Source organism: Bacteroides pyogenes DSM 20611 = JCM 6294, assembly GCF_000428105.1.
In the GTDB taxonomy this organism is placed as follows: Bacteria; Bacteroidota; Bacteroidia; order Bacteroidales; family Bacteroidaceae; genus Bacteroides; species Bacteroides pyogenes.
In genome coordinates, this window is sequence record NZ_ATZH01000023.1 from 1 (window position 1) to 57671 (window position 57671).

40 protein-coding genes and 7 pseudogenes are annotated in these 57671 nt (G+C 45.9%); 34 read left to right on the forward strand and 13 right to left on the reverse strand.

What is annotated here, in order from left to right; translation table 11 throughout:
* Positions 1 to 227 (reverse strand): annotated as a pseudogene (locus tag C234_RS0106365) (ISL3 family transposase); the annotation flags it as partial.
* A 55-nt stretch (positions 228 to 282) separates the two neighbouring features.
* On the opposite strand from C234_RS0106365, the gene C234_RS15995 reads away from it, so the two are divergent.
* Positions 283 to 804, forward strand: a complete 522-nt coding sequence (locus C234_RS15995; protein WP_034540944.1) for a class I SAM-dependent methyltransferase — start codon at positions 283 to 285, stop codon at positions 802 to 804.
* A 214-nt stretch (positions 805 to 1018) separates the two neighbouring features.
* On the opposite strand, the gene C234_RS0106375 is transcribed toward C234_RS15995, so the two are convergent.
* Complete coding sequence (locus tag C234_RS0106375) at positions 1019 to 2704, reverse strand: SulP family inorganic anion transporter (RefSeq protein WP_027325082.1); 1686 nt, start codon at positions 2702 to 2704, stop codon at positions 1019 to 1021.
* A gap of 338 nt (positions 2705 to 3042) precedes the next feature.
* On the opposite strand from C234_RS0106375, the gene rbr reads away from it, so the two are divergent.
* Positions 3043 to 3621, forward strand: coding sequence for a rubrerythrin (rbr, locus tag C234_RS0106380; protein ID WP_027325083.1), 579 nt, complete (start codon positions 3043 to 3045; stop codon positions 3619 to 3621).
* A 717-nt stretch (positions 3622 to 4338) separates the two neighbouring features.
* Here rbr and C234_RS0106390 read toward each other — a convergent pair.
* Positions 4339 to 7779 (reverse strand): bifunctional proline dehydrogenase/L-glutamate gamma-semialdehyde dehydrogenase, encoded by a 3441-nt coding sequence (locus C234_RS0106390; RefSeq protein WP_027325085.1) that lies wholly within the window; start codon positions 7777 to 7779, stop codon positions 4339 to 4341.
* A 1068-nt stretch (positions 7780 to 8847) separates the two neighbouring features.
* Here C234_RS0106390 and C234_RS17650 point away from each other — a divergent pair.
* Together C234_RS17650 and C234_RS0106405 are read left to right on the forward strand one after the other, a co-directional pair.
* A complete protein-coding gene (locus tag C234_RS17650) occupies positions 8848 to 10149 on the forward strand; it encodes an RICIN domain-containing protein (protein ID WP_158330255.1) in 1302 nt (433 codons plus the stop codon).
* Positions 10150 to 10427: 278 nt separating this feature from the next.
* A complete protein-coding gene (locus C234_RS0106405; protein WP_248596488.1) occupies positions 10428 to 14315 on the forward strand; it encodes a two-component regulator propeller domain-containing protein in 3888 nt (1295 codons plus the stop codon).
* 274 nt (positions 14316 to 14589) lie between these two features.
* Here the strand turns inward: C234_RS0106405 and C234_RS0106410 are convergent, their stop codons facing one another.
* The 6 genes from C234_RS0106410 to nadB all read right to left on the reverse strand — a co-directional run bounded on the left by C234_RS0106410 (position 14590) and on the right by nadB (position 24312).
* The gene (locus tag C234_RS0106410) at positions 14590 to 16317 is read right to left on the reverse strand and encodes a RagB/SusD family nutrient uptake outer membrane protein (protein WP_027325087.1); all 1728 of its coding nucleotides are present in this window, start codon (positions 16315 to 16317) and stop codon (positions 14590 to 14592) included.
* An 18-nt stretch (positions 16318 to 16335) separates the two neighbouring features.
* Positions 16336 to 19308: a SusC/RagA family TonB-linked outer membrane protein gene (locus C234_RS0106415; protein WP_394287322.1), complete on the reverse strand. Its 2973-nt coding sequence runs from the start codon at positions 19306 to 19308 to the stop codon at positions 16336 to 16338.
* 585 nt (positions 19309 to 19893) lie between these two features.
* Entirely contained in the window at positions 19894 to 20880 is a 987-nt protein-coding gene (locus C234_RS0106420; RefSeq protein ID WP_027325089.1) for an MlaD family protein, read from the reverse strand.
* A 26-nt stretch (positions 20881 to 20906) separates the two neighbouring features.
* Positions 20907 to 21641 (reverse strand): ABC transporter ATP-binding protein, encoded by a 735-nt coding sequence (locus C234_RS0106425; RefSeq protein WP_027325090.1) that lies wholly within the window; start codon positions 21639 to 21641, stop codon positions 20907 to 20909.
* A gap of 9 nt (positions 21642 to 21650) precedes the next feature.
* Complete coding sequence (locus C234_RS0106430) at positions 21651 to 22478, reverse strand: MlaE family ABC transporter permease (RefSeq protein WP_081688126.1); 828 nt, start codon at positions 22476 to 22478, stop codon at positions 21651 to 21653.
* 262 nt (positions 22479 to 22740) lie between these two features.
* Positions 22741 to 24312: an L-aspartate oxidase gene (nadB, locus tag C234_RS0106435; protein ID WP_027325092.1), complete on the reverse strand. Its 1572-nt coding sequence runs from the start codon at positions 24310 to 24312 to the stop codon at positions 22741 to 22743.
* 108 nt (positions 24313 to 24420) lie between these two features.
* Between nadB and C234_RS0106440 the strand changes: the two genes are divergently transcribed.
* From C234_RS0106440 to dacB, 12 genes and pseudogenes are all read left to right on the forward strand, one after another.
* Positions 24421 to 24834: a PH domain-containing protein gene (locus C234_RS0106440; protein ID WP_027325093.1), complete on the forward strand. Its 414-nt coding sequence runs from the start codon at positions 24421 to 24423 to the stop codon at positions 24832 to 24834.
* A 148-nt stretch (positions 24835 to 24982) separates the two neighbouring features.
* Positions 24983 to 25495, forward strand: a pseudogene (locus C234_RS16010) (DNA-binding protein); the annotation flags it as partial.
* A pseudogene (locus tag C234_RS17090) lies at positions 25494 to 25778 on the forward strand (tyrosine-type recombinase/integrase); the annotation flags it as partial. The pseudogenes C234_RS16010 and C234_RS17090, both read left to right, overlap by 2 nt.
* Positions 25779 to 25802: 24 nt before the next feature.
* Positions 25803 to 26189, forward strand: a complete 387-nt coding sequence (locus tag C234_RS0106455; protein ID WP_027325094.1) for a virulence RhuM family protein — start codon at positions 25803 to 25805, stop codon at positions 26187 to 26189.
* A 329-nt stretch (positions 26190 to 26518) separates the two neighbouring features.
* Positions 26519 to 26812 carry a helix-turn-helix domain-containing protein gene (locus C234_RS0106460; RefSeq protein WP_027325095.1) on the forward strand — a complete coding sequence of 98 codons (294 nt, stop codon included), beginning with the start codon at positions 26519 to 26521 and terminating at the stop codon, positions 26810 to 26812.
* Positions 26796 to 27788 (forward strand): DNA cytosine methyltransferase, encoded by a 993-nt coding sequence (locus C234_RS16015; RefSeq protein ID WP_051290187.1) that lies wholly within the window; start codon positions 26796 to 26798, stop codon positions 27786 to 27788. The genes C234_RS0106460 and C234_RS16015 overlap by 17 nt, the downstream gene beginning before the upstream one ends.
* Positions 27754 to 28821: a HaeII family restriction endonuclease gene (locus tag C234_RS0106470; protein WP_027325096.1), complete on the forward strand. Its 1068-nt coding sequence runs from the start codon at positions 27754 to 27756 to the stop codon at positions 28819 to 28821. The genes C234_RS16015 and C234_RS0106470 overlap by 35 nt, the downstream gene beginning before the upstream one ends.
* A 16-nt stretch (positions 28822 to 28837) precedes the next feature.
* Positions 28838 to 29017 carry a DNA cytosine methyltransferase gene (locus C234_RS17095; RefSeq protein ID WP_034540947.1) on the forward strand — a complete coding sequence of 60 codons (180 nt, stop codon included), beginning with the start codon at positions 28838 to 28840 and terminating at the stop codon, positions 29015 to 29017.
* 16 nt (positions 29018 to 29033) lie between these two features.
* Complete coding sequence (locus tag C234_RS18265; protein ID WP_464116614.1) at positions 29034 to 29243, forward strand: hypothetical protein; 210 nt, start codon at positions 29034 to 29036, stop codon at positions 29241 to 29243.
* 121 nt (positions 29244 to 29364) lie between these two features.
* Positions 29365 to 29805 carry a very short patch repair endonuclease gene (locus C234_RS0106485; protein ID WP_027325097.1) on the forward strand — a complete coding sequence of 147 codons (441 nt, stop codon included), beginning with the start codon at positions 29365 to 29367 and terminating at the stop codon, positions 29803 to 29805.
* Positions 29806 to 30058: 253 nt separating this feature from the next.
* On the forward strand, positions 30059 to 31402 hold the full coding sequence (gene lpdA / locus C234_RS0106490; protein WP_027325098.1) for a dihydrolipoyl dehydrogenase: 1344 nt from the start codon (positions 30059 to 30061) through the stop codon (positions 31400 to 31402).
* A gap of 221 nt (positions 31403 to 31623) precedes the next feature.
* Positions 31624 to 33024, forward strand: coding sequence for a D-alanyl-D-alanine carboxypeptidase/D-alanyl-D-alanine endopeptidase (gene dacB / locus C234_RS0106495; protein WP_027325099.1), 1401 nt, complete (start codon positions 31624 to 31626; stop codon positions 33022 to 33024).
* On the opposite strand, the gene C234_RS16020 is transcribed toward dacB, so the two are convergent.
* Complete coding sequence (locus C234_RS16020) at positions 32972 to 33940, reverse strand: hypothetical protein (RefSeq protein ID WP_248596490.1); 969 nt, start codon at positions 33938 to 33940, stop codon at positions 32972 to 32974. The genes dacB and C234_RS16020 overlap by 53 nt on opposite strands.
* 300 nt (positions 33941 to 34240) lie before the next feature.
* Positions 34241 to 34585: pseudogene (locus tag C234_RS16025) on the reverse strand (nuclear transport factor 2 family protein); the annotation flags it as partial.
* A 195-nt stretch (positions 34586 to 34780) separates the two neighbouring features.
* Here C234_RS16025 and C234_RS0106515 point away from each other — a divergent pair.
* The 4 genes and pseudogenes from C234_RS0106515 to C234_RS0106530 all read left to right on the forward strand — a co-directional run bounded on the left by C234_RS0106515 (position 34781) and on the right by C234_RS0106530 (position 37339).
* Positions 34781 to 35095: a winged helix-turn-helix transcriptional regulator gene (locus C234_RS0106515; protein ID WP_027325100.1), complete on the forward strand. Its 315-nt coding sequence runs from the start codon at positions 34781 to 34783 to the stop codon at positions 35093 to 35095.
* Between the two features lie 399 nt (positions 35096 to 35494).
* Positions 35495 to 36157, forward strand: a complete 663-nt coding sequence (locus tag C234_RS16030) for a DNA adenine methylase (protein WP_248596492.1) — start codon at positions 35495 to 35497, stop codon at positions 36155 to 36157.
* Positions 36158 to 36323: 166 nt separating this feature from the next.
* Positions 36324 to 36470 (forward strand): annotated as a pseudogene (locus C234_RS18270) (nucleoid-associated protein); the annotation flags it as partial.
* 14 nt (positions 36471 to 36484) lie between these two features.
* Positions 36485 to 37339, forward strand: coding sequence for a BRO-N domain-containing protein (locus C234_RS0106530; RefSeq protein ID WP_027325101.1), 855 nt, complete (start codon positions 36485 to 36487; stop codon positions 37337 to 37339).
* A gap of 357 nt (positions 37340 to 37696) precedes the next feature.
* On the opposite strand, the gene C234_RS0106535 is transcribed toward C234_RS0106530, so the two are convergent.
* Positions 37697 to 38410: a LexA family transcriptional regulator gene (locus C234_RS0106535; protein WP_021644327.1), complete on the reverse strand. Its 714-nt coding sequence runs from the start codon at positions 38408 to 38410 to the stop codon at positions 37697 to 37699.
* A gap of 653 nt (positions 38411 to 39063) precedes the next feature.
* Between C234_RS0106535 and C234_RS0106550 the strand changes: the two genes are divergently transcribed.
* The 11 genes and pseudogenes from C234_RS0106550 (at position 39064) to C234_RS16060 (ending at position 51577) form a co-directional block, all read left to right on the forward strand.
* Positions 39064 to 39408, forward strand: coding sequence for a hypothetical protein (locus tag C234_RS0106550; RefSeq protein ID WP_027325102.1), 345 nt, complete (start codon positions 39064 to 39066; stop codon positions 39406 to 39408).
* A 377-nt stretch (positions 39409 to 39785) separates the two neighbouring features.
* Positions 39786 to 39959 (forward strand): annotated as a pseudogene (locus C234_RS18275) (Lin1244/Lin1753 domain-containing protein); the annotation flags it as partial.
* Between the two features lie 1254 nt (positions 39960 to 41213).
* A pseudogene (locus C234_RS16775) lies at positions 41214 to 41507 on the forward strand (DUF4373 domain-containing protein); the annotation flags it as partial.
* Between the two features lie 149 nt (positions 41508 to 41656).
* Positions 41657 to 42202: an HU family DNA-binding protein gene (locus C234_RS0106560; RefSeq protein WP_027325103.1), complete on the forward strand. Its 546-nt coding sequence runs from the start codon at positions 41657 to 41659 to the stop codon at positions 42200 to 42202.
* A 71-nt stretch (positions 42203 to 42273) separates the two neighbouring features.
* Positions 42274 to 42753 carry an N-acetylmuramoyl-L-alanine amidase gene (locus tag C234_RS16045; protein WP_051290188.1) on the forward strand — a complete coding sequence of 160 codons (480 nt, stop codon included), beginning with the start codon at positions 42274 to 42276 and terminating at the stop codon, positions 42751 to 42753.
* A gap of 27 nt (positions 42754 to 42780) precedes the next feature.
* Complete coding sequence (locus C234_RS17385) at positions 42781 to 42876, forward strand: smalltalk protein (protein ID WP_148727133.1); 96 nt, start codon at positions 42781 to 42783, stop codon at positions 42874 to 42876.
* Positions 42877 to 42988: 112 nt separating this feature from the next.
* Positions 42989 to 43714, forward strand: coding sequence for a hypothetical protein (locus C234_RS0106575; RefSeq protein ID WP_027325104.1), 726 nt, complete (start codon positions 42989 to 42991; stop codon positions 43712 to 43714).
* 7 nt (positions 43715 to 43721) lie between these two features.
* Complete coding sequence (locus C234_RS0106580; protein ID WP_161625912.1) at positions 43722 to 49718, forward strand: FG-GAP-like repeat-containing protein; 5997 nt, start codon at positions 43722 to 43724, stop codon at positions 49716 to 49718.
* Between the two features lie 23 nt (positions 49719 to 49741).
* Complete coding sequence (locus tag C234_RS16050; protein WP_034537211.1) at positions 49742 to 50176, forward strand: hypothetical protein; 435 nt, start codon at positions 49742 to 49744, stop codon at positions 50174 to 50176.
* 261 nt (positions 50177 to 50437) lie between these two features.
* Positions 50438 to 50872 (forward strand): hypothetical protein, encoded by a 435-nt coding sequence (locus C234_RS16055; RefSeq protein ID WP_034537214.1) that lies wholly within the window; start codon positions 50438 to 50440, stop codon positions 50870 to 50872.
* Between the two features lie 261 nt (positions 50873 to 51133).
* Positions 51134 to 51577, forward strand: coding sequence for a hypothetical protein (locus tag C234_RS16060; RefSeq protein WP_034541011.1), 444 nt, complete (start codon positions 51134 to 51136; stop codon positions 51575 to 51577).
* 411 nt (positions 51578 to 51988) lie between these two features.
* On the opposite strand, the gene C234_RS0106605 is transcribed toward C234_RS16060, so the two are convergent.
* On the reverse strand, positions 51989 to 54253 hold the full coding sequence (locus tag C234_RS0106605; protein ID WP_027325106.1) for an outer membrane beta-barrel family protein: 2265 nt from the start codon (positions 54251 to 54253) through the stop codon (positions 51989 to 51991).
* Positions 54254 to 55514: 1261 nt separating this feature from the next.
* Between C234_RS0106605 and C234_RS0106620 the strand changes: the two genes are divergently transcribed.
* From C234_RS0106620 to C234_RS0106630, 3 genes are all read left to right on the forward strand, one after another.
* Positions 55515 to 56414 carry a class I SAM-dependent methyltransferase gene (locus C234_RS0106620; RefSeq protein WP_027325109.1) on the forward strand — a complete coding sequence of 300 codons (900 nt, stop codon included), beginning with the start codon at positions 55515 to 55517 and terminating at the stop codon, positions 56412 to 56414.
* 3 nt (positions 56415 to 56417) lie between these two features.
* Complete coding sequence (locus C234_RS0106625; protein WP_027325110.1) at positions 56418 to 57305, forward strand: cell division protein FtsX; 888 nt, start codon at positions 56418 to 56420, stop codon at positions 57303 to 57305.
* A 62-nt stretch (positions 57306 to 57367) separates the two neighbouring features.
* Positions 57368 to 57598 (forward strand): DUF3098 domain-containing protein, encoded by a 231-nt coding sequence (locus C234_RS0106630; protein WP_021644654.1) that lies wholly within the window; start codon positions 57368 to 57370, stop codon positions 57596 to 57598.
* The last annotated feature ends 73 nt before the right edge of the window (positions 57599 to 57671 follow it).

Here is a 57671-nt window from a genome sequence, read left to right on the forward strand (position 1 = left end):
ATATAGCAATGGTGCTGAAAGAAATTGAGGTGACGCCATGTCTTATCGAGAGTATCGTAAGCAGTAGATTGGCTGCCATCCGGAGCTGTAAACAGAAAGCCCTTTTCAAAGGCAAGCCATAAGTGCAGTTCTTTTGTGCCGCTTTCATTTATTTGAAATTCGGCACGAATTACGCTCCAAGGGGATTGCAGCCCCAATGCAGATGTGAAGATTTCCTTGCTGTCCATAATGCAAAGATAGGGATTTTTGTGAGCCTACCCACACGATTCGTTATAGAGCCAGATGTCGTTTATTCTGCTGATACCTCTGAGAAACCTGCTTCTTTCGCCCGGACAGCTTGTGAAAAGACTGGAATTAAGATCGGAAGACAATGTGCTTGAAGTGGGGTGCGGCCCAGGTTACTTTAGTCCTGCGGTTGCCGGAACTCTTACCGCCGGAAAACTGGTCTTGGCTGATATACAGCAGGAAATGCTCGATCGTGCCAGAAGGCGTATGCAAAAGAAAGGAGCCTTTAACGCGGAATATTATTTGTGCGACGGATTTGCTTTCAATTTTCCCGACGCTTTGTTCGACCGTATATTTATGATAAACGTTATCGGAGAAGTGGAAAACAAAGAAGCTTATATCAAGGAGTTCGACCGTATATTGAAGCCGGGCGGTATTCTTTCTATTTCCGAGCTTGTCGGAGATCCTGATAAATTGACTGTAAATGAGATGAAGGCGTTGCTTCGGAATACGAACCTTGAGTTTTGCAAGCTTTATGGAAACCGTATAAACTATACCGTCAACTTTAAGAAAAAGTAGTGCTTGACAGAGATTTGCTTCCTTGCAACGTATAGCTTATCGGCTGCGCTCTTTCTTTTTCTTGCCCTCTGTCTTGTCTGAGAGCGTGCGGATAACTTTATAACAGACTTAAATCTTCACCATTGGGCTGCACCTTTTTTGGGGCGAGAGATGTGGCGGCAGGATTCAAAATCTTTTCTCTGTTCTGAATCCTGCCGGTATCTTTTCATATTTTTCAATCTTTACTCATCAATTCCTCGGCCCTTCTCAGCGCTGCGTTGATGTTCGGGCAAATATTCTCTTCGCCCAGCAACTCGTAGAATCCCGATTTCTCAAGCGTCTGATGCACCTTATCGTTTACTCCGGACAGAATGACGGTGGTCTTTTCCCGTTGCGACATTTCGCAGAGCGTAGTCAGGTTGTGAATACCCGTAGAGTCGATGAAAGGAACTTTACGCATGCGGATGATGCGTACATTGGGCCGATCGCCGATCTGAGCCATCGTTTCCTCGAATTTGGTGGCGATGCCGAAGAAGTATGGACCGTTGATTTCGTATACCTCCACGCCTTTCGGAATAATCAGGTTTTCTTCGTTCACGCTGATGTCAAGTTCCTGGCTCGGGTTGATTTCATCGGTAATAACGGAGATGTGAGTGGTTTCCATCACACGTCTCATGAAGAGAATGCAGGCGATAATCAGTCCTACCTCGATGGCAATGGTCAGGTCGAATATGACGGTGAGGAAGAAAGTGATAAGCAATACGGCAACGTCCGATTTCGGGTTCTTCAGCAACGCTTTGAATACGCGCCAGCCGCTCATGTTGTAGGATACGATGACCAATACTCCGGCCAGGCATGCCATGGGGATGTACTGCGCCAACGGCATCAGGAACAAGAGAATAAGAAGAAGCACGATGGCATGAATGATTCCGGCTACCGGCGTACGGCCTCCGTTGTTGATATTCGTCATGGTGCGGGCTATGGCTCCCGTGGCGGGAATTCCTCCGAATAGCGGAGTGATGATGTTGGCGGCTCCTTGCGCGATGAGTTCCGTATTCGAATCGTGACGGTCGCCTATCACACCGTCGGCCACAGTAGCCGACAACAGCGATTCGATGGCACCCAGTACGGCAATGGTGACGGCAACCGGAAGCAGGCTCCTGACGGCTTCCCAATCCAAAGCGGGCAGCGCAGCGGCAGGCAGTGCCGACTGAATGGTGAAACGGTCGCCGATTGTGGGTATGCAGTCGACTCCTCCGTAGGTTTTCATCAGATAAACCACGGCAGTCACTGCCACGATGGCAATGAGCGAACCGGGAATCTTCTTCGAGAATCGAGGAGTGATGGCGATAATGACGATACTGACAACGCTTACCACTGTATTCCAAATGTTCACCGTGTCGAAATGCCGGAAATAAATCATCCACTTTCCTACAAAGTCGCCCGGCACTTTCTCGCCTCCGAATGTCAGTCCGAACACATCCGCCACCTGTGTGGTGAAAATGGTAACGGCGATACCGCTCGTAAAGCCTACGATAATGGGATAGGGAATAAACTTGATGACAGCCCCCAGCTTGAACACTCCCAACAGAATAAGCAATACGCCTGCCATCAGTGTGGCAACCAGCAGTCCTCCCTCGCCATATTGTTGGATAATGCCGTATATGATGACAATGAAAGCGCCCGTCGGTCCGCCGATCTGAATCTTGCTTCCTCCCAGCAGCGAGATGATGAATCCGGCGATGATGGCCGTTACAATTCCTTTTTCGGGCGATACTCCGGATGCGATACCGAAAGCGATGGCGAGCGGCAAGGCTACAATGCCGACAATGATGCCTGCCATCAAATCTGCCGTGAACGTCTCTTTCGAGTAGCTTTTCAGGCAGGAAACCAACTTGGGTTTGAATTCAAATAACTTCATATGTATGTTAATATTATTCTTTTGCGAAGTAGAGTTTGCAAAATTAAGCAAAATAATCGGATTGCGAGCAACACAAGCTCAGAGAAGTTTGTAGGGGAGCATGCTTACATCGAGAGCATCTCTCGTGGCTGTACTCTTGCACGAAATCTTTACTCCTTGTGCTGATATATGAAATGGCCGGTTGTGCACTCTTTATGCATAGCTGCGCTTTATCCGCTTATATTAGATTTAATAGAGGAAAAAATTATTAAATACGAATAAATTACTTATATTTGCATCTACCCCAACGGGTAAATAAACTTTCGACAGGAATCCATTATTTTAATATCGATAAGATTATGACTAAAAGTATTAAGGGAACTCAGACAGAAAAGAATCTGCTGACTTCATTTGCCGGCGAATCACAGGCAAGAATGCGCTACACTTACTTTGCGAGCGTAGCGAAAAAAGAGGGTTACGAACAAATCTCAGCTATTTTCACCGAAACGGCCGATCAGGAGAAAGAACATGCCAAACGTATGTTCAAGTTTCTCGAAGGAGGTATGGTAGAAATTACCGCCAGCTATCCGGCAGGTGTAATCGGCACCACGCTCGAGAATCTCCGCGCTGCCGCTGCGGGCGAACATGAAGAGTGGGCGGTAGATTATCCTCACTTTGCCGATGTGGCTGAGCAGGAAGGTTTTCAGGCAATTGCCGCCATGTATCGCAACATATCCATTGCCGAGAAGGCGCACGAAGAGAGATACCTGGCGTTCGTGAACAATATTGAAAACATGACTGTGTTTGCCAAAGAAGGAGAGGTGGTATGGCAATGCCGCAACTGCGGTTATGTTACTGTGGGCAAGGAAGCTCCAAAGGTTTGCCCGGCATGTATGCATCCGCAGGCGCATTTCGAAGTGAAGAAAGAAAACTATTGATGCGATAAGTTTTTTTCAGGAGAAGAAGCCATTTCAAAATGAATTTTGAAAGTTGAAAATCTTGTAGATTGAAACCTTTTGAAGAGAAATCCCCTTGTTTTTATCTTAAAGCGAAAGCCGAAGGTTGAAAACAAGGGGATTATTATGTTTTTAATTTGCAGGATGTAAGCAAGGCCTGCTTCTTCTTTCCTATATTGGCTCATGCTTTTTTAGCAAACCTGTCTTTGCTGTACATCCTGTTCTTTTGATAACGCAACTCTCATTGACATTAAAACGAATATGCAAGAATAATAAGAATTACACTAAACAGATAAATTAGAATTGCATGTATTGCGTTTTTTATTTTTATTTCCTTATTTCTACTTCTGAAATATCGTGAATAAATTAGGTATTTTGAATGGTGTTCTAAAAACACTTTAGTCAGGAGCAACACGATGAATATGAGTAAAATAAAACATATTATAATGACAAGAGGTGTGTTAAAAATGAATTTGTAAATTTCGTTTTGAAATAGGGGAATTCCCGATTTTTACTCTCGGGATAAATACCTTATCTTTATAAATGCTCTCGGTCGGAGGTTTTCTTCTCTGCTCATTGAAATTATCTCAAACCGACAATTCGATTGCATTTCATAGCGCTTGCAATCATGCGGTAAACGGGAAGATGAAAGAAAGGCATCACTTCCCGTTTACCCGGACATGCGGATGATTGTTTCGCCTATTCGCAAGGAGGCACTTCGGATATGCTGCCGTACCGGTGATACTCGAACGAAATGCTTTGCTCGCGGATGTAGTGGATCAGTTCCACCCGCCCTTCCTTTACGGGAGGAGCCGTGGCGATGTACAGGTTCGTCTCCGCCGCCCGCTCGTACATGCTTCGCGGAATGTTGGGCGAACAGGTACGTATCCGTTCGTATTCCGGCATTGCTTTGAGGAATTCCTCTGCCGATTCCTTGCGAAGCGTGCAGCCGGTGGCCCGGAGAGCCTCGGTGCGGTCGTCGTTCGGGTCGAAGCTGATGGTAAGCGGTGTTCCGCATGTGTTGGCGGCAAGCGCTATCATTTCGGCTTCTTCGTTCCTGTCTTCGGGGAATAGGCGCAAAGCCATGCTCTTCAGCGGGAGGTAGCGGAAGAGGTTCTGCTCTCCGTACAGCTTGTTGATATCTCTTGTGCGCGAGAACTCGTCCCGGTAGGCTTGGGCGTAGCTTTCTCTGTAGTCTGTAGCGCTGTCGGGTTTGTCGGCGAATGTGACGAAGCATGCGCAGTAATTCGGCCCGCCGGCTTTCACACCGCCGCCGAAAGCCGATAGTTTCATGCCGCCGAAAGGCTGACGGTTGACGATGGCGCCCGTGATACCCCGGTTGATGTAGAGGTTTCCTGCCTGAATGGAGTTTTTCCATTGCTTTTGTTCAGATTCATCGAGGCTTTGCAGTCCGGAGGTCAACCCGTAGTCAAGTCCGTTCACCAGTTCGATGCCTTCTTGCAGGCTGTCGATGCACGCCACGCTCAGTAGCGGGCCGAACAGCTCGGTACGGAAAGAGAAGTTCTCCGGCCGTACACCCCATTTCACCGTGGGCGCCAAGATGTATTTCTTTTCGTCGATGAATCGCGGAGGAACGAGCCACGACTCTCCGCGATCGAGCATGAAAGCGTGCAGCAGCTTCTCGTTGCGGTCGGTAATCATCGGCCCCACAATGTTTCCCGCATTCCATACGCTTCCCGTCTTCAGGCTGGTGGCGGCATCTTTCAGTTTGCTCCGGAAGTTTTCGCTTTCGTAAACCGAACGCTCCACCAGCAGTAGAGAGCAGGCCGAACACTTCTGCCCGGCGTTTCCGAAAGCCGAAGCCACGATGTTCATGATGGCATGGTCGCGGTCGCCCGAAGCGGTGAGGATGATGGCGTTCTTTCCTCCCGTCTCTGCCGATAAAGGAGTGGAAGGAGCGAGGCCGGCAATGCGTTGCGCCGTATCCGTTCCGCCCGTCAGGATGATGTGTTTCACGGCGGGAGAGGAAGTCAGCTTGTTCAGCGCCTCGCGGTCGGTGATGATTACTTGCAACGCCTCTTTCGGCACTCCGGCATCCCAAAAGGCTTTGGCGAACATCCAGGCTACGGGAGCCGCCACTGTGGCGGGTTTCAGTATCACCGTGTTTCCGCCCGACAATGCGGCTGCTACTCCGCCAACGGGGATGGCACAGGGGAAGTTCCACGGCGAGATGACCAGTATCGTTCCTTTCGGCTTCATCTCCACCCCCTTCAGAGCGGCGAACTCTTTCATGGCGGTGGTGTAGAAGCGGGCGTAGTCTACCGCTTCGGATACTTCGACGTCTCCTTCGAGCACCGTCTTGCCTGTCACGGCACACATGCAGCCTATCAGGTCGCCCCGCATTTCGGCCAGGCGGTTGGCGGCGCCGTACATAATGCGGTGGCGCTCTTCCAATGTCGTCTGCCGCCATCCTGCCGGGTCGCTCTCCGCTATCCTGACAATCTCTTCCACCTGCCGACTGTCCGCCTGCGACATTTCGCATACGCATATCTCATCGTTCTGGCAACGGTCGAAGTAGCGGTGGCGCTTCTCGCAGACCACCGTATCGGCGCCTATCTGCAACGGAATGATCTCCGGCTTGTCCTCCGGACTTTTCTTCCATTTGGCGAAGATGCGGCGCACCCATTCCTGATTCTGAACCAGATCGAAGTCCGTATCCGGCTCGTTCTTCATCGTGTCCGAAGGCGGCACGGGCGTGTACGGCTTGTTGCGGTTCTGCGTGCGTGGCGACACATGCGTCAGGCTGTCTTTCATGGCGTAGGCATCTTCGAATTGCTTGGCGAGGAAGTCCCACTCTTTCGTTCCCGGCTTCAGGTTGAACGAGTGCGTGAGGAAGTTGTCGGGCGCCGTATTCTCGTCCATGCGGCGGACAAGGTAAGAGACGGCGTTGAGGAAATACTCGTCTTTCACCACGGGCGTGTAGAGGATGACGCGGTTGCCCAGCATCGACTGCGCCCTCCACAAGTGGTTGGCCATGCCTTCCAGCATCTCGAACGTCATGTACCGGGCTGTTCCGTTGCGCTGTGCCAGCAAGTGGGCGTAAGCGATGGAGAATAAGTTGTGCGACGCCACGCCGAGGTGCAGGGCGCGGGCGTTTTCCGGCAGCAGCGCCCGCTCGAGCAGGTGCAGGTAGTTGGCGTCTACCTCCGTTTTCGTAGGGCGGATGGGGTTGGGCCAGCTTCTCAGCGAAGAAACCACAGTCTCCATCTCCAGATTGGCTCCCTTCACAAGGCGCATTTTCACAGGTGCTCCCCCTGCTGCCACACGGGCTTTGGCAAATTCGAGCAGTTCGGTCTGGAAGTCGTAAGCATCGGGCAGGTAAGCCTGCACCACGATTCCGGCGGAATAGTTCTTGAACTGCGGCAGGCTGAGCACGGCTTTGAACAGGCGCAGAGTGAGATGCGCGTCTTTGTATTCTTCCATATCCAGATTGATGAACTTGTGGCGGCGCACGCCCTCTTCATCGGTATACGGAAAGTCCATCGCTTTCTGATAGAGCGCCGACATGCGCGAGATGAGCTCCGGGAAACTTTCTTCGTAGTTCAGGGCATGCGTTTGGGCGTATATGCCCGATATTTTCACCGAGATGTAGTTGATGTCCGGAGCTTCGAGCGCTTCCAGATAATGATGGTAGCGGTGGTCGGCTTCGGCGTTGCCCAGCACCACTTCGCCCAGCAGATTGACGTTCTGCCCGATTTTCTCTTTGAAGCGGGCAGCCAGATGCTCGGTCAGCTGCGGGCGCGCTTCGTCGATGATGACTTTCGATGTATCGCTCCGAAGCCTCCTTTTAATGATGGGGATGGCGATAAAGTCGAAATGATGCCCGAATGCCTGATACATCTTGAAGAGGAACGTATCCCACCTGTTCAGAAAGCGGGGAACTCCGTATCGGTCTATCAGCGTCTTGATTCGTCGGGCAAGCACCTTGCGGTCGCGTATTTGCGACGACTCGTCGAGCATTTTCACCAGAAACTTCTTGTCTTGCGGGCGTTGCACCATGACGGCGTATTTCTGTTGTTCTCTCCGTTCGTCTTCGGTGATTGTTTGTTCGCAGGTATGATACAGTTTCAGTACCCATTCCTGTACTTCGGCAAAGGTCGGTTTATTCTGATTTTCCATAAGGCTTGTATTTTATTGGATTGTAAGTTGATGCAAAGAGGGATTCTCAGTCGATGCAAAGAGGGATTGTAAGTCGATGCAAAGAGGAATAGTGAATACTTTCCGGAAAGGGCGGACGCCGGCAGATCAGCTTTTTTCTTTTTCTCCGCTTCGCTTTTGTCTTCCTTTTTGTCTTTCCTTTTTGTTTTCTTTTTGCCTTTCCTTTTGTTTCTTTGGTCGTGATCTCTTATCCCCCTGCATCCGCATTCTTTTTATTTTGCCGGGCTGCTTCTTTGCCGGCAACCGGTTTGGTGATTCCCCTCAGAAAAGTGTGGGGCTGAACATTACAATTCTGTTCGTGTACCACTTCCAGAGGGTGGTTCCTCTCAGAAGAGGGTAGGGCTGAACATTACAATTCTGTTCGCGCGCCACTTCCAGAGGGTGGTTCCCCTCACAAGAGGGTAGGGCTGAACATTACAGCCCGGTAGCGATGCAGCGTCTGCAGTGCTTGTTGGGAAAAGCAGTCGAATGGATGCGGCTGTTTCATATCTGTGTTTTTAAGTATTTGGAAAGATTAAACTGTTACGTTTTTTGCAAATTTAAAAATAGATTGTTGATTTGCAAGGGAAAAGGAGAGAATTTTAAGTATCACCCTGTTTTTCTCTCTTTTTCGGGTTGCGGTGGTTTTAAGGTCCATCGCATCGGGAATAATGCTTAATTCTGTGGCGGACATATATGTCCACCCCGGTAAGCATATATACTCATCTGTGGTAGGCATATATACTCACCCCGGTAGGCATATATACTCACCCCGGTAGGCATATATACACACCCCGGTAGGCATATATTCACACCGTGGTAGGTATATATACACACCGTGGTAGGTATATATATTTGTTGCGTCCGGCATATATTTCGTCGGAGTGCCCGTATGTATTAGTCGTACCGGGCAGATATGGCGGTGATGAGAACTATTTTTAAGGCTTAGGAATGTAAATTGAACATAAGAACAATTTGATATTTTTATAAACGTTTCGACTTTTGGCTCTTTTTTGTATATTTGCAATTATTTAAATATATATACATATCATGAATTGCAAAAAAATATTAATTTCAAGCTTGCTGATTTCTTTTATAAGCTGTAATTTATCAACAGATTTTGAGCCTATAACTCAGGAAGAAAAATCTAATTATCTTGGAACACGTAGCCAACAATCTCTCGTCATTTTTGAAGACGATTTTGAGCAAACCGGCCGAATACCCGATACAACCAAATGGTCTTTATGTCCTCGTATTGAACCGGCTTGGGGAAAACATCTTTCGGAAAGTTACGATCAAGCTTTTGTTGAAAACGGAAATTTGGTTTTGCTTGCAGAAAAAAAAGAAGGGGAATATAAAGCCGGAGGAATTCAAACACTGGGAAAGTTCGACTTTCAATATGGGAAGGTTGAAGTCTGTGCCCGATTCACCAAAACAGCTCAAGGAGGATGGCCGGCTATCTGGATGATGCCCTCCATACACAGATATGCAGGAAGTTCGTGGCCTGCATGCGGAGAAATAGATATAATGGAACAATTAAACCATCAATCTATTGTACATCAAACAATCCACAGTCATTATAAGAATACCCTCCATTTTTACCTTCCTGTACCTGCCATGATCAGTTCATACAAAAGGGATGAGTATAATGTATACGGATTGGAATGGACGCCTGATTATTTGATATTCTCGATCAACGGACAAAGTAAGCTTAAATATCCCAACATGCATTTTGCCAGTGAGCCATCTAAAAAACAATGGCCGTTCAATGCGCCATTCTATTTAATTTTAAATTACGCATTAGGGGGACCGGATACTTGGCCGGGAGAGATCAAGGACGCAGACCTTCCGGCGAAAATGGAAATAGACTGGGTGAGGATCTACTCGCATACATTGTCGGAACATCATATAACTTCCGGCGATACTTACAATATTTTGACAGCTCTGAATGCAAAAAGTGCGGTTGACGTAGCAGGTGCAGGGACGACAGATGGAACTTCTGTTATTCTTTGGCATGGCAATAGCGCTGTGAATCAAAAATGGATTGTTACAGAATTGGATAATGGCTACTACAGACTTTCTCCGGTCTACGTTCCGGATCAGGCTCTTAGCGCTCCTCTTGATTCATCGGCTACAAATCAGCAATTGGAGATAAGGACTTATAAAGGAGAGCTTTCACAGCAATGGAAAATAAAAAGTGTCGGTAATGGCTTTTTTACTCTTTCACCTGCATATTCCCCTGAGATGTCGATGGATGTCATTGGAGAGGAAACAGAAGACGGGACTTCTATCGCCTTATGGAAGACAACCGAAAAGATAAATCAACGCTTTATGTTCAAGAAGACGCGGTAAACAATAAGGCTAAATTTATGGTAACATGTTGACGCATGAGAGAGAAACAGAAGACAAAGATTTAAGAAGGTTTTAGAAGGCATTATCAGTGAAATGAAGTAAGCTCTGGGTAAAAAAATATAACTATTTACTCAGAGCTTGGCATAATACAAGCAAACACATAGTTAAGTGTTGCATTGTTCTTAAAGCAGTAGAACTAAACTATGAATAAATATCATGCAAAAACGTTTTTTTTATTTCCGAGCATTCTTTTCTGCTTTGTTCTGAAAGCTTGGAGTATGCCGAATGAAAACAATCATATTCGTCCGCCGTTTTATTACTACAAGCAGTTAGGCATCAACGAGGGACTTTCTCAATCGAGAGTACAGTGTATTCTGAACGATCATAAGGGTTACCTTTGGATTGGAACCCGTTTGGGGCTGAATAGATATGACCGGGATGTACTGACCCGTTATCCCGACAATCCGTTTCACGATACTCCTCTCTCCGGTGAAATTTTGTTTATCATGGAAGATGCACTGCTGAATCTATGGGTAGGAACTTCTAAAGGACTTTGCCGATATGACCGTGCGCACGATTCCTTTATTCCTGTGGTTTATAAAAACAGAAATCCGGTGGCTCTTTCTTTTTTAACTTTAGACGAGGGAATCTTGTTTTCCGGTTCAGATGCTTTGTATTTATATGAATACGAAAGTAAGAGTCTTTCTCCGATTCTTCAGGAGGCTTACCCTTGTCCGAAGATTCCTCACGGACAGCTCCTCCGTTATGATGAGGAGCAAATATTGCTAAATGCGGGGCAAGGAATCTATATCTATGACCAAGTTAAAAAAACATTGAGCAAGGCTGCTTTCCTTTCTGAAAATCATTACACTGCATTTTTCATGGATTCCCAAAAGAGGTTATGGGTCAGTTCATTCGGGACTGGGCTTTCCTGTTATAGTAACGGAACTCTCTTAAAGCATTTCAGAACAACCGATTCGCCACTTACTTACGATGTTATTTACGATATAATTGAAAAAGACAATAAACTTTGGGTCGCTACCGATGGAGGCGGAATCAACATTATCTCTTTATCGGATTTCGAATTCACGAGTATTCAGCACATACAGGATGATTTAGGCTCTCTACCGCTCAATTCGTTTTATAGCCTTTATAAAGATCCTTCAGAAAACATTTGGTTGGGGAGTATCCGCGGTGGAGTAATCGGTATCAGGGAAGTATATGCCCGGTCGTTCGGGAATGTGCCTTTTGGAAATCCTTACGGATTGAGCAACCAAAGCATCAACAGCTTCTTTCAAGACAGCGACGGTAGGATATGGATCGGCACCGATGGCGGAGGGATAAATCGCTTCGATCCGGAAACAGGAAGATTCATGCATTATCCGGCCACCCGATATGAAAAGATCGTGTCTATCATTGAGTATTCACCTGATGAATTAATGTATTTTTCATACAATAAAGGAATTTATATCTTCAATAAAAAGACCGGACGGACAAAACCGTTTGTACTGGTTGACCCTGTGACGAATGATAAGAACTGTATTAACGGCATCTCTGTCAATATTCTGCGCGTAGCCGACGATAAAATTCTTTTCAGCGGGTTGAACCTGTTTTTGTATGATATCAGACGGAAGACTTTCTCCATAGCGGTTTCCGAGGAGGAGTACTTTCTTGAAAATTCTCCGTTATTTATCGCAAACAAAGGAACTAAAACTTATTTATCAAATCACATCGGAATCAGCGAATACGATTCTTCGACCGAACAGTTTACCATCATCTATAAAAGCTCGTCCTCAGTAAACGATGCCTGTATGGATCGTAGAGGTGTATTCTGGTTGGCTACAACAGAAGGAGTTGTGTGCTACAATCCTCAAACACGCGAAAAGAAACGGATTGAGACCGAATTGTTTAAAGAGGCCACGTCTATTATTACCGATGATAAAGAAAGAATATGGATTGGAACAAGGCATGAGCTGTTTGTCTACTCTACATTGACGGAAAAGTTTGCCATGATGGGGGAGACCGATGGAGTATTACCCAACGAATACATATTTCACGCCATGCTGACGGATAAATCGGGAAATATTCTGATAGGAGGTGCTGCCGGAATGACAGTCATCGATTCGAATGTTTCTTTTAATACCGGCTCGCAACAAACGATCGAGCTTTTGGATGTGCTCTTAAACGGCGCGTCGCTGTCTATCCACGAACATAAGCAGGATGAAACAGAAACAATCAAAGTGCCGTGGGACTTTTCTTCGCTGCAAATGAAAGTCTTGCTTAAAGAGAAAGATGTGTTTCGGAAGAACAAGTTCAGGTTCAGAATCAAAGGGCTTGATAGAAACCACCTCACATTAAGCTCCAACTCGCTAAACATCAACTATCTACCTATCGGGAAATACACCATTTACACGTCTTATTACGCACAAGGAAAGGGTTGGAGCAAGGAGCAGGAAATGCTGATCGTTGAAGTTTATCCTCCTTGGTGGAAGAGCACATGGGGATACCTTGCTATGTTTTTACTTTTATTTTCCGGTGGCTATGCCGCATGGTATGCCTATCACAAAAAAAGAAAACAGAAAGAGCTTAGGGAGATAGAGAAAATAGAAAATAAAATCAATGAGGAAAAAATTAACTTTCTTACTAATATCAGCCACGAACTCCGTACCCCCCTTACATTGATCTGCGCTCCTTTGAAACGTATTATGGAGCAGAAAAGCGCAGAGGGAAACCTTCATGAGCAATTGGGAAATATCTATCATCAGGCGTACCAAATGAAAGAGATCATAGACATGGTGCTCGACGTAAGAAAACTGGAAGAGGGGAATCAGCCGTTGGAAATGCAAGTCCATCCGCTCAACGATTGGGCGAGGAGCATAGGTGACAAGTTTAAGGGTGAATTTGCAAACAAAGGTATAGACTTTCAATATGTATTTGATGAGAGAATCGAAGGAGTGCCTTTCGATAAAAACAAATGCAAATTCGTTCTGTCCAATTTTCTGATGAATGCTTTGAAGTTCAGCGATGCCGACTCGAAGACCGTTTTAAGAACCGAGCTTTGCATGAACGGAGATTATGTACGCGTTTCGGTGGAGGATGAGGGGCTCGGGCTGAAAGAAGTAAACATGGATTTACTTTTTGGTCATTTTTATCAAGGCTTTCACAATAAAGGAGGTAGCGGAATCGGTCTTTCGTATGCTAAAAGTATTATACTTCAGCACAACGGGAGAGTATATGCTTCTCCTAATTCCGAAAAAGGAGCGGTCTTCTCTTTCGAACTTCCGGTTGAGGCTGTATGTGAAACGGCAATCGACAAGAAAAAAATGCAGACGGAAGGCATGTGTAATGAATGCACACAACCGGCGGATCTTTCTTTATTGAAAAAAATGTCAGTGCTCATTGTAGAAGATACCGCAGATTTGAAAGTATATCTTCGAGACACGATGAAGGGGTACTTTGCGCATGTATATACGGCTAAAGATGGGGAAGAAGGATTGCAACAAGCCAGAAACAAGCTCCCCGACATCATTGTGAGCGACATGATGATGCCGCGGATGAATGGACTTGAACTTTGCTGTAAGATAAAAAATGATTTGAATATCAGCCATATTCCTTTTATCTTGCTGACCGCTTATCATAGTCCGCAAAATATGAACGATAGCTACAAGACGGGAGCCGATGCGTTTTTGCCCAAGCCATTCGAACTCGACGGGTTGCTGGCTCTTATCTACAATCAAATAAAAACACGCGAGCAAATTCGTTTACGTTATCAACAAAAAGAAATACCTTCTTTGCACGAAACCGCTTTCAGCAATGCTGATGAGACGTTTCTGCTTAAATTGAATGAGATTATTACCGATAATATAAACGACCCTGATTTGGATGTTTCGTTGATAGCCGACCAATTGTGCATCAGCCGTTCTCTCCTTTTCAGCAAATTAAAAGCGCTCACCGGAATGGGAGTTGTAGATTATATAAAAGCGGAGCGCATCAACAGGGCTGTTTTACTGATGAAAACCACGTCATTGAGCCTGACGGAAATCTCCGAACAAATCGGATTTTCTACTCTCCGTTATTTCAGCAGAGTTTTTAAAGAGGCTAAAGGTATCATTCCTTCGGAGTTTAAAAAACAACTCACGCAGGACCCCGAAGATGAAAAAGAATGAAATAAAGTCATATCGTAAAAAAGAAAAGAAGGATGCGCATCCTGAAAAATTGCGAATTGTAAGAGGCAAACATAAAATAGCCCTATCAAACTTCATTTTGAGGTAATGATAGGGCTACTTTTACAGCAACTGAAGATAGGCAGGCTTCAGATTGGAATTTTATCTTCATTGTGTTTGAGTTTTGACGCCCTCAATTCTATTCTTACCGGCAATATTCTTGTTTATGAGAAAATTGCTTTTGGTTTAATCGTTACCAATCGGATGCGCTATTCCTTTATTTGCTTCCTGACAATTCTGGGTTAATAGCTTTGTCTGCCGACGGATAAGGCGCATAGTTCATTGATTCGTTCCATGCAGCGTCGACCATTCTTACTCCTTCTTTTGCACTAATCTCTATCACTCTGCCATCGGACAATTTCTGTTCGCCTACAACAACGGGTTTGTTGCCCTGCCTTTCTTCAAATGTTTTTTTCAGTAAGTTCAGGCGAAGTTGGTCTGCCCGCCGGGTAACTAATGCACACCAATTGCCTGCCACTTCCCAACCGTGTTCCTTTGCCACTGCGTTTGCAAAATCGTCTCCTGTCATTCCCATAGGTAACTTACCCAAGCCGGCACGTTTGCGAACTTCATTCACACAATTGTAGGCCATATTGTTGGGAGCACCCTCGGCACGAGCTTGAGATTCGGCATACCACAATAAAAGCTCCGACCAACGAATGATGCGATGCCTCATGCCATTAATCATACCCTGACCGGCAGGTTTCGTATAGTCGTAATCTGCATAATCGCTTCCGAATTCATACGTTTTTTCTTCCGCTCCCACCGAGAATACGGTGAACATCGGATGGAATTCGGCTATGGTAGTTTCTTTGATAGGATCGCCTTCTTCATCTTTCATGATATTCCCTTTGTCATCTTTTCGATAAACGAAATTTCCATCGTTATCCACCTTGCATTCAAACCAATCTACAAGGTTGCCATCCGCTTTGTTTCCTACTAAAAGTTTTGGAGCATAGATAGCGTCTTTACGTGGACCATCGGGCATTTCTTTCCAAAAGCGGATTTCTCCCCAAGAGTCCCCCCATCCGCCGAGCGATTCAAACAAACAGCAGGAAGTAAGTTGTGAGCCCTGAGTGCCCCATCCGCCAAGTTTGTTGTAGCTGATACCTACAATCGTTTCCTTGCTGTAATTGTGGCTTGGAGCATATACATTTTTAAATTCCGGTTCCAGAATAAATCCGTAGGTACTGTTTTGATCGATGACCTTTTTTGCCTGCTCGGCTGCCATTCTATAATATTCTTTCCCTTTATTCAGAGGATATCCTGCCATAGCCATGTAAACAGCGGAGAGTGTAGCCTGAGCCGCTTGTTTGGTTATATAAAGATCTGTGCCAAAGCTTTTTGCGGGGGCTTCAGTGTAAGAGACTGGCAGAATATTTATGCAGTCTTCCAGATCTTTCACAATGGAAGCGTAGACATCATCCACCGAGCTGAGTTTCTTATTGTAGTCAATCTCCAAATCAAGACAGAGAGGCAGGTTTCCCCAAATGCGAACCAATGTGAAATAGCTGTATGCTCTCCAATATTTCGCCTGCCCGATAGCTATGTTTTTCTCGCTTTCTCCTGCCGGGGTCTTTCCTGCATTGAGTGCTACGTAGTTACAAGCTTTGATTAAGTTGTAATGTTGATTCCAGCAGGCTACCAATCCCTTGTTGTCATCAGCCGGACGAAAGCGGTCGAACTCAGCATAAGCTTGTTTATTGGAACCCGGATTTGCCGTCATATCGTCTCCCTGCCATTGAGGAATTTGCATATTTGTGTAGGCTTGTGTCGCTGTCACTTGATCGTACAATGCGTACACTGCCATATTCATCTCTTGAACATTAGAGAAGAAAGTGCCCGGAGTCAGTTTTCCTTTAGGATCTTCTTCCAAGAAATCGCTGCATGATGCGAAAAGCAATCCACCCGCCAATACGCATCCCATCATTATTTTATGTTTCATATTACAGTCTTTTACAGATTAAAAATTCATTTTTACACCGAGAGTGATTGTACGTGGTGTGGGATAAGCGCCTAAATCTACCCCGTTATTTATATCCACATTCGCAGAAGAGAAAGAATGGCTGGCAGGATCCATACCTTTGTATCCGGTGATGGTAAAAAGATTCTGAGCGCTTACATATAGTTTCAAATCTGCGAATTTTGTTATCGATTTGCTCAAGCGGTATCCTAATGTTACATTCTCGAGACGGATATAGTCCGCTTTTTCAAGCCATTGGCTGGATTCTCCGCGAGTGGTATTGCTTGTGCTTTGCAAAGAAGGATATTCGGCACCTGTTCCCACTTTATCGAATCCTTTGTTGTAAGCATCGCGTAGGGTGATGAATTTAGAGTCTCCCACCATAGATGCCATCGTAAAGCGTACCAGATTTAACTTCTTGGCTCCGAACGATCCTCCAACGAAGCAGTTCAGGTCCCAGTTCTTCCACGTGAGTTGATTGTTCCATCCGAAAGTTACATCGGGGATGGATTTCCCTAATATGACACGGTCTTCGGAGTCTATTTTCCCATCTTTTTTGTGATCGGCATATATGTTGTTTCCTTTATCATCCAAACCAATCCATTCGTATCCGTAGAATGCTCCGATAGACTCTCCCGGGATTATGCGGTTTACCTCCGTTACCATTCCTGAAGCAGGAGTTGTTCCCGGCAGAAACTTATCACCGGCTAATGAAAGAACTTCATTTTTCAAATAAGTCATGTTTAAAGTTGAAGTCCATGAAAGGTCATGTCTGTCCAATATACGTCCGGTCATGCTGAAATCTACTCCCGAATTACGTATTTCGCCGGAGTTCACCCAATATTGTCCTCCACCGTTATATCCCGGTATACTCTTTTGAAGCAATGCATCTGTTGTTTTCCGGTTAAAGTAATCTACTGAGAGCTCAAGGCGGTTGTCGAGGATGGAGAAGTCCAACCCGAAATCAAACTGTTTGGTCTTTTCCCATGTGACATTACGGGTTGCCAAATCTTTCGACCAATAGCCCGCATAGTTTGAGGTTCCTCCAAAAAGGCTTCCCGCCACACTCATCAATCCCAGCGTTGAATACGGTTCAATGGCTTGACTGCCCACAATTCCGTAGCTGATGCGCAGTTTGGCATTCTGTACGATTTGTTGTTTCTTCATAAAAGCTTCATTGCCCATGTTCCAGGCTACTGCCACTGATGGGAAATATCCCCATTTGTCTTTACTGAACTTGGAAGAGCCGTCGGCGCGCAATGTTCCGGTGAACAAATACCGATTGTCATAATTATACATCACTCTGCCGACACCCGACAGCAACGCCCATTTACTGTAAGAGTTATTGGCATACTGATTGGCTCCAAGCCCGAGATTCCACCATCCCACACTTTCTATGGGGAGGTTTTGGCTGGTAGCGTCGATATTTCTGTATTCGGCCTGCGAGGCCTCCCATACCGCAGTGGCGGTGAGCGAATGTTTGTCCCAATTGCCGATATAGGTCAGGTTGTTGGATGTCTGCAACATCATCCGATACCGGTCGTGATTTCCTGCGCCGTTGGGGTTGGTGAGGAATACTCGTTTGGTTGAGAAATGATAGCTCTTTCCATCATAATAATCCACTCCGTTTGTGGTAGTGAAAGTAAGTCCCGGAAGCAGTTTGAAGCGCAAGTCAATCATAGCATTGGCAATATTGCTCATCGACTCGCCGCTTTGCAAGTCGAGAACACCTTTCGGGTTGAAAGCAATATGGTTGTAAGGATCTTTATTGTAGTTGCCCTTTTGGTCCATCATTTCCATCGTTGGCGAATAATTCAGCGCTACCCAAATCACATTTCCCTTGCTTGCTCCAAAGTCACTGCCTCGTGTCACATTGTGAGACAGATTGAAATCGGCAGTCAGGTGCAACCAAGAAGTAACATCCGACGTAAGATTGGCGCGCAACTGATAACGTTTGTCCGAAGAGTTATTAATGATACCGCTTTGGTTCACATGATTGGCAGACAGGTAATACTGTGTTTTGTCATTTCCGTTGGAGATGGCTACTTTGTAATTTTGAGTATATCCTGTACGGAAAATTTCATCTTGCCAATTGATTCCCATCGTTCCGTTTTTGTAACCTGTCATTTCGGCATCGGAAAAGGCATTGGCGTCTTTAATTTCACGATAAGCGGTGGCATATTCGTAGGGGGTTAATACGTCATATTTCTTGTATACATCGGCTATGCCTATTGATGCGTCGAAACTTATAACTCGCTGATTGGCATGTCCCGTTTTCGTTGTAATGAGAATAACGCCATTCGATCCGCGAGAACCGTAGATTGCTGTGGAGGAAGCGTCTTTAAGTACTTGCATGGATTGGATATCATCGGGGTTGATGCCTGTCAGGCCATTTTCACGAACAATACCGTCAACCACATATAGAGGGTCGTTGCTACGGCTGATTGATGCCGAACCGCGTACACGAATCTTCACCTGTCCGCCGGGTGCTCCGCTATGATCTACTTGCACACCCGAAACACGCCCTTGGAGGGTTTGGGAAACTTGTGTCACAGGCTGATCTCTGAAGGTTTTGCTATCCATTACCGATACGGAGCCTGCCAAGTCGGCCTTACGTACTGTTCCGTATCCCACAACTACGACCTCTTCGAGGGCTTTGCTGTCTTCTTCGAGCACAATTTTCAGCTCTTTTTTACTGTCTGCTTTTACTTTTACGGTGGTATAACCGATATAAGATACAGATAAGGTTGCTTGCGGAGAAACAGTCAAAGCAAAGTTCCCGTCTATATCGGTAACCGTACCGTTCGAGGAATTTCCATCCACCAATATAGTGGCTCCTACTATCGGTTCGCCATTGCGATCGACAACCGTTCCTTTTATGCGGACGGTCTGCTGTTGTAATGATTGTACATCTTTAGAAAGTATTTCACCATGAATAGAAAACGGTGAAGCAAAACAGAGAAACGCTCCCATACCTAGGGCTATGAGGGCTTGTTTACGCCGTGGAGATATCAGATAACCTCCTTTTAATTCTTGTTTTTTCATACTAATGATTTATTTAAATTCATTGGAAACCTACTACTGCAAAACGCATGTCTTAGGATTCTTTTCTTATTATATTTATACAAGTCGATTCCAATAAGCAGATTAACAAATCTTTCTTAACAATAGAAAGCGTTGGCAAAGATAGATAAATAAACATTAGAGGACGTGCATAAATCAACAAAAAGAGGTGCACAAATGCACAAATCAACCTAAACATCGCTGATTTGATGAAGATGGGATAAATGAAAGGGGGCTGATCATCAATTAGTTTCTATGATGATAGTCTGATGGGGAGAAAAGAAAAACGTATAATAATACTTACGCCGGATACTAAGGAGGCGAAACAGATAGAAGTATTAAATCGAGAGAATGTATAAAATGGTTTTGGAATATATGTTGGAACATCTGCCTAAGTACCCGAATGTTAGTACGTGACATTTCATACCCTACCGCTTTTTCTGTTTTTCAGCCAAGGCGGTAGCGCTGTTATTTCATCGGAGATTTTTTCTCTTTTTATGGCTTCCTCCGCTTCCCTGCGGCGATCGAATCGGCTTGCTGCTCTTTCTTCTTCTTGTCTTTGTTTCCCGAAAAGATGTTGAGTATCCAGCTGTCGGCAATGCTTTGGGCGGCGCGGGATACCTGCGTCACTCCGTCGTCTACTTTCACAAGGGCGGTGTCTACGCTTTCGCCCAGCTTCTTGTCGTGGATGAGGCGGGGAAGTACTCCTTCGCCGTGATTGATGGCATGAACCGTCCGGTGGATTTCTCCGATGGCGGAGTCCGCTTTCGCCGAAGTGGCGTTCAGATTCTTCATAATGCTTTTCATCTGAGTGGTTAAGCTATCGCTGTTCACCAGCTTGCCCAAGTCTCCTTGCCCGCTGTTCACCTTGCGGGTAATCTCGTTGATGTTCGTTATCGAAGCATTCAATTGTTGAGTCGTGTTCGCCAGATTAGTGGTCAGGTCGTTGCGGTTGATCAGGCGAGCGATGTCTCCATCGCCGTCATTCAGCTTTCCCACTATTGAATTGACGCTTTCGACCACTGTGCCCACTTCCTCGATGATGCTTTTGGCTTTGATAATCATCCCTTCGATATCCATTCCGTCAGCAGCCCCCAGATAATCTCCCTCTTCTACCTTTCCCGTTTGAGAGTTGCCCGGTGAGATGAGTACGATTTTCCCGCCCATGAGTCCCTCTTGCCCGATTTGTACGGTGGAGTTTTTGTAGATGTACTTGGTGTAGCTGCTGCGTATCGACATAGAGACAATGACCGTAGTATCCGAAGTGATGTTGATGTTCTTCACCGTTCCCACGTTGATGCCGGCAAAGCGGACGTTACTTCCTACTCCGAGACCGCGTATGTCTTTGAAAGAAGAGAACACCTCCGTGGTGGGTGAAAACAAACTTCCCTTGTTACCGATGAGGTATATGGCTATGGTAAACAGCACAAGTCCTGTTGCTATAAAAATGCCCAGTCGTAATACTTTTTTCGTATTTTTCATAAAGTTCTGCGTATGTAATGTTCTGTTTAAATAAAATAATTCTGTATCTCTTTGTCTTTGCAGTTTTTCAGTTCGTCGTACGTTCCTTCCACCACAAATACTCCTTCTTTCATAATCTTGATGCTGTCGGTCGATATTTTGGCGCACTTCATGTCGTGGGTGATGATGATGGACGCCGTATTGTATTCTTCGCGTACTTTCAGTATCAATTCGCTTATTTCTCCGGAGGTGACGGCGTCTAAGCCCGTAGTGGGTTCGTCGTAAAGGATGATCTCCGGTTGCAGGATGAGCGCGCGCGCCAGCGCTATCCTCTTTTTCATTCCCCCCGAAAGTTCCGAAGGCATCTTGTCGATGGCATCCAGAAGGCCTACGCTCCGCAATGCTTTTTCTACCAGCTCTTCCGAATCGTGTTCTCTGTCGGTGAACTGGGTTCTGCGTATGGGGAAGTGAAGATTCTCGCGCACGCTCATCGAGTCGTATAAGGCTCCCCCTTGAAAGAGGTACCCTATCTTCTTGCGCACTTCATTCAGTTCTGTTGCGTTGCATGCCAGCACGTCTTCGCCGAGTATCGTTATCTTCCCTGCATCGGGCTCTATCAGCCTTACGATGCACTTGGTGAGCACGGATTTACCCGTGCCCGACTTGCCGAGGATGCCCAGATTCTCTCCTTTGTGAAGCTTCAGGTCTATTCCTTGCAGTATGTGCAGGTCGCCAAACGACTTATAGAGGTTTTCTACTACAATAACTTCTTCTTTGTCCATAGCGTCTGCTTAAAATATGTTGGTGATAAGAACAAACATCAGGTCGATGATGAAAATGGTAAGCGAAGATATGACCACAGCCGAGTTGGCCGCCTGCCCCACCGATTCGGTTCCCCGTCCGGCATTATATCCTTTGTAGCAGCCGATAAGCGCGATGAAGAACCCGAAGAAAACGGTTTTCACCGTAGCGGGAAGCAAATCTTCGAATGTAACGACATCCAATGCCCGGTTGACAAACAGCGTGATATTGGTGCTTTCGAACATATTGATTGCCAGAAAGGCTCCAATCAGACTGAATACATCTGCAAAAATAACGAGAATGGGAACCACTACGGTGGTTGCCAATACGCGCGAAGCGACAACAAATCCGAGTGGTTTGGTGCCCGATACTTCCATGGCATCGATTTGCTCGGTTACAATCATTGCAGCGATTTCGGCGCCGATGCCCGAGCTAATCTTACCCGCGCATATCAATCCTGTAATCACCGGTCCCAGTTCACGGATCATCGCTACTGCGATAACTCCCGGCAATAGCGTTTGAGCTCCGAAATCGGACAGTATGGGATTCATCTGCATCGTAAGTACCAGCCCCATGATGAATCCGGTGATTCCTACCAGCGCAAAAGACTTGTTCCCGATGATATATCCTTGCTTGATGAGCTCTGCGTGCTCGAAGGGGGGCTGAAAAAACTGTTTGATTAGGTCTTTGGTGAAGATTGCCAATTGCCCCAGATCGATGAATATCTTGCTGTAAGAATTGCGGATATCCTCACTTATCTGAATGTTCTTCAATCGAAGTTTCTTGAGCCTGATTTTTTTTGGATCAGCTTTTTTCATAAACTGTAAATAGTCAATGGATATTTAGTGTTTTATGTAGTATGTCTCAATATTTATAACATGTATTTTAAAAAAAAGTTTCCGTTTGTTTGTCAATTTTTTATTTATTCCGACATAAAAACTTTCCTCCGACTTCAAATTATTGCAGATAAATGATAAGTCCGGTGGGGAAAACAGCCGTATGGATAATTTGTGTTTGCCGGATTGCATCAGGTGCCGGATCGTTTATCCAATAATCAGCCCCCACGTATTTGGAGTAAGCTTATTCCTCTTTCTTCGGGTAGTCGATGGTGTAATGCAGTCCCCGGCTCTCTTTTCGTTCCATCGCCTGCCGCGTGATGAGATACCCAACGTTGATCATGTTGCGTAGCTCGCAGAGCTCGCGGGTGGCTTTGCATTTCTTGAACAGGCGTTCGGTCTCCTCGTAAATAATGTCGAGCCGGTTCCACGCGCGGGTGAGGCGGAGATTGCTTCGCACGATGCCCACGTATGCCTCCATAATCTGGTTCACCTCTTTCATGCTCTGGGTGATGAGCACACGCTCTTCGTTCGAGATGGTTCCCTCGTCGTTCCATGCAGGAATATCGTCGTTGAAGTCGTAACGCTCGAGCACATTCAGCGCGTGGCGGGCTGCCGAATCGGCATACACTACCGCTTCGATGAGCGAGTTGGATGCCAAGCGGTTGCCTCCATGCAGTCCGGTGCACGAACATTCGCCCAAGGCATACAGGCGGCGGATGCTCGATTGTCCGTCGAGGTCGACCTTGATGCCTCCGCACAGGTAATGAGCTGCCGGCGCCACGGGGATGTAGTCTTTGGTGATGTCGATGCCGAGGCTGAGGCATTTCTTGTAGATGTTCGGGAAGTGGCGTTTGGTCTCCTCCGGATCTTTGTGGGTGACGTCGAGATAGACGTGGTCCTCGCCCCGCTGTTTCATTTCGTTGTCGATGGCGCGCGCCACGATGTCGCGCGGAGCCAGCGAGAGGCGGGCGTCGTACTTCTGCATGAACTCATTGCCGTCTTGCGTGCGGAGCACCGCTCCGTATCCCCTCATGGCTTCGGTGATGAGGAAGCTGGGACGGTCGCCCGGGTTGAACAGAGCGGTGGGGTGGAACTGGATGAATTCCATGTCTTTCACCATTCCTTTGGCTCGATATACCATGGCTATCCCGTCGCCTGTGGCTACCAGCGGATTGGTAGTGTTGCGGTACACCGCCTCGCATCCTCCGGTGGCCATCACCGTCAGCTTCGAGAGGAAAGTGTCCACCTCCCCCGTCTGCTCGTTCAGCACATAAGCCCCGTAGCATTTGATGCCAGGCGTGTATCGGGTCACGATGATGCCCTGATGATGCTGCGTGATGATCTCCACGGCATAGAAGTTTTCGAACACTGTGATGTTGGGATGGCGCTTCACGGCTTCTATCAGGCTGGTCTGTATTTCGGCCCCCGTATTGTCTTTGTGGTGCAGGATGCGGAACTCCGAATGCCCTCCTTCCTTGTGGAGGTCGAATTCTCCGTTCTCCTTCTTGTCGAAATTCACCCCCCAGTCTATCAATGCTTTGATCTGTTCGGGAGCGTTTCGTATCACCATGTTCACGGCTGCGGGGTCGTTGATATGGTCACCGGCAATCATCGTGTCTTTGATGTGCTTTTCGAAGTTGTCTACTGCCAAATTAGTCACGGAAGCGATGCCTCCTTGCGCGAAATACGTATTTGATTCTTCCAGTCCGGCTTTGCAGATCAGAGCTACACTGCCTTTATGCGCCACTTTCAGCGCGAAACTCATACCGGCGATTCCGGAGCCGATGACGAGGAAATCGAATTTTCTGACCATAGTATAGTTGTTTCTCGTTGGCAAATCTACAAAATAACTTACTTCCTTGTGCGTTTCATTGCCGATAATTCGTAAAATTACTACCTTGCGGTCCAAAAACCGACGAAAATGAACCGAACATTCCATGCCCGCATTGCGTGGTATCAATATCTTCTGCTGGTTGTGCTTACGGCCAACATGGCATCTGCCGTGTGGTGCGGATACATCTTGCCCGCCGTGCTGCTGGCTCTTGTTCTTATCGGCCTGATAGAGAAAGTCATTCATACGGTTTACACCGTTACTGCGGATGGCGTGCTCGAAATATACCGAGGCAGATTCGGAGGCAAGACGGCGATTCCGCTGCGCGACATTTCTGCCGTGAAGCGTTGCCGCTCGATGAAGTTCGGCCGTTTCTCGGCAACGCAGTATCTGCTGATCGAATATGGTGAAGGCCGGTTCGCATCGGTGATGCCCGTTGCTGAAGAAGAGTTTCTGAAAGCGCTCTCCCGACGCGGAGTCGGTGAGATGCGAGGCAACCGGTGAATGGCGGAACGCTGTCCATGTCCTTATTCTGAATAACGGCTTTCTTCGTTATTTTGCGTCATTTGGATAAAGACAGATATTGGAAAGCAGACAGAAGAAACTAATAAATGTGTATGTATATATGGCAATATCTTAAGGAAATGCAGGAATGAAAGATTTAACTATTTCAAACATAGAACGTCAGAATGTATTGAACAATCGCTTCGCTGTAGAAGAAATTCGGAAGACATTGGATGTGCCGGGTATGCTCTTTGAGGGAGAGTATCGGTTTACAAAAAAAATGGTAGCCGATTTTTATGAAGTTGAAGAACGTACCATAGAGCGATATCTGGAGAACCATGGGCAAGAGTTGATATTGAACGGATATGTTTTATGTAAGGGTAAGCGATTGAAAGAGTTGAAGTTACAATTTGCTCCCGTCATAAATGTCGGGAGCAAAACCACTCAACTCGGGCTTTTTAATTTCCGTTCATTTTTGAATATCGGGATGCTGCTTACAGAAAGTGATAAAGCCAAAGCTGTCAGGAGTTTAATTCTTGATTTGGTAATAGCTACTATCAATCAGAGAACCGGCGGAGGGACGAAGTTTATCAACCGTAGGGACGTACATTTCTTGCCGGCTGTGATAACAGAAGAAAATTATCGGAAAAATCTCACTTCCACCAAGTAATACGACCTGTAACAAAAGGCTGAAAGCCATAGCTGAATTGTGTGGTATAAAGACACATTTAACATATCATGTCGCAAGACACTCGGCAGCAACTACCATACTGCTATCCAACGGAGTACCTATTGAAATCGTCAGCCGTATGTTGGAGCATACCAACAACATAAAGACCACTCAAATCTACGCAAAGATAACCGCCCAAAAGATAAGTAACGACTTGGAACAGTTGTCCGACAAGTTGGAGGATATGGAGAAAAGCATTTGCAGTGCCATTTGATAACTTTAATAAAGCAGAATACCGATGGAAGAGAAATATAATATCATCACGATGGACGGACAGGGCAATATCACTTTGCCGACCGATACAGGCGCAACCACCATGACCGAGTGGGAACTCTGTGAGTTGTTCGGGGTTATTGCTCCGACGGTCCGAGCAAGGATAAGGACTCTTTGCAAAAGCGGAGTCTTGAGGAAACGCGAGATAAAGCGTACCATCCGCCTGTCGGACAAACACAGCATGGAGGTTTACAATCTCAAAGTCATCATCGCCCTTGCTTTCCGTATCAATACATTCGGAGCGGAGCAGGTTCGCAGAGCCTTATTGGAAGGGTTATGCCGACGAAAAGAGAATATAGTCATTTTTGTTTCACTGAGTAGAAAAGGCAATCAAGCGACCGTGTCGTCATGAAGTCATGACGTACTGTCGTATAGTTTGCACGTCAGTATTTCAGCAAAGAGACTGTTCCTCGACAGTTGAAAAATGGGAACAATAGTGTCATCACCACTAGCCACCGATAGAAAGTGGAAAATGATATGTTCACTTGAACACAGCAAGGTATTTTTTCAGCCGCTCAAAAAGATTTGAACCGCCTGAAAAATACCGCTGTCCGTGCGAACAATCTCGCCTCCATAGTCGGGAGATTAAATTACCAGTAAATATATGATTGGATATAACCTGTATCCCAAATTAAAGTAGTAATTTTGCCAAATAATGTCAAGACATAAAAGAGTAAACAGATGTTTTCTAAACGAATAAAAGAGCTTCGCATTCAAAATCAGATGCTACAGAGGCAATTAGCTGCAGCATTGGACATTGATACTGCTACATATTGCAAAATAGAAAAAGGAGAAAGAAAAGCCAAGAGAGAGCAAGTAGAAATAATCGCTCAGATATTGAACGCGGATAAAAACGAACTTGTAACTTTATGGTTGGCAGATAAGGTTTATGATGTGGTAGGCGATGAAATCAATGCACGAGATATACTCAATGTTGTAAATGAAAATATTGTAAGATATGGGCAAGATATATAAAACTATAGATTTATTTGCGGGTATTGGAGGTATTCGACTCGGTTTTGAAGCGCATGGGTGTGAAAATGTCTTTTCTTCAGAATGGGATAAATATGCCCAAATGATGTATGAAGCAAATTTTCATGAAACACCCTTTGGGGATATTAATGATATAGCTCCCGAAAATATTCCTGAACACGACATTCTTTTAGCTGGATTTCCCTGCCAACCGTTCAGTATTGCTGGCAAAGGCTTAGGTTTTGCAGATACAAGAGGTACATTATTTTTCAATATTGAAGCGATACTTAAAGCAAAGCAACCTGAAGCTTTTTTGTTAGAAAATGTAAAACGTCTTACAACTCATGATAACGGAAATACATTTGCGGTAATTTTGGATAGATTGAATAAATTAGGATATACCGTTTATCATAAAGTATTTAATTCGTTAGATTTTGGTGTTCCTCAGAAAAGGGAAAGAATTTATATTGTAGGCTTTAAAAAGCCTATACAATTTAAATTCCCGAAACCTTTGGGGTATTTTAAACCTTTGTCCGAAATTTTGGAAAAAGAAGAAGATATTCCATCCTCATATTTTTTGTCAGAAACAATGAAGCAGAAACGTTTTTCTGCCCTCAAAGCCATACCACCTAAACCTTCCATTTGGCATGAAAATATCGGAGGTAATATATCTCCATTGCCATATTCTTGTGCATTAAGAGCTGGAGGGAGTTATAATTATTTAGTTGTAAACGGAGAAAGACGATTGACTTCACGTGAAATGTTACGACTTCAAGGGTTTCCTGATTCGTTTATTATAAATATCCCATATTCGCAAGCACGAAAAGTAGCTGGAAATTCCGTATCGGTCCCTGTTATACAAGCAATAGCTGGTGAAATGATTAAAACACTTAATGAACAAAAAACAGTCGTAAAATATAAAGAACTTAATTTATTTGGAGATTATGACTATATTGGAAGCAAAGCAAGCGCTAGATAAAATCATATCTAAAGGCAGAGTACATTTATATAAACCGATTCAAATCGCAGAAATTTTATACCGAGATAGAGTTCGTGGCGATATTGATTTAGCAGATTTGGATACTTATAGAAATGCCTCAAAAAGATGGCGTGATGTAGTCTGTTTGCGTTTTTTAGGAAGGACATCAACATCCTCGGCAAGGTATCAAGATGATGTCTTTAATGAGAATGCAGTACCGCCTTCGGTTCTTGAAGTATTGGGAGCTGAAAACAGACAAAATAATGGTGTCGTAGAAAAATATATTTACGACCGTTTCGAGCAACGTTTTTCACAAATGTCAAGCGGTTTGGATTATTGCAGTACACATGATAAAAGCAATTTCCAAGTTATAGAATTTATCAATCTTTTTTGGAATGAACCCGGATTAAGGAGAAGTGTAGATAAAATATATGAAATAGTGGTATATGCTTTGTTTTCAGCTCTTATAGAATGTCTTAAAGTTAAGGTTACTGTAGAAGCAGATAAAGCAAAACAAAAATTGTTAGAAGAATTTTCTGATTTTTCCGAACGTGTAATCGGATTATCAAAGGAACGTTCAACGGTAACAGTTAATGCACGAATAAATCGTGTCGGAGTTACCAATGCCGCCGATAGAGGATTAGACATGTGGGCTAATTTTGGCATGGCTATTCAGATAAAGCATTTATCCTTGACCGAAGAGCTTGCGGAAAATATAGTATCATCGGTTTCATCTGATAGAATAGTTATTGTATGCAAAGATTCTGAAGAAAAACTTATAGTTTCGCTTCTGACACAAATTGGGTGGAAATCCAGAATTCAAAGTATCGTAACGGAGGATGATTTAATATTATGGTATGAGAAAGCACTTAGAGGCACTTTTGCCGAAGAAATAGGTGATAAAGTTTTATCGACTTTATATGATGAAATCTTGTTGGAATTTCCTGCTACTAATAGCGATGATTTTAATGATTTCAAGCATAGTCGAGGTTATGATTCCATTTTGCTAAATGAAGTATGGCGTAATAATTAAATGAGTTTAATGTTATATGGAGTCAAATAATCAATTTCGAGCTATTGATTTCTTTTGTGGTGGAGGTGGTATGACTTGCGGATTACGTCAAGCAGGTATAGATGTAATTGCAGGTGTCGATTTTGATGCAGAAGCAAAAGAAACATATGAATATAATAATCCCCAAAGTACATTTATACAAGCTGATATAAATTAAACGCTATGAAACAATAATACAAAAAGTTTCCGGATTAAAAACAGATGGACAGGCTTTAATGGGGGCTGTTTTTGGGAAAAATAATGCTAAATTATCTGTAATCTCAAAGTATAAGAGGATAGATGGAAGCGATTTTTCTGATAGTACTAAAGAAAATATTGAAGATGGACAAAAGTTCATGTCTATGGGATTAATGGCTGGCGTTAGGAAATCCATTAGCACATGAAGAAAAAAAGGAATTAAAGACAACAAATTTATTTTCAGAAAATGACTGTTTGGATATTTTGAGTTTAATTTCTCATTTGTTTAGGAGGCTGGATGGTGCTGAAAAAGTGGAATAATTCATTATGACTGATATTTTTTCTAAAGACAAGCGTTCCGATATAATGTCTAAAATCTCAAACAAAAACACTAAACCTGAAATTTTAGTTAGAAAATATCTGTTTGCCAATGGTTTTAGATTTCGTGTAAATGACAAACGATTTCCAGGCAAACCTGATATTTTATTGCCTAAATATAAAACTGCTATTTTTGTTAATGGGTGTTTTTGGCATGGTCATAAAAATTGTAAGGCCGCAACGCTTCCTTCATCAAATACAGATTATTGGGCTAATAAAATAGCATCAAATATAGAACGGGATAAAAAGGCACAAATTCAATTAGAACAAATGGGGTATAGAGTTTTTATCATATGGCAGTGTCAATTAAAAGCTAAAGAAAGAGAATGCACCTTATCAAACTTAGCGGAAAAATTAATTGATAAAAATCGCAATATATCCAAACAATGATGCACTTTTGTACATAGAAAGAGTTATTTTACGGCATAGCACAGCAAAATGCTGAAAAGCGCACGATTGCTAAATCGTTACTTATATTTCTCAAATATCTGATTAAATGTTTATTTTTCAAATGGTTATGTCAAACTGTTGAAAATCTAAAATATAAGGGCAAGGATTGTGAATGATCAGCGAACTTTCATTTATTCCGAATATTTCGATACCTTTGCTTGCAACATAAAAAACATTAACTAATCTAATCACCATGAAGTATCAAGTCATCATCATCGGCGGAGGTCCTGCGGGATATACGGCTGCCGAAACAGCCGGCAAAGCCGGACTGAGTGTGCTCCTTATCGAGAAGAACAGCCTCGGCGGCGTTTGCCTGAACGAGGGATGTATCCCCACCAAAACGCTGCTCTATTCCGCCAAAACATACGATTCGGCGCGTCATGCCTCCAAATATGCGGTGACGGTGGCCGAACCGGCTTTCGACCTTCCGAAAATCATCAGCCGCAAAAGCAAGGTGGTGCGTAAGCTGGTGCTCGGGGTGAAGGCTAAGCTGACTTCGAACAATGTGGCCATCGTGACGGGCGAGGCGCACATCATCGACCGCCACACGGTTCGTTGCGGAGATGAGACCTACGAGGGTGAAAACCTGATACTCTGCACCGGGTCGGATACGTTTATCCCGCCCATTCCGGGAGTGGATAAGGCGGACTACTGGACACACCGCGACGCGCTCGACTGCAAAGAGTTGCCCGCTTCTCTCGTCATTGTGGGCGGAGGAGTCATCGGGATGGAGTTCGCTTCGTTCTTCAACAGTCTGGGCACGCAAGTCACCGTTGTGGAGATGCTCGATGAGATTCTCGGCGGGATGGACAAGGAGCTTTCGGCGATGCTCCGGGCGGAGTATGCCAAGCGCGGCGTCAAGTTCCTGCTGAGCACCAAAGTCACGGCTGTGTCGTCGACGCCCGAAGGGGCGACCGTCTCTTTCGAGAATGCCGAAGGCGAGGGCAGCGTCACTGCCGACCGTCTGCTGATGAGCGTAGGCCGCCGTCCGGTGACTCAAGGGTTCGGGGTCGAAAACCTGTCGCTCTATAAGACCGAACTCGGACACATCCGTGTAGACGCGCAGATGCGTACCTCTCTGCCGAACGTGTACGCTTGCGGCGACCTCACCGGATTCTCGCTGCTGGCACACACTGCCGTGCGCGAAGCCGAAGTGGCGGTGCACGCCATTCTGGGCAAGGAAGATGCGATGAGCTATCGCGCCATTCCCGGTGTGGTGTATACCAATCCCGAAATAGCCGGAGTGGGAGAGACGGAAGAGACGGCGCAGCGCAAGAGCATCACCTTCCGTACGGTGAAGCTGCCGATGGCCTTTTCCGGACGCTTTGTGGCGGAGAACGAAGGGGTGAACGGAGTTTGCAAGCTGCTGCTCGATGAGAAGGAGCGTATCATCGGCGCCCACGTATTGGGCAATCCGGCTTCGGAGATTATCACCATTGCCGGCATGGCTGTCGAGCTGGGACTCACCGCCGAGGCGTGGAAGAAGATTGTCTTTCCGCATCCCACGGTGGCGGAGATTTTCCGCGAAGCGTTGTAGCCGACCTGCATTTATTATTCAACGGTGAAGTTCTTAAATATTTTGAGGTTGTAAACAGGTTGCAGCGGCTCTGCATTTATTCAACAGAGGAGGGGTTCCGAATCGACGTGCAGAATGGGCATCCGATACGCTGCATTTATTATTCAGCAGAGGAGGGGGCCGAATCGACGTGCAGAATAGGCGTCCGATACTTTGCATTTATTATCCAACAGAGGAGTGTTATGAAGAGGTTTTTGACAGGTATTTTATTCGTGGCGGCTTGCTTGCAAGCATGGGGACAGGCGGAGCGGTCGCGCATCGACTCGCTCATCGCGGCGATGCTTCCGGAGGGCTCGGAAGTCGGCATTTCGGTGTACGACCTTACGGAGAAGAAGCCGCTCTATACCTATCGGGACACGAAGCTCTCGCGTCCGGCCTCTACCATGAAGCTGCTCACCGCCGTCGCCTTCCTCTCCCGCGCCGATGCCCGCACGCCCTTCCGCACCGAGGTGTGGCACGACGGAACCATAGAGCGCGATACGCTGAAGGGCAATCTCTACGTCGTGGGCGGGTTCGATCCGGAGTTCGACGACGAGGCGATGGACTCGCTGGTAAGTGCCGTGAGGGCTTTCCCCATTTCGGTGATCGACGGGCAAGTGTACGGCGACGTGTCGATGAAAGATTCCCTCTACTGGGGGAACGGCTGGGCGTGGGACGACAACCCGGAAGCCTACCAGCCCTATCTCTCCCCATTGATGTTTTGCAAAGGAGCGGTGAAGGTGATCGCCGTTCCTTCCGCACAGCAGGGGGATACCGCACGGCTCGTCTTCACCCCGTCTTCCTCTTATTATACCGCCGACAACCGGACAAAGACACGCACGCCTTCCGCCGGAAAGTTCTCCGTATCTCGCGGATGGCTTGAGAATGACAACCGTCTGGTGGTGAAAGGCAATGTGGCTTCCGTGCGTACGGGGTGGGTGAACCTGTATCATTCGGAGTCTTTCTTCATGCACACGTTTGTCGAGCGCCTGCATGCTGCGGGAGTCGCGGCCCCTGCTTCGTACGCCTTTTGCCCGTTGCCTCCGGAGGGAGCCGGGCGTATAGCCCGTTGGGAGACGCCCGTGCAAAAAGTGTTGGACCAATTGATGAAAGAGAGCGACAACCTGAATGCGGAAGCCTTGCTGTGCCGGCTGGGCGCGCATGCTACGGGCAAGAAAGGAGTCGCTGCCGAAGACGGGCTGAAGGAAGTGGAAGCGCTCATCCGTCTTCTCGGGCACGACCCCAAGAGCTACAAGCTGGCGGACGGATCGGGACTGTCCAACTACAACTACCTGTCGCCCGCCCTGCTGGTCGACCTTCTGAAATACGCCTACTCGCGCACCGACATCTTCCGCAGCCTGTACAAATCCCTGCCCATAGCCGGCATCGACGGTACGCTGAAGTTCCGGATGAAAAAGACCGCCGCGGCAGGCAACGTGCATGCCAAGACCGGTTCGTTTACCGCCATCAACGCCCTTGCAGGCTATCTGAAACGGAAGAACGGAAACCAAGTGGCCTTTGCCATCATGAATCAGAATGTGTTCCCGGCCGCTAAGGCGAGAGCCTTTCAGGATAAGGTCTGCGAGGTGCTTGTTGCTGAGTGAGAGGGGTTGCCGGTTTAAAGATATCAACGCCCCTCATGCCTGACGATGTATTGATAAACCAGATTTCTCCGGAATTTCTCAGAAGTTGATAGGGCTGTATCTCTCCGTATAGCTTCATGCCTAAGCGAGCCAATCCTTTGTATTTAGGGCACTTTGCGTCGTAGTCGCCATAGTCAGCAAATAGCGCATGTCCACGGCTGTACTCTTCTTTATAGAAATCCATTATTTCTCGGATGGTGTGCTCCGTTGTGCTTATATCTATTTTCTTGGCATAGGTACTTGATACAGTGGTTAGCTCCCCGCCCTTACAAGTTCCAACGCTTAGCAGGATGTAGTAATGATTCACCTTGCAAAGTTCAGGCTTCAGTAAATATAAGATGGGTACACCATTGTGGTAAACAGGTGTGGGACTCTCTTTTACAACCTTATCCTTGTCTACCTCGCCTGTATGGTTAAAATTATGGTATCCTTCCAAATCTGCAGGATGGTGAAATGTTAAAGGCTGGTTTCCTATCACTGCATATTCTATCACAGATGAAGACAAGTTTTTAATCGAAAGAAAATCCGCTCCGTTTTCCTGAAAATCTCTTTTTAAGGCGAGTTGGCTAAAAATCGTTCGACCGGAATGTTTCCCAACAATGCTGTCGTAAGTGACTTGAACTTCTTCTCCGCCTATCAGGCAAGGTGTTGACAGTCTCTCCGTTTTTACTTCGTTGCATCCGTTACGTCCCAGTACGCTGTAACGCACTTCCACTTCTGCAGGAGCATTGCCTTTGGTTGTTATTGCCATGTAATTATGCCGGAGAGACATAGTTTTGCTTACTCCCGTATCCTCCACGTCGACCTTCGTGCACATCGAAAGCAATATCGATAGAAAGCATAATGCGCAAAGTTGCAAAAAGAATGTCTTTTTCATTGTTGTGCTTTAACCTGAGTTCAACGAATCATAAGTGTTTGCAAACTTGGTGATCAGCAAAACTTGATGCAACTTTATCGTGTTGAAATACAAATAATTGCAAACAATAATCGCTATGATCAGCGAGAACAAAGTTAGTGAAATCTTTTTCAAAATCAATCACTGTTAAGAATTAGTTTGAATCACCTGAATAAAATAAAAAATACGGAACTCATTTTGAATCCCGTATTTTCCATTTACACAAAATATTTTATAGTGCCAGTTTAAATGACAACCTCTGCCCCAAATACCGGTCCAATACTAACGTTCTTGTGCCAATGCCGTCCAGAAGCGGTCTTCCTCGTCAATGCGTTCCGAAAAGAGCCAAACCTCTTTTATCAAACCATTCTCAAAGCGAAAGAGATCCACGCCTTTCATTTCTATCGAATGTCCGTTTGCCGACACCGCGAATCCGATTGCAGCCGCAACCAAGTCATCGTTTTCCGTCACGTAATCCACTTGGTCGATGGCGAACGTCCCATTGCTCAATTGAGCCATTCTTCCCAAATGGGCAAAAACATTCTGCTTGCCGTTGTAAACACCCGACAATGCTCCCTCTCCCGGCTGATGCCATATCAAATCGTTGCAGAGCAATGCCCCCACCGTTTCAAAATCACCCTATGCCAAAGCCGTGTAAAACCGGTGCACTTTTTCAGTTTTTCTTTCCATAAATCTGTACTTTAATTGTTGAAGTCACTGCAAAGTAATACCTTTGCATTATAAAATACAAGTACCTACAATATTGTATGATACATACTATATTGTTAGATTTATTGAGTATCAAGAATAAAAATGTTTGCTATGGAGAGAAAAATTTCAGATAATGAATGCCCCGTGCGGAAATCAATGCAGATTTTCGCCGGTAAATGGACGCTGCTCATCATCTTCCAAATCAACCGCAGGATAATCCGTTACGGAGAGCTCAAACGTGCCATTCCGGGCATCAGCGAGAAGATGCTTATCGACGAACTGAAATTTCTTTGCACCAAAGGGTTGGTTAAAAAGAAACAGTATCCGGAAGTTCCTCCCAAAGTGGAGTACTCTCTCACGCCATTGGGCGAGAAAGTACTACCGATTATCGATGAGATAGCCAAGTTTGGAATGGATAATTTGTAAGCCCCGGATTAAACTTCTTTTTACGAAGGAGTAAGCCTTGTCAAGGAAAACATTACGATATAAAGAGTGTTGAGATGTTTTTATATAAATAAGCTCGTATTTTCTTTGGGGGAAACACGAAAAAACATATCTTTACAACGTTTTAAACAAGAAGCCCAAATTTGTTTAGAATAATGATATGACAAGTTGACGGTCTCCTCTACGAGGCTCAACTGAAAGAGCAGGAAGCGATTACAATGATGGAAGCAAGGATATTATTCCCTTTGTTTTGTGAAATATTAGATATTAAGGAGAGCAAATGATGATATATTCTCCATTGCGTTACCCTGGAGGGAAAAATAGATTAGCTCCATTTATATTGCTAAGATGTGTTTTTATAATGGAATTACGGAACACTATGTGGAGCCATATTCCGGAGGAGCTTCTGTGGCTTTATTTCTATTATTTGAGGGTTTTGTTGAAAAAATAACTATCAATGATAAAGATCGATCAATCTATGCTTTTTGGTACTCTGTACTAAATCAATCAGAAGAATTATGTAATCTAATAGAGAAAACATCTATTACGATAGAAGAATGGGAAAAACAGAAAGAAGTTCAGAAAAATATAGATAATGTTGGTTTGCTCGAACTTGGATTTTCAACATTCTTTTTAAATAGGACAAATAGATCTGGAATAATTAAGGCTGGTGTAATAGGAGGTTATAAACAAGAAGGTGTTTATAAATTAGATTGCAGGTTCAATAAAGAAAACCTGATAGAGCGTATTCGTAAGATAGCAGGCATAAAAAACAAAATAGATTTATATAATGATGACGCTCTTGTTTTGATAGATAAAATAGTAAAACAAAACGAACAGTTCAATAATACACTGCTATACTTTGATCCTCCTTATTATGGAAAAGGGAGTTCTTTATATATGAATTATTACAAGAAGTCTCATCATCAAATTGTTAGTGAAAAGATTAAAAGTTTACAAGGAGTTAAGTGGATAGTGTCTTATGATGATACTCCAGAGATTAAAGATTTATATTCTGGCTGTATAAAAAAGAATATAGTCTAATTCATACAGCAGCTAAATCTAAAGAAGGAAAAGAAATTCTCTTTTTTAGTCCTAATCTTCAGTTTGACAAAAACAAGAATCCCCTTAAGTATAGATTAAAAAAAACAGAGAAAAAAAAGAAATCATTTATGATGATAAAGAAACCGACATTTAAATAGCTTGCGATTGCAAAAAGCAGCAACGTTTCTATAAGCGTGTCATCAAATTGGATAAGCAAATCCAAATCATTATTGCTGGGAACCGTCAAAACGTAGAGCAGGGCGAAGACGAACGTGGTAAGTTTTACAAGGTGTATTACAAAGAGGAAGATTGAAAAAACGAAATATTATGGCACAAAAGCAAGCTATACAGCTATTTGAGACGAAGAAAGTCCGCACCATTTGGGACGAAGAACAGGAAAAATGGTACTTCTCCATCGTGGATACCGTTGCCATTTTGACGGATAGTATAGACCCCACGGCCTATTGGAGAAAACTGAAACAGCGTCTAAAAGCAGAGGGTAATGAAACCGTGACGAATTGTCACGGTTTGAAAATGCGTGCCGCGGATGGCAAGATGCGACTAACCGATGTGGCTGATACGGAGCAGCTTTTCAGGCTGATTCAGTCCATACCCTCACCCAAGGCGGAACCGTTTAAGTTGTGGATTGCACAAGTGGCACGTGAGCGTTTAGATCAAATGCAAGACCCGGAATTGTCGATAGAACAGGCTATGAACGATTACAAATGTTTGGGCTATTCCGACAATTGGATCAACCAACGTCTAAAAAGCATTGAAATACGCAAAGAGCTTACAGACGAATGGAAGAAATGCGGATTGCAAGAGGGTGTACAATTCGCTTTCCTAACCGATATTATCTATAAGACGTGGGCAGGCAAAACTACCAAGGAATATAAGAAATTCAAGGGGTTAAAAAAGGAAAACCTGCGCGACAACATGACTAACACCGAGCTGGTGCTGAATATGCTGGCGGAGCTATCGACAAAGCGCATTTCGGAAACTATTAATCCCGAAACAATGGATGAACACAGCGACGTTGCTCGTCAAGGTGGAGAAATAGCGCGTAATGCACGTCTTGAATTGGAGGGCAAAACAGGCGAGAAAGTTATCTCTCCCCTAAATGCTAAACAAGGAGTTCTGTTAAATGATAAAAAAAACAAAAATAGCCAAGATATAGAATAGGGCAAACACGAAGTGGTAAGTTTTATAATAAGGTGTATTGCAAAAAGGAAGAGTGAATTCGAGAGTTATGACATACGTGTTTTTGTAAAGAGCAAGAGAGTTTATGAGCTGGAATATTTTATAGTGCCCAGTTATCCGAAGAAAATCCAAACCGAACATGGAGAGACTGTGATATCCATTCCACGTGACCGTAATGGCCAGTTTGAACCGATTGTTGGACAGTGTTGCTTAACAAGCTATTTTTCAATTAATTCATTGTGAATTCCCCAGATTCGTAATTTCGTCATCTGCTTGTTCCGCCCCTCCCCTCTTTCGCAAACGGTCCGTATGCCCTTTTAGCATCCGAAATGCCCCCTGTCACATGGTCATTTGCCGGCGGATGGAGAATTTCACGATTGCCATGGCGTTGACGGCCGCAAACGGAATGTCCATCGGCTCGTGGTGCACGTTGTAGCTCACCAGCTTGATGTGCCTTTCCTTTTCCGACCGCTTCACGTATTTCACCGCCAGGTACTCGTCTCCTTCGATCATGAACGACACCAGATATATCTCTCCGTAGATGATGCTCTCGAAGCTGTTCAGCTCCTTATACCCCACGATGTCTCCCGATTTCAGTATGGGGTACATGCTGTCTCCGCTCACGTAGACCGCTCCGTCGCAGTGCGGGACGTTGGGAATCTGTATCTTTCCCAACGAAAACTGATGTTTGTCGGTAAACAGCGTTTTCAGATTGGCGGCCGCCCCGATGTCGTACAATGTCACGCTGCGGTCGTCTGTGGCTTCCACCGTTTTCGGATTGTGAATTATGTGCACTTCGCCTTGCGCCAGTTCGCTTTCGCAGAATCCCGGTTGGCGATCCGGACTTCCTTTTCCCAGCAACAGCCAGTTGTAGTCCACCGTGTTTCCCAGTTTGTCGAGCAGCAGGCGGAAATCGATGCTGTTCCGTGCGCCCCAGTTGGTGACGGTTGCTCTTGAAACTCCCATGTAATCGGCCAGTTCGCTGTCTTTCTTCAGCTTCAGCACCTGTTTGGCACGCTTGATGATGCCGGGTACGTCTAAAATAGTGTCCATAGTGTTGTCATTTATTTCTGATGTAAAAATTCATAAACACGTTAATCGCTCATCTATAACTTCTTATCTATATGTTTAAAATTAAATTCTAAAACAGTTTGTTTTTAAAATGAAATCTATTTTATATTTGTAGTGAATTTCCATGAATTTTGTTTCAAAGATATAAATTAAAAATAATCCGACCATGAAAAATAACGAAAAGTTTACGAAAGGCAGCGAAAAAGTTCATTCCCCACCTCCGGAGTGGCTTCTGTGTCCTTGTTCCTACCGGCATGTGCGCTTGCTGCGGTGAGCATATATAGCACCGCAGTAGCCATATATGCCTACCGTGATGACCATATATGCTTACCGTGATGACCATATATGCCTACCGTGATGACCATATATGCTTACCGTGATGACCATATATGCCTACCGTGATGACCATATATGCTTACCGTGATAACTATATATGCTTGCCGTGATAAAGATATATGCTTCTCTTCGGTGAATCAGAAGCTTGCCGCAATAGCTATATATGCTTGCTTGATAAGCCATACATCTGCTGTGATAACCTGTGTATGCCTGCCCTGATAAGGATATATGCCCGCCATGCCGGATATATGAATTGTAAATAAATAACTCATTTTTTCAACATAAAAAATTTGAATATCATGAAACCTGAATTTTCTTTATCGGCACGACAATCCGTGTCCACCGTAATTTGTAGCAGTTGCAAACGAGAGCTCCCGTTGGATTGCTTCTATATGAGAAAGAAAAGCCGCTGTCCGGACAGTTATTGCAAAGAGTGCCGCAAAGATTTGAGCCGTCGGAAGTACACGAGCGAAAAGGCCGTCCGTATCGCCTCGTCCGTCCGCCTTCCCTATCCTGTCATCACCGAGATCGAGGACCGGGAGACGCGTATCCGGTTTATTCTGAACGCTCTCCGGGTGGTACGGCTTAGCGTTGAGTGCAAAAAGAGGAGGATGCTGGAGGAAGAAGAGAAGGCTTTGCTGTGATAAGCGAGTGGACTTCCTCGCCCGGCGGGTGAAACGGTGGCTTTGATTTCGGACGCGGGGCCTTGCTGTGATAAGCGGGAGGGTTTCCTCGCCCGTCGGGTGAAACGGTGGCTTTGATTTCGGACGCGAGGCCTTGATGTGATGAGCGGGAGGGCTTCCTCACCCGGTGTCCGGAATCGGATATGCAGGGGGGAGGAAGTCTTGCGTTTCTCCAAAGGATGCATCCGGCGATTTCGGAAGAAGCGAGAATCATAAACCTTTTTTATCGTAAAAATAATTACAAGAATCATAGTAGTATGGCAAGAATAAAGAAAAAGGGATTGGATTATTTCCCTCTGAACACAGATTTTATCCACGACCGTGCCGTGCGCCGCCTCATGAAACGCGGGGGCGACTCCGCTCTCGGCATTCTGGTAGAAGTGCTGTCGTATATTTATGCCGGCGAGGGTTATTATGTCCGCGCCGACCGTTTGTTTTACGAAGATCTTTCGGCGGGTTTGTACGAAAACAGCGCGGACGATGTGGAGCGTATCATCCGCCTTGCGGTGGAGTACGGGCTGTTTGACGCCGGACTGTTCGAGCGCGAGCGCATACTGACTTCCGCCGAAATACAGCGCCAGTATCTTTTCAGCACCCGCCGTAGGAACGTTCCGGGTTTGGAGGCGGCATACAGCCTGTTGACAGTAGAGGAATCGGTTGAAAACAAGGAAGATAGGGATAAAAACACCCTTTCCTGCTGTGCAAATCAGGGTGACGGCGAAGACGTTTCAGCTGTTGAATATGTAACATTTATCCCCGAAAATGTAACATCGGGTACACATAGCATAGCACAGCATAGCATAGCACAGCAAAGCAAAAAAGATCCCCTCCTCAGTCCTCCCCTGAGAAAAACAGGGGAGGAAGGGAAGAGGAAGAGGGGAAAGGAGGAGGTTTTTTCTGAAACTTCCTGCGGAAGGGATGCTGCGAGACATTCCGTGGGCCTGTCCGCTGGTTCATCTGCTTCGTCTGTCGTGAATGCGTTGGCTACAAGCTCTTCCGGAGAGGATAGCGTTCGGCATTCCGTAGCTCCGCCTGTTGGTTCATCTGCTTCATTTGGTTCGGCTGTTGCGAATGGGTTGGTTGCAAGCTCTTCCGCGAGGGATGCTGTCCGATATTCCGCAGTTCCGTCTGCTGGTTCATCTGCTTCATTTGGTTCGGCTGCTACGAATGGGTTGGCTGCAAGCTCTTTCGAGGAGGATAGCGTTCCGCATTCCGTAGCTTCGCCTGTTGCGTCATCTGCTTCATCTGGTTCGGCTGGCGTGAATGCGTTAGCTGCAAGCTCTTCCGCGAGGGATGCTGCCCGATATTCCGCAGCTCCGCCTGTTGGTTCATCTGCTTCATTTGGTTCGGCTGGCGTGAATGCGTTGGCTGCAAGCTCTTTCGAGGAGGATAGCGTTCGGCATTCTGCAGCTCCGCCTGCTGCACCATCTGCTTCATCTGGTTCGGCTGGCGTGAATGGGTTGGCTGCAAACTCTTCCACGAGGGATGCTGTCCGATATTCCGCAGCTCCGCCTGTTGCATCATCTGCTTCGGCTGCTGCGAATGGGTTAGCTGCAAGCTCTTCCGCGAGGGATGCTGTCCGATATTCCGCAGCTCCGCCTGCTGCACCATCTGCTTCATCTGGTTCGGCTGGCGTGAATGGGTTGACTGCAAGCTATTCCCGAGAGGATGCTGTCCGATATTCCGCAGTTCCGTCCGCTGCGGGTGGACTGTTTGCAAATCCTTGCGGCGGAGGGGAGTCTCAGTCCCCAGCTGCTTGTGTAAAAGGGGATTCCGGTTCGGGGAAGCGGAAAATATGGACGCAGGAGGCTATCGACGGGCTTCTTCCGCCTGCCGACGGGACACCGCGCAACTATGCGGGGCTGCTCGATAACTTACGGATATACGGCATCCCGCCCGCAGAACAATATGCCATCATCCGAAAAAGCAACTTCGGAGCTATCGGCGGCTCGATATGGAAGGGGATTGCTGCTTTGCGCGGCAGCGGCGGGAAAATAAAACTTCCCGGACGCTATCTGCTGAGTGTGGTAAACAGGAGAGACGATGAGGCTGCGAGCTGATAATCAATGAATAACGCAGATTAATAATTTTGTTAAGACACAATTTGAAAACCGCTTGCATACAAAACGTATCTTTTTTATCTTTGTAGTGTCGATAAGCTTAAAGACGAAAACAAAACCGAATTAATCAAACACAAAAAATTACGACTATGCCAGTATTGTATGAAGCATTTCAGTCCGTTCTGAAAGACAAAAACGGTAAAAAACTATTCTATCCGCGTGTGTTGCGCGCAGGTAATGTAAGTACTGCACAGATTGCCAAAGAGATTGCGGCTTACTCGTCTCTTTCTCCGGGAGATGTGATGAACACGCTGAACAATTTGGCGACGGTGGTGAGCCACCACCTTCAGGCCTCGGAAAGTGTGACGCTCGACGGCTTCGGAACCTTTCGCATGGTGATGAAGTCGAGCCGCAAAGGGGTGGAAACTGCGGAAGAGGTATCTGCCGCTCAGTCTTCGCTCACGGTGCGATTCCGTCCTTGTGCCACACGCCATCCGGATGGTAAGGTAGCCACCCGTTCGCTGGTGACAGGCGCACGCTGTATACGTTTCGAGCGGACAGAGGCTGCCGCTAACGGAGAAGCCGGTAAGCCCGGAAGTTCCGGAGGAGTCGGCAAGCCCGGAAGCGGCGGAGATAGCGGCAAGCCCGGCGGCGGAGGTTCGGGCGGCGTGGAAGCTCCGGATCCTGCGTTGTAACCCCTGCGGCAAAGCACTGCATAAGAGCGGGTTGCAGATGCTGATAGTTAATCACTAATCATTCACCAATCATGCGAATTATCAATTTGATTGTGGTGCATTGCAGCGCCACGAGGGAGGATCGTGCGCTCTCGCCGGAGGCTTTGGATGCGATGCACCGCCGCCGCGGATTCGCCGGAACAGGCTATCATTACTACATCCGCAGGGATGGAACGCTGCATCTCACCCGTTCGCTCGAACGTATCGGGGCGCATGCGAAGGGCTTCAATGCGAACAGCGTCGGTATCTGCTATGAAGGCGGTCTGGACTGCCGGGGACGCCCGGCAGACACGCGGACTGCCGCACAGCGGACCGCGCTCCGGAGGCTGATAGGGCAGCTGCAAGAAGCGTTTCCCGGCTGCCGGGTGTGCGGACACCGTGACCTCAGTCCCGACCGCAACGGAAACGGTGTGATAGAGCCGGGAGAATGGACTAAACGCTGTCCGTGTTTCGATGCGGAAAAGGAGTATGGCGAAAACGTGCCGGAGGCACAGAGTAAAACAACCATTTAAAGAACGGAAAGGAGGTAAATTATGGCAATGAAGAAATCAGTATGGGATACGATCCTGAAAGTGATCATCGCAGTGGCTTCGGCCGTAGCAGGCGTTTTGGGCGCTAATGCGATGAATCTGTAAAGAGCGAGAAGCTTGGTTGATCCCCGCCGTCGATAAGATCGTGCGCGCCGGTCCGTACGATGGCGGGGATCTGTAAAATTATCGAATCAAACACACACACAGCATAAACACAATGATGAAACGAGTTTTATTTTTATTACTGGCCGCGCTCTTTGCGCTGAAGTTGCAGGCGCAGACCGATCTGAATTGCGGGATTTCGTATGAGTACGCGGTCCCCGTTACTTTCTCTTCGGGGAAAACGACATTTACAGACATACGCGATACGAGAGTGGGGCCGCCTTATTATGCTCCGTACCGTTATGTTCCGAGAGCTGACACATATATTCCGAGCAATGACACGGCTTATACCTATACGCAGGGCAGGGCTGTTTATTACAGGATGGAGCTGCCCGTTGCAGGAGATGTGATTATTCATAACTGGAATTCATATCGGATGGGATTCAGTTCTATATTTTTGGTAAGGCCTGTCAAACCGGGTGAAACGAAAGATTGGGGAGAAGGCATCTACTCCTGCAAGCGGGTAGCGACTTTCGAGCCGGGAGACTTCCTGTCGCCCGATTTTAACCCGATAGAGCTTGGCATGCCCGAAAACTCTTCGCTGGGGCTTGCTTATCTGCATGTGAGGAATCTGCCTGCCGGAACTTATTATATCGTTTCCGCAGGGTATAAGTACATGAATGGGTCCGTACCTGACGGGCAATTGGGAACCACTGTCATAGTCGGTAAATGTTCCGATGTTCCCGATGAGCCGGATATAAAACCCGAAGAACCGAACAACTGCCCTATACAATACCGCTATGATCGGTCGGGCAATCGAATCAAAACCATTAAACAATAACACTGATATGAAAAATATGACACGGAAATTAATTGCTTTGGGAATTGCTTTATCAATGGCTCTTTCTGCAAGCTCACAAGAAACGGCCATGCAGGGAGAAGACCACATGGCACATGATGTAGGCGAAATTCCTGTTCGATATGCTCTTACTCCGGCAGGTGCCGTCACCTATCAGGTGTCGGTGGATATTCATCCCGATCCTGAGGAGTTTCATCCTCATTTGTCATTCGACTATAACAGCCGCCAGCCTGAAAGCGCAATGGGGTACGGATGGAATATCGGAGGACTGTCCGGTATCACCCATGTTGCAGGAACGATTTATTACGACGGAAAGTCGTCTCCTCTGTCGTTGAGCGAAGATAAGCTGATGCTGGACGGCGTGCGTCTGATAAAGACCGGCGCGGATAGCTGGCAGAGCGAACAGGGATTCGTGAAAGTGAGCCGGCAGGCGGACGGCACATTGGCAGTCCGTTATCCCGACGGAAGCACCGCGAAGTTCGAAGCCTCCCCGAAAGCTCCTTTCAGCTATGTGATGACTTTGCATACTAACCGCAAGGGGCGTACTGTGAAGTATATCTATACGCAGGCAGACAATCTGCCTTACATCCGTACCATTTTGTATGGAGAAACCGGAGGAGTCTACAACGATTCGATTGTATTCACCTACCGTAGCGTGAATGACAACATGACCCGTTATGCAGATGGAAAACCTTTGAAACGCAGTCGGTTGCTGGAGAAGGTGGAGTCGTTCCATAAAGGGAAACTGTGGCGCCGCTATCTGATTTCTTATCAGCAGCGAGGGGTGTATCTGCCGGTGCGGCTGGAGTGTGAGACGGAAACCGGCAAGCTCAATCCCCTGCGATTCGAATATGGCGACGAACGGACTATCGAGTTTCTTGGGGGGAGGAGCCTTTATTTGACTAACTATTTTCGTAATTCCGTTCAGGGAGCAAACTCTCACAAATCTCTTGTTTTGTCGCGTGGCAAGTTCAGCCGCGATTCGAAAAGCGACGGTTTGATTTCGTATCCCGCGCTCGGTGAAACTGCCGAGGACCAACGATTGCTGGTGTACAAGGATTTGTCGGAGCTGGTGGTTTCTCCCGTTGTGTTTACAGCCGGAAGAGGCTTTAAGCAACTGGAAGCGATAGACGTGAACGGAGACGGCTTGGAGGAGCCCGTAAGGGTGAATTATTATGATGGCAGGCTGGTAGCCTCTGTCTATACGAACGATGTCGACCCCGCACGTTATTCGGAATACGTATATCTGGAGGGGAGCGGATATGTGCATGAGCGGCAGATGCTTACCGGCGACTTCGATGGAGACGGGAAAATAGAGTTGCTGGCCATATCCAGTTGCCGAGACCCGAAAAAAAAGAAATATCCGTCACGTGCTTTATTGGTAGATCTGGATAAGCGCAAAACTATTTACGACGGGGCTTGTTTCGATTTTACATTGTACCAAACGGACAACAGGGCCTTGTATGGAGACCGGCTGATGGCCATGGACTACAACGGCGACGGTAAAACGGACATTTGCCTGATCAACATAAACGGTCTTTATGTATATGAGTTCACCGGAAGCGGGTTCAAGCAACTGGCATATTCGAACGCCATCAACATTATGTACTTCAATTTTGAAAGCCCCGGCATCAAAGACAGGGAGCTGATGGTGGCGGACATGAACGGCGACGGGAATATGGATATTGTTCTGGGGCCCCGGCGCATACATTGCAAGGAAGGCTTCAAGCACTTGGGAGACGGGATCTGCCGCGGTGCGTGCAATGATGAAAGCCATCTGAGGAGTACCAGCGCAAGCGGATACAAGCACTATGTGCATTCCTATTCCGGCCACGAGTGTCTGGTTGATCCAAGCGTAAGGCAGCATGATTTGGTCGTATTCGATTGGAACGTGGAAAACGGGAAACAGTGGAAGTTTCTTATATCTACCGGAAACTCTTCTTACACTCCTTCCAATCCCGGATTCAAGGTACATACGGAGGAATTGTTCTATTGCTTTCACGAGACGGTAGGGCTGAACTTTATGCTGGTGGACGTGGATAAGGACGGGCTGCCCGACCTGCTGCGCAACGTACGCGGGAAAATCTACCTCCATCTGAATGAGAACGGGAAAATAAGCCTGAATCATAACATACGCTCCATTTTGCAAATGGATAATTTATCGGCACAATTTGCCGTGGCGAATGTCACTCAGGCCTACTATTGGTCGGGGAGCCTCATTTGTGTGGACAACGAGAAGCTTCATGCGTACAATTATACGCACGATGAGTCGATAGGGCGTATGCTGCACAATCTTACCGATAGTTACGGAGTAACCTCGAACCATTACTATACGGATATAATGGAAACGTCCGAGAGTCGCTATGTGGGGCAACCGGATATGTCGCTGGGGTATATCGACTATCCGTACGCGATAATGACTCCCCGCTTGTATGTGCCCGCATGGCAGAAAAAAACGAAAGGAGGCACGCAGATTTCATGGGAATATTATAAATACACCAATGCCGTGTTCCATCGCACGGGTTTGGGATTCTGCGGTTTCCGGAAGATCGAGGCGAAAGATGTGGTGAATAAACGTACGATGGCTTCTGTGTTCGACCCCAAACTCTTGGGTGCGGAGGTGAGAAAAGAGACTCCTGCCGACACCATTATACGCAGCTATGTATTGGAAAGATCGAAGAATGAGACAGTGATTCTGAAACTGCAGAAAGAAACGGTGAAGGATGCTCTCAACGGGACGAGAAAAATTATCGCATATGAGCATAACGGGTATGGGCAAGTGACCGGCATGTCTACTGCATCTGGCGGCAATAAGATAGAAGCGAGATCGTACGGTTATCAGAATGTGGAAAATAGCGGGCTTTATCTGTTGGGACTGAAACGTTATGAGCAGACAAAGAGTTTTCGCAATGATTCGACCGTCACCCGCGAAACGAAAACAGACTACGACAGCCGGTATCTGCCTGTCCGAAAAACGCATTTTTTCAACGGGAATATCGTATCGCAACAACTTTACGAGTATAACAACCGGATGCAACTGACCGCGACAAAGAAACGTGCTTACGAATCGACGGACTGGTTGTCGAAAGCGTTTGCCTATGACCGGGACGGACGTCTGATAAAAGAAACCGATGTCATGGGCTTGTCGGCCACCTATGCTTACGACCCTGCAACCGGTCTTTTGCAAAGCAGTACAGATCATAAAGGACGCACGACTCGTCATGTGTACGATGCGTGGGGACGTCTTGTAGAAACGCGCAACCCTGACGGGCATGTGAGGCATGTGTCTGCATCATGGAGCAAGGAAGGAGATCCGGGTTTGTACGTGATGACCGTTGTCGAAACGGGCAAACCTGTGACTAAAACGTATTACGACTTCCTTAAACGGGAAGTGCGCTCCTCGCAGCTCCGATTCGACGGACGTGAAATGAAAACGGATAAAATGTACAATCCCCGAACCGGCCTGCTTGAAAAAGAATCGTTGCCCGCTAAGGATGGCGCTCCTTCACGGTGGAACATCCATGTGTACGACCGGTTCGGTCGCCGCACCTCTACCCGCTATGCTTCGGGTAAAGTGGATTCTTGCGCTTACGGGGCCTTGACCGATACGATTATCGAGAATGGCATACGCCGCATCCGCAGGTATGATGTAACGGGTTTGATAACGCAAGTGACGGATGATGCGGGAAGTATCTCCTATTATTACCGCCCCGACGGGCAGCCTGTTGCCGTAGTGGCTCCGGGAGATGTTCAAACGCGCTTCTATTATGATAAGTACGGTCGTCGTACGAGGATTAAAGACCCCAGTGCGGGAATCCGGCAAACGGAGTATGATAAGAATGGGAATATCTGCAAAGAGACGGACGCCGACGGGCGTGAAATCAGGAAAGAGTACGACCGCTACGGCCGCCTCACGAAACAGATAACGCCTGATCTGACTACGGTTTATGCCTATGACAATACGGAAAATCTGCTGCTTTCGGCAGTGTCTGACAACGGCAGCGCCGCGCGCAACACGTATGACGCGTATGGCAGGCTGAAAACACGGCGCGAAGAGGCTCCGGACGGCAAGTGGCTGCAAAAGACATACAGCTATACGGCCGACGGGCAAACTTCATCCATCGCCTACGTCTCGCAAAACGGCGCTTTGGCTACAGAACTGCTGTCCTACCGTAACGGCTTCCTCACCGAGGTGCGTCTGGCGGACGGAACTCCGGTCTATCGCCATGACGAAGAGAATGCGTTGGGGCAACTGACGAAACTCACTGTCGGATCGATGCGTCGCAGCTATGAATTCAACGAATGGGGGCTGCCTGTAAGGCGAAGCATTACCCGTGCGGACGGAACCCTGATGTTTGCTCATAGTTACCGCTTCAACGCATCGAACAACAATCTTGAAAGCCGTAAGGATGAAACGAGAAGTCTGTCGGAGAGCTTCGGTTATGATGAGCTGAACCGCTTGTCCGTATATGGCGACAAATCGGTGGTTTACGACAATCATGGCAATATCCTGCGTAAGGGAGATGCGGGCGAACTGGTCTACACCGACCCCAACCGTCCTTATGCCGTTACAGGCCTTAATCCGGTGCAAGACAATCCGGTGAAGTCCGGTCTCGACATCGCGTATATTGCCGGTGATCGTCCCTCCGTCATCACTCAGGGTGCGAAGAAAGCGGCGCTGACGTATAATGCCGGGCACGAGCGTGTACGCATGCAGTATGCTGTGAATGATTTGACCCGGTTGACACGCTATTATCTGGGGGGTAACTATGAATTTGATGAAACTGTTGGCGGATTCAAAGAAAAGCTATATCTTGGCGGAGGATATTACAATGCTCCTGCGGTATTGTTGAAAGAAGGAGGCAACTCGTCTGTTTACTTTGTTCATCGTGACTACTTGGGAAGTATCTTACAGATAGCCGATACTCAAGGAAATGTGGTGGAAGAGAATAGCTTCGACGCATGGGGAAGTTTGCGCAACCCGATGAATCAGGCGATCTACACACAGGGCGAAGAACCCGAACTGTTGTTGGGCCGCGGATATACAGGGCATGAGCATCTGCCGTTCTTTGGATTGATTAATATGAATGCCCGTCTGTATGACCCGTTGTTAGGCCGTTTTCTTTGTCCTGACCCGTATGTGCAGATTCCTGACTTTATGCAGTCTTTCAACCGGTACAGCTATTGTATGAATAGTCCGCTGTGCTATGTGGATGAGAGCGGGGAGTTTCTCTTAGGTTATACATTCGGTTTCTTCAGGGGGCTGTTCACCGGCAAAAACCCGTTTAAGACAGGCTGGCAAGGCGGAGTGAATGAAGTAAAGATTTGGGGCGGCTTGTTCACCACAGACATGAGAAAAAACTTTTTGGGTCAAGCATGGGAAATGCTTTCTCGGTTCACCTGGCAGAGTCCGCAAACCTTTTTCGGATTAGCCTTTTCCACATTTTCCAATTGGGCCGGTCAGGTGGATGATGTTGATTACTGGGGCGGTGCTACGGTGGTAAGAGGAAACAATTGGAATTCCGGCGCAGTGACTTTAGGCAGCTATATCATTGGCAACAGAAATATTGAGGCAGACCCTAACAACTATCTCTTTCAGCATGAGTACGGACACTATTTGCAAAGTCAGGAGATGGGGTTGGCATATATCCCTACCGTGGGAATTCCGAGCTTAAAAAGCGCTGCCAAATCAAGAGATCATAGCCTTCAGAAATTTGAGCAAGATGCAAATCGAAGGGCTTTCAATTATTTCAATGATCCGAAGAATAAGATAGATGGGTTTTATACATCGCAAGAGAGATATGATAAGTATAATGAGAATAAATCTTATGAAAATAGGACTGCCAAGGGATGGAACTTTTTTGAGAATCCGTTGGATGTAAATGGTATTGGACACGAAAGTAGGGTGAAATATTACGATTACAAATTATCCGGCGCTATACACTCCCCCAATATGACATTGCGGATGTTTTGGCTGAAATATTGATGAATATAAAAAGAATGTGAATTATGAAACGAATCAGAAACTTTGTACTGTTTTTTGTTGCTTTCACGCTGCTATACGCTTGTAGAAGGGAGGGGCATACTGTCATTACGATAGTCAATCATTCCGATCGAAGTATAGCTGTTCAGGAACAGTATCCCGGCAATACGGAATTCATTCCGCTTTTTCGGTGCGGAAACGGTGTAATTCGTATTTTGCCGGGTTCTCAGATGACTACTTCGTATTATGGAGGGCCTCATGATTTAGGAGTTTGGGAAAGCCATTTTAAGAGTCGAAAATATATCCAGTTTTTGATTATGGATTGGGACACTTATTGGGAATATCATTCCAAACCTTGCGACATCATTCGTAAGTGTGTTCCCATTCTCCATGTGTATCGACTTACCTTGGAAGACTTGGAGCGAATGGATTGGAAGGTCGTTTATCCGCCGGTGGAATAAGAGGCACAGAATATTTACTCAGAGAAAGGAGGTGTAAAAGCCTTCTTCCCTTTTTTAGTTCGGAAGGTGGAACTGTATCTTTGCATCGCTGAGGTAGATGGTTTTTATGCGCCTGATTGCAACCGGGCGCAATGGGAAAGGAGTTGCATTGCAATTTAGCTGTTATTACGATTACAAATTATCCGGCGCTATACACTCCCCCAATATGACATTGCGGATGTTTTGGTTAAAATATTGGTGAATATAAAAAGAATGTAAATTATGAAACGAATCAGAAACTTTGTACTGTTTTTTGTTGCTTTCACGCTGTTATACGCTTGCAGAAGGGAGGGGCATTCTGACATTACGATAGTCAATCATTCCGATCGAAGTATATCTGTTCAGGAACAGTATCCCGGCAATGCGGAATTTGCTGTGCTGTTTCAGTGCGGAAACGGTGCAACTCGTATTTTGCCAGACTCTCAGCTTATTATTTCGAATGAAGATGGCCCTCATGGTTTAGGAGTTTGGGAAGGCTATTTTAAACGTAATAAATACCTTCAGTTTTTGATTATGGATTGTGACACTTATTGGGAATATCATTCCGAACCTTGCGATACCATTCATAAATATGTTCCCATTCTCCATGTGTATCGACTTACTTTGGAAGACTTGGAGCGAATGGATTGGAAGGTCGTTTATCCGCCGGTGGAATAGGAGGCACAGAATATTTACTCAGAGGAAGGAGGTGTAAAAGCCTTCTTCCCTTTTTTAGTTCGGAAGGTGGAACTGTACCTTTGCATCGCTGATGTAGATGGTTGTTATACGCCTGATTGCAACCGGGCGCAATGGGAAAGGAGTTGCATTGCAATTTAGCTATTATTACGATTACAAATTATCCGGGGCTATACACTCCCCTAATATGGCATTGCGGATGTTTGGGTTAAAATATTGATGAATATAAAAAGAATGTGAATTATGAAACGAATCAGAAACTTTGTACTATTTTTTGTTGCTTTCACGCTGTTATACGCTTGCAGAATGGAGGGACATTCTGACATTACGATAGTCAATCATTCCGATCGAAGTATAGCTGTTCAGGAGCAGTATCCCATCAATCCGGAATCGGAATTCATTCCGCTTTTTCGGTGCGGAAACGGTGCAACTCGTATTTTGCCGAATTCTCAGCTTATTATTCCGAATGAAGATGGTCCTCCTGGTTTAGGAGGAGTTTGGGAAAGCTATTTTAAACGTAATAAATACCTTCAGTTTTTGATTATGGATTTTGATATTTATTGGGAATATCATTCCAAACCTTGCGACATCATTCGTAAGTGTGTTCCCATTCTCCATGTGTATCGGCTTACCTTGGAAGACTTGGAGCGAATGGATTGGAAGGTCGTTTATCCGCCGGTGGAATAGGAGGCACAGAATATTTACTCAGAGGAAGGAGGCGTAAAAGCCTTCTTCCCTTTTTTATAAGTCGGAAGGTGGAACTGTATCTTTGCATCGCTGATGTAGATGGTTGTTATGCGCCTGATTGCAACCGGGCGCAATGGGAAAGGAGTTGCATTGCAATTTAGCTGTTATTACGATTACAAATTATCCGGTGCTATACACTCCCCCAATATGACATTGCGGATGTTTTGGCTGAAATATTGATGAATATAAAAAGAATGTAAATTATGAAACGAATCAGAAACTTTGTACTGTTTTTTGTTGCTTTCACGCTGCTATACGCTTGCAGAAGGGAGGGGCATACTGACATTGTGATAGTTAATAAATCCAATCAGGATATTGGTTGTTTTACGGATGTTTGGTAGCGAAACCCCATCATTCCACTCCGCTTTGTTGGTCGTTATGTTTCATGGAGGTATCTCGTTGTATTTTCGCTTTTTTACCACTCCTGAACGTATAGGATAGATTGAACCCTACGTAACGGGCTTTCATGTAATTGATCTTACGGATGGTGTAATCGGGTGTCTGTGTGTTAACTCTCATCGCCACATATTTTTGGAAAGGGGTGGAAACTTCGATATTAGTCGTCAGTCTGCCTTTAAACCAAGTTTTTCCGACTAGAAAAGAATAGCGTGTCATGGCATTGATGGTGCTATTCGGCTCCGGCGTTTGCTTGAAGTGCATTACATTTGCTCCAAAATGCCAGTTATGGGGCAGGTAATAGTCTATCCAGCCAAAGATATTCAGAGTGTAATCGTTTTGCTTCTTATCCTCATATTTTAGTCCGTAATAGCCTCCGTTTACATTGCACTTCAGCACCAGTGCCGTGAGAGGCTGCCAGTTAAAAAACAAGTTGCCTGTCAGAGTGGTGACTTTGCCCATATTATCGTAGGTAGAGACCATTATGTCGTTCTCTTTATCTTTTGTCTGATGATATATAATGGCATTGTCAGAATGCGTATACGCAGCACCTATGGTATAATAAAACCGTTTCTTGAATTTGGATATATTCAGCGACACGCGATTTTGTATTTCTGATTTCAGGTGAGGATTACCCATACTGGCGGCATATCCGTTCTGCATTGAAAAGAACGGGTTAAGCATGACAATTGTAGGGCGCTTCGTGGTACGGGTATAATTTGCACTTATCCGCATCCCTTTGATACTGCGTGACACTTCTAATGAGGGTGTAAAATAAAATTCAGAATTGGTATGCTTTATTTTTTCGGCGTACGGTGTTTTCATTGTCAAATAATCATATTCGCTACTCAAAGACAGGCTGTAATTGACATTATAGACTGTCCCTGAGAGCCTTATGTAGGGATATAACAACTTTTGGCTGTACGATATATCAGCATGGTTTGTAGTTGTGGTATTGCCTAAACGCCAAATTGATTTAGCTCCGACTGAAGCTTTGCACTGTTTCCAAATCATCATCGAATAGGTAATGTTTGCCGTGTGCTCATGTAAGCCACCGTCCGTCTTTACCTGATAGTCTTGAAGCATGGACTCATCACTCGTCCACAATTGGCTGTAGTGGCGACGATCTGGATTGTATGTATAGCGATAACCAAAGGTTATCCGTTCTTGCTGTGGCGAGTGGCGATAATAATTACGGTATATCAGATTGGACTCAATGGTGCCGGAGGTGTTGTTGTTTCTGTTCTCAAACATACTTGTATGGGAGGGTTCGTTGTTTACTCTAACCCTCTGCTCCCATAGCGTTTTAAAATCCGTTTTTAGAATCATGCCATGTATATCGGCGTAAATGACATTCAACGTATCAAGTTGCCACGATGCCATTGACCGGACTATGTGCTTATGCCAATTACCATTGCCTTTTCCGTTAAGATTTACGAAGCTGTTAGGATAAGCATAATCTTGCGTTATGGGCTGTTGGCGTTGTGTGTTCAGGTCATAATTGTACGACAGTGAGAAATCGACATTTCCCTTTTTGGCAAGAGCTGATGCACTTGTCTTTGCTGTGGGCTGGGTTGTTCCATTTACTGAGGTGTTGAGAGAAAAACCATCCAGCATTTTTTTCTCTGTAATGATATTTATAATGGCCGCTCCGTTGCTTTGAAAACGATTGTCTTCAGTAGTGACGACTTCAATCTGCTTAACCAAATGAGCGGGAAGGCTTTGTAGTGTCTGCGTCGTATTTGCTTCAGCTATGTCATACCGCTTACCATTCAGGTAGATCTGATAATTATCATATCCGATTACAGACAGCCTCCCGGCGGGAGTAACATCGAGCATAGGCACAAAGCGCATGGCTTGCAGAAGATTCAACCCTTTCGTATATTTATTATGATTCAACTCATACAAAAGTCCGGTATTTGTTTGTTTTATTAATGAGGCTTTACCCATCACCGTGACCTCCTTCAAAAGCTGATTATCGGTCGGCAAAACAAATTGTGAGGAAAATGGCTGCCGGAAGGTTTTAGCTACATAACCAATTTTGCTGATTCTTATCGAAGATACAGTGGTGTCAAGCTCAATGCCGAAACGTCCTGAGATATCTGTGATACATCCTCCCACGCAAATGGAATCACGGTTTAAACACACGACATTGGCATAGTCGATAGGATTCCTGCTTTCATCCGTCACAACGCCTTTCAGCTTGAATGTCTGCGCCATAAGCCGCAGTGGAAAACACATAAAGCCATATAGCAACAAGAAAAATAAAAACCTGTTTAGGATACTTTTTTGCAATGTTTCCATATTGTGGATATTCCGCTTCATTTATTCCAATATTATTTGATTTATCTCCGAAAATTTTGGGATTGGTTCTTGCGATAAGCAGATGGGATTCTCTTTGTGTTTGGGGCCTCCCTCTGTATTTATTGGAGCAGCGTTGCATCCGGGAGCGCACCAATATCGTAAACTACAATTTCGGCATATCGGGATATTTTCCATACAAAAACTTTCTCAGGTATACTGTTCGTTCGTTCAAAATCCAACATGACTTTGCTGTTTTTGTGTTTTCTTACTTTTATCGCCTTTCTGTTCCGCGCCTTTACAGTCTGGTCTGACATTTTTTTACTGCTATGTTCAGTAACGGATTCATCATCAATTCGTTCTTATATTCGCAAACATATAGAAAAAAATCTGAAACTAAAAAGAATTATAGAAGTTTTTTAGGTTTGTTTCTATGTGTTTTCTATGTATTAGTTCACTGTTAATGAATGATATAATTAACTTTGTTGGATTTATTGAAAAAAATAGAACCTTGGTGTATAAATAAACTATTTATCATACGAAGTACAGCACATTGAATCACAAACTAATGTGTGATAAACTGTTTGAGGAAAAATCATGACTCCCCGTTTGGAAGATTACGAAATAGAGATTCTGAAGTAATTGGCGGAAGACAATGGGGAGGTGTATACAGGCATCGACAGCGATACCTTGAATAGCAATACCTTAAATTATTATCTCAAATTTGGCGAAAACTTTAAGAAGATGGTAAATTGCCATGAATATGAATGTTCAAAAAGTAAACAGTTCTGAATATTTTATTTTCGTCTTTATAGACAATTATTCAATAATTGGTATCTATTGCTTTTCCCTGATATAAGTCAGTTAAAATTAATTTATAGCGGGCAAACTTTCTTTAAAGGGAGGAGGTCGGTGAGGCTTCTTATTTTTCAGTATATGCTTCGGGACCTTTGTCTCCCTTCTTCCCTTTTTCTTTTTCAAAAAGCCTCAGGAATAATGTGGGTTCTCGGCTGTAGAAATTTCTTTCTTCTATTAAAAGTACTTAAAGAAACCCCTTTACATCACATTTTATTTGTTTCTTTGCACCAAATTAGGGCATGGAGTGTACTGCCGAAACGGGTTGATGCTTTGCGATTTCTTACCGTTCTTTCGCCGTACGCTCTTCATTTGGTTTTTATAGATGAATAAACTCACGATAAACGCTTGTCCTCTGTGTGGCGGCACACGCTTGAAAGAGGGGATGACTTGTACGGATTTCTATGCTTCGGGCGAACGGTTTCAGCTTTGTTCGTGCGGCGAATGTGGGTTTACATTCACTCAGGGAGTGCCTGTGGAGGCCGAGATAGGACGATATTACGAGACTCCCGATTACATTTCGCACACCGACACCCGAAAGGGGATGATGAATACCGTATACCATTATGTGCGTTCGTATATGCTGGGGCGCAAGGCGCGGCTGGTGATGAAAGAGGCGCACCGCAGGAAAGGGCGTTTGCTCGATGTCGGAACGGGAACGGGGTACTTTGCCGATGCGATGTTGCGTCGCGGTTGGAAAGTGGAAGCGGTGGAGAAGAGTCCGCAGGCGCGGGCGTTCGCGCTCGAGCGTTTCGGCTTGGAGGTAAAGCCGGAAGCTGCGCTGAAAGAGTTCGCTCCCGGCAGTTTCGATGCGATTACCCTTTGGCACGTGATGGAACATCTGGAGCGGCTGAACGAGACGTGGGAACTTCTGCGTGAGCTGCTTGCCGAACGGGGAGTGCTGATCGTGGCAGTGCCGAACGCCTCTTCTTACGATGCGGCGCGTTACGGCGAGTATTGGGCGGCTTACGATGTGCCCCGCCATTTGTGGCACTTCACTCCGGCTACCATTCAGCAGCTGGCTTCCCGCCACGGGTTCATCATGGCAGCGCGCCATCCTATGCCGTTCGACGCGTTTTATGTGTCGATGCTGAGCGAGAAGCACCGCGGAGCCTCATGTAGCTTCCTGAAAGGCTTGTACGCCGGCACGCTTGCATGGTTCAGCGCTTTGGGGCATAAAGACCGGAGCAGTTCGATGATATATGTATTCCGTAAAAAAAGATGATGGATGGGAAAAAAGAATAAATACAAACCGAAGTCGGCGTCGCTTTTCGATATGCAGTTCATCACTTCGAGCATCAGCACCACACTGGTTCTGCTGTTGCTGGGGCTGGTGGTGTTTTTTGTGCTTGCGGCGCACAACCTGTCGGTCTATGTCCGCGAGAACATCAGCTTCTCCGTGCTTATCAGCGATGACATGAAGGAGTCCGACATCCTGAAACTGCAAAAGAAACTGAACAAAGAGGCTTTTGTGAAGCAGTCCGAATATATTTCGAAAAAGCAGGCGTTGAAAGAGCAGAGCGAGGCGATGGGAACCAACCCGGAGGAGTTTCTGGGCTATAATCCTTTCACTGCTTCCATCGAAATCAAGCTGCACTCCGACTATGCCAATTCCGACAGCATCGCGAAGATAGAAAAAATGATCAGGAAAGAGACCAACATACAGGATGTGCTCTACCGGAAGGAGCTGATAGATGCCGTGAATGAGAACATCCGCAACATCAGTCTGGTATTGCTGGCGTTGGCCGTAGTGCTCACGTTCATCTCTTTCGCGCTGATCAACAATACGATACGGCTTGCCATTTACTCCAAGCGCTTTCTCATCCACACCATGAAGCTGGTGGGAGCCAGTTGGTCGTTTATCCGGCGTCCTTTCCTGAGGAAGAACGTGTGGAGCGGTGTGGTGGCGGCTTTGCTGGCGGATGCCATATTGATGGGGGCGGCCTATTGGGCAGTGGCTTACGAGCAAGAGCTGGTGCGGGTCATCACGCCCCGGGTGATGCTCGTGGTTTGCGGAAGCGTACTGGTGTTCGGCGTGCTCATCACCTGGTTTTGCGCTTATCTTTCCATGAATAAATATTTGAAGATGAAGGCCAACACGCTGTACTATATTTAGCGGCTTTTCATCGTTTTAAAGAATTGAGAACTAACAATAAGAATCCCAAAATTTGAATAAAGATGTCGTCTGATAAACGGAAATTTGCCTTCGATAAAGTGAACTTTATCTTGCTTGCGGCAGGAATGGCGGTAGTCATCATCGGCTTTCTGCTCATGACGGGCCCTTCATCGTCTGAAACGGCTTTCCAGCCGGATATTTTCAGTGTGCGCAGAGTCAGGGTGGCGCCTGTGGTTTGCCTTGCCGGCTTTTTGTCCATGATTTATGCCGTGCTTCGTAAGCCGCGCGGATGAGAAGAACGCTGCAGGCAGCAAGGATGCGGAGTAGTTATTGAAAAATCGGAAACTAAAAACCTAAGAACTCAAG

Coding starts and splice junctions, on each gene's coding strand:
- C234_RS15995 (WP_034540944.1), top strand. CDS start 283: ATGTCGTTTATTCTGCTGATACCTCTGAGAAACCTGCTTCTTTCGCCC.
- C234_RS0106375 (WP_027325082.1), bottom strand. CDS start 2,704: ATGAAGTTATTTGAATTCAAACCCAAGTTGGTTTCCTGCCTGAAAAGC.
- rbr (WP_027325083.1), top strand. CDS start 3,043: ATGACTAAAAGTATTAAGGGAACTCAGACAGAAAAGAATCTGCTGACT.
- C234_RS0106390 (WP_027325085.1), bottom strand. CDS start 7,779: ATGGAAAATCAGAATAAACCGACCTTTGCCGAAGTACAGGAATGGGTA.
- C234_RS17650 (WP_158330255.1), top strand. CDS start 8,848: ATGAATTGCAAAAAAATATTAATTTCAAGCTTGCTGATTTCTTTTATA.
- C234_RS0106405 (WP_248596488.1), top strand. CDS start 10,428: ATGCCGAATGAAAACAATCATATTCGTCCGCCGTTTTATTACTACAAG.
- C234_RS0106410 (WP_027325087.1), bottom strand. CDS start 16,317: ATGAAACATAAAATAATGATGGGATGCGTATTGGCGGGTGGATTGCTT.
- C234_RS0106415 (WP_394287322.1), bottom strand. CDS start 19,308: ATGGGAGCGTTTCTCTGTTTTGCTTCACCGTTTTCTATTCATGGTGAA.
- C234_RS0106420 (WP_027325089.1), bottom strand. CDS start 20,880: ATGAAAAATACGAAAAAAGTATTACGACTGGGCATTTTTATAGCAACA.
- C234_RS0106425 (WP_027325090.1), bottom strand. CDS start 21,641: ATGGACAAAGAAGAAGTTATTGTAGTAGAAAACCTCTATAAGTCGTTT.
- C234_RS0106430 (WP_081688126.1), bottom strand. CDS start 22,478: ATGAAAAAAGCTGATCCAAAAAAAATCAGGCTCAAGAAACTTCGATTG.
- nadB (WP_027325092.1), bottom strand. CDS start 24,312: ATGGTCAGAAAATTCGATTTCCTCGTCATCGGCTCCGGAATCGCCGGT.
- C234_RS0106440 (WP_027325093.1), top strand. CDS start 24,421: ATGAACCGAACATTCCATGCCCGCATTGCGTGGTATCAATATCTTCTG.
- C234_RS0106455 (WP_027325094.1), top strand. CDS start 25,803: ATGGAAGAGAAATATAATATCATCACGATGGACGGACAGGGCAATATC.
- C234_RS0106460 (WP_027325095.1), top strand. CDS start 26,519: ATGTTTTCTAAACGAATAAAAGAGCTTCGCATTCAAAATCAGATGCTA.
- C234_RS16015 (WP_051290187.1), top strand. CDS start 26,796: ATGGGCAAGATATATAAAACTATAGATTTATTTGCGGGTATTGGAGGT.
- C234_RS0106470 (WP_027325096.1), top strand. CDS start 27,754: ATGACTATATTGGAAGCAAAGCAAGCGCTAGATAAAATCATATCTAAA.
- C234_RS17095 (WP_034540947.1), top strand. CDS start 28,838: ATGGAGTCAAATAATCAATTTCGAGCTATTGATTTCTTTTGTGGTGGA.
- C234_RS0106485 (WP_027325097.1), top strand. CDS start 29,365: ATGACTGATATTTTTTCTAAAGACAAGCGTTCCGATATAATGTCTAAA.
- lpdA (WP_027325098.1), top strand. CDS start 30,059: ATGAAGTATCAAGTCATCATCATCGGCGGAGGTCCTGCGGGATATACG.
- dacB (WP_027325099.1), top strand. CDS start 31,624: ATGAAGAGGTTTTTGACAGGTATTTTATTCGTGGCGGCTTGCTTGCAA.
- C234_RS16020 (WP_248596490.1), bottom strand. CDS start 33,940: ATGAAAAAGACATTCTTTTTGCAACTTTGCGCATTATGCTTTCTATCG.
- C234_RS0106515 (WP_027325100.1), top strand. CDS start 34,781: ATGGAGAGAAAAATTTCAGATAATGAATGCCCCGTGCGGAAATCAATG.
- C234_RS0106530 (WP_027325101.1), top strand. CDS start 36,485: ATGGCACAAAAGCAAGCTATACAGCTATTTGAGACGAAGAAAGTCCGC.
- C234_RS0106535 (WP_021644327.1), bottom strand. CDS start 38,410: ATGGACACTATTTTAGACGTACCCGGCATCATCAAGCGTGCCAAACAG.
- C234_RS0106550 (WP_027325102.1), top strand. CDS start 39,064: ATGAAACCTGAATTTTCTTTATCGGCACGACAATCCGTGTCCACCGTA.
- C234_RS0106560 (WP_027325103.1), top strand. CDS start 41,657: ATGCCAGTATTGTATGAAGCATTTCAGTCCGTTCTGAAAGACAAAAAC.
- C234_RS16045 (WP_051290188.1), top strand. CDS start 42,274: ATGCGAATTATCAATTTGATTGTGGTGCATTGCAGCGCCACGAGGGAG.
- C234_RS17385 (WP_148727133.1), top strand. CDS start 42,781: ATGAAGAAATCAGTATGGGATACGATCCTGAAAGTGATCATCGCAGTG.
- C234_RS0106575 (WP_027325104.1), top strand. CDS start 42,989: ATGATGAAACGAGTTTTATTTTTATTACTGGCCGCGCTCTTTGCGCTG.
- C234_RS0106580 (WP_161625912.1), top strand. CDS start 43,722: ATGAAAAATATGACACGGAAATTAATTGCTTTGGGAATTGCTTTATCA.
- C234_RS16050 (WP_034537211.1), top strand. CDS start 49,742: ATGAAACGAATCAGAAACTTTGTACTGTTTTTTGTTGCTTTCACGCTG.
- C234_RS16055 (WP_034537214.1), top strand. CDS start 50,438: ATGAAACGAATCAGAAACTTTGTACTGTTTTTTGTTGCTTTCACGCTG.
- C234_RS16060 (WP_034541011.1), top strand. CDS start 51,134: ATGAAACGAATCAGAAACTTTGTACTATTTTTTGTTGCTTTCACGCTG.
- C234_RS0106605 (WP_027325106.1), bottom strand. CDS start 54,253: ATGGCGCAGACATTCAAGCTGAAAGGCGTTGTGACGGATGAAAGCAGG.
- C234_RS0106620 (WP_027325109.1), top strand. CDS start 55,515: ATGAATAAACTCACGATAAACGCTTGTCCTCTGTGTGGCGGCACACGC.
- C234_RS0106625 (WP_027325110.1), top strand. CDS start 56,418: ATGGGAAAAAAGAATAAATACAAACCGAAGTCGGCGTCGCTTTTCGAT.
- C234_RS0106630 (WP_021644654.1), top strand. CDS start 57,368: ATGTCGTCTGATAAACGGAAATTTGCCTTCGATAAAGTGAACTTTATC.